Here is a 49,968-nt window from a genome sequence, read left to right as displayed (position 1 = left end):
GGTCGTCATCCCAGCGTTAGAGAGCCTTCCGCATATGCCGGCACGTTGGGCAAGGCTCATTGTCATGGCTCAAGAGATGTTGACCCAACAAGCCGCATCCTAAGGACGGATTCGGCGGAGCGTACCCTTGACCATCCGAACCTCGCCAAAGGTAAAATCAGGATAGGGCAAGGGCTGCTTTCCTATGCCCTTCTTTTCTGCCCTTGCCCTTACTGACCGTTTTTCTCCTTTGGCGAGTGTTGGTCAAGGGCGAATCCGATTCCACCATCCCCTTTATTTCCCTTCAAAAGGTAGCCCGTGATGACTTTTCATAGATTTTTTGACGCTACCCGTTGTCAATAATCGCTACTTTATTTCTTTACAAACAAAAAAAATCCTTCTTTGAATGAAAAGGTAGAAAAATTGGGAATAATACGAACGATATTTCACGCGAAAGGAGCTTAATGATGCGCCATAGTGAAAAAGGGGAGTTTATTCATTCGCAATCACCACTTATGCACGTCGATTTTCATGCATTTATTCAAAAAGAAAGCGAGCTCACATCATTTGAACTCGCTTCTGAATTTGGGCTTACTCTTCGTGATGTACAAAAGCTGAAAAAACATGTAGCACGAGGATAAAAAAACCGAGCTCGTCCACATGCGAGCGCGGTTTTTATTTGCTTTCGACGATTAATGTCACCGGTCCGACGTTTGTCAACTCTACATCCATCATTGCACCAAATACGCCTGTTTCTACGTGAATTCCTTTTTGACGTAAATGTTCATTAAACAGCTCATAAATATGTTTTGCGTGCTCCGGTTTTGCAGCATTCATAAAATTTGGCCTTCGTCCTTTGCGACAGTCTCCGTACAACGTAAATTGTGAAATTGATAAAATCGAGCCACCTACATCTAAAAGGGAACGGTTCATCTTTTCGTGTTCATCTTCAAATATGCGCAAATGAGCAATTTTGTCGGCAACAAATGCGGCATCCTCCTCCGTATCATCATGAGTAATGCCAACTAACAATACGAGCCCGAAATCAATTTCTCCGACCACTTCGCCAGCTACTGTTACTTTTCCATGTTTTGCTCGCTGAACGACAACTCTCATGGCCTCAACCCTCTCTAGTTCATAATCCGTCTAACTGAATAAATGTCTGGAATTTGTTTAATGCGTTCCACTACTTTTTGAAGATGGCTCACATTATGAATAAAAATCGTCATATGAATCGTCGCCATTTTGTTGCGATGATCTGTTCTTCCAGAAACAGCAGAAATGTTCGTTTTCGTCTCATTGACAGCTTGCAATACTTCATTAAGCAAGCCACGTCGATCATATCCAGTAATTTCAATATCGACTGTATATTCACGCTGGCAGTTTGCGCTGCTCTCCCATTGAACAGGAATGAGTCGCTCTTTTGCTTCTTCTGCGAGTACATTCGGGCAATCGGCACGATGAACCGAAACACCGCGTCCTTTTGTAATAAAACCGATAATTTCATCACCAGGCACCGGATTACAACAGCGCGACAAACGAATAAGTAAATTATCTACTCCTTCGACGCATACCCCAAAATCGCGCTTTTTCATTGGGGTAATTGTCTTTGCCTCTTGTAGCATGTCCGACAAACGTTTCGCTTGCTCTTCTAAATCGCGTTGTTTTCGCCACTTTTCTGTTAAACGATGCGCGACTTGGGCAGCTGTAATGCCGTTATATCCTACAGCCGCATACATATCTTCTTCATTAGCAAAGTTAAATTTTTCTGCCACCCGCTTCATATTTTCAACGGTGAGCACTTCTTTGACATCAAAACCCATGTTGCGAATTTCTTTTTCAACAAGTTCTTTCCCTTTTTCTACATTTTCTTCCCGGCGTTGCTTTTTGAAAAATTGGCGAATTTTATTTTTCGCATGCGATGTTTGTGCAACTTTTAACCAATCTTGACTCGGACCGTATGAATGATTGGACGTTAAAATTTCAACAATATCTCCAGTTTGTAGCGGGTGATCGAGCGGAACCATTTTTCCGTTTACTTTTGCCCCAATCGTTTTATTTCCGATTTCTGAGTGAATGCGATACGCAAAATCAATCGGCACTGAACCAGCTGGAAGCTCGATGACGTCACCTTTTGGTGTAAAAACAAACACCATGTCAGAAAATAAATCCATTTTTAACGTTTCGACAAACTCTTCTGCGTTGTTCGTTTCGTTTTGCCATTCTACAATTTCGCGAAACCATGATAGTTTTTCTTCAAATGTATTTGGGCGAATGGTCTTTCCTTCTTTATATGCCCAGTGGGCAGCAATTCCAAATTCCGCGATATGGTGCATGTCGAACGTCCGAATTTGCACTTCAAGTGGCTCGCCTTTTGGACCGACAACGGTCGTATGAAGCGACTGATACATATTCGGCTTCGGCATGGCAATATAATCCTTAAAACGCCCGGGCATCGGCTTCCAACATGTATGGATGATGCCAAGTACCGCATAACAGTCTTTAATGCTTTCAACGATAATACGTACAGCAAGCAAATCGTAAATTTCGTTAAATTGTTTATTTTGCAAAACCATTTTGCGATAAATGCTATAAATATGCTTCGGACGTCCAGAAATTTCAGCTTGAATACCGACTTCATGTAACCGTGCACGCATTTCTTGAATGACTTCTTCTAAATATTGTTCACGTTCCGCCCGCTTTTTTTTCATTAAATTGACGATGCGATAATATTGTTGCGGGTTCAAATAACGAAGGGCTGTATCTTCAAGCTCCCATTTGATTTTTGAAATTCCAAGTCGATGCGCGAGTGGAGCGAAAATTTCAAGCGTTTCATTCGCAATGCGGCGTTGCTTTTCAATCGGCAAATGTTTTAACGTGCGCATATTGTGCAAACGGTCCGCCAACTTAATTAAAATGACGCGTATATCTTGCGCCATTGCCAAAAACATTTTGCGATGATTTTCTGCTTGTTGTTCTTCATGTGATTTATATTTAATTTTTCCGAGCTTCGTTACACCATCAACGAGCATCGCTACTTCTTTTCCAAATTCTCTTTCTAAATCTTCTTTCGTCACATGCGTATCTTCGACGACATCATGCAAAAATCCAGCTGCAATTGTCGCAGGGTCCATTTCTAAGTCAACTAAAATACCTGCTACTTGAATCGGATGAATGATATACGGTTCTCCTGACTTCCGATATTGCTCACGATGTGCTTCTTTCGCAAACTTATATGCCCGTTCGATAAACTGTACGTCGTCTTCCGACAAATAACGGCTCGCCTTTTCAATCACTTGTTCTGCCGTTAATACTTGTTCATTTGCCATGCAATCACCTTTTATTTTAAACGTATTTACAATATTATCATGAAAATTTTTTCAAATGTAAAGAGCCACATGCGAAAAAGAGGAGCGTTGTGCCCCTCCTTCATTAAAATTGCATTAACGTTAAAATATCGTATCCTTTTAATTTTTCGCGACCTTCTAAATACGTTAATTCAATTAAAAATGCAATGCCTGCAACAACGCCACCGAGCTGTTCAACAAGCTTAATCGTCGCTTCGATCGTGCCACCGGTTGCTAATAAATCATCAGTAATAAGGACGCGTTGCCCTGGCTTAATCGCATCTTTATGCATCGTTAATACGTCCTTGCCGTATTCTAAACCGTATTCGACACGAATGACTTCGCGAGGCAGTTTTCCTTCTTTACGAACAGGGACAAATCCAACGCCAAGCGCATAGGCAACTGGACAACCGATAATAAAACCACGAGCTTCTGGTCCAACAACCACATCAATTTTCTTTTCACGCGCATAATTGACGATTTGATCTGTTGCGTATTTGTACACTTCGCCTTTGTCCATAATTGTTGTAATATCTTTAAATTGAATGCCTGGTTTTGGGAAATCAGGAACAATCGTGACGTATTGTTTTAAATCCATCGATATTTTCCTCCTCATACAATGAATCAAACCAACGTTTCAGTTGGGAATAAGATGAGTATAAAAACATATGCTCAAGTTCGGCCTGCGCTTGCTTTAATCGGTAAGAAGGGGATTCTGTTAAGTCCCGTTTCTGTACATGACGGGCTAAAGAAACGATCCCGTTTTCAACCGTAATAAACTCAAGCTCTCTAAACACTTGAATCATAAACAAAATCGTTTCTTTTGTCCACCCACGCGAGCGAGCCAAATCGTCAGCGTAACGCCGTACATCAAAAGGGCTACGCTTATGCAAAAAGGAATACAACCACTTAAAATGTTCACGCGTCGGCAACACACTAAAGAAGTGATTCTCCCTTTGATAGAATAACGCATAAATGCGTTCAGGTAAACTACAACTTAATAAAACTTTGACGATTTGCTGTGACGGAGGCAAATCAAGAAAAACGACATATTTTCCACTCACATCGATCGTCGCTTCTTGCTCGCTTAGTACATATACAATTTCGTCGGCATACGCCCCTAATTGCAGCACATCTACTGTATCGTGATGGAAAGCGATGAATAACCGTTTTTCTTTTGGAAGCGATGCCATGAACTTACTTGGATGACGAATATGGCGCATATCAAATAATTGCCACTCATCCACAGCTACATCTTGAATCATTAACTGTGGTTTGCGAAAGTTATTCCATTCGTTAATGGTCAGTTCTCCGACGATCGAGAGACGAGCGTTCGGCGCAATTTCATCTCCAATATGCCCGAAGCCAAATCCGATCGCTTCTAATGTTTTTCCGTTTTCTGTTAACAATAATTTTAAGTGATTTTGATCTGTTCCAATTTTTCGTAACGTATCTAGTTGCACATGTTGGAAAAGGACGCTCGGTTTCGGATTTCCCATTCCAAACGGTGCAAGCCGATTCATTTGTTCAATTAATTCCAATGAAACATCACTAATCGAACAACGCAAATCGACATGCGTAACAGGAATAAAATGTTCTGCTGTCAGTTGTTGCTTCGCCGCTTCGTTTAGGCGACGACGTAATTCATCTACATCATGAAAAGAGAGCGTCATACCCGCAGCCATCGGATGTCCACCGAAATGAGGTAAAATCTCGCGACAGTTTGACAAATTCGCAAATAAGTCAAAGCCTTCAATACTTCGCGCCGATCCCTTTGCGATCCCTTTTTCTTGATCAATGCTTAACACGATCGTTGGGCGATAAAACCTTTCGACTAAACGAGACGCCACAATGCCAATGACACCGACATTCCAGCCTTCTTTCGCTACAACTAACACGCGATCATCTCTATAATGCTGCTCGACAAGTTGAATCGCTTCTTCCGTTATCTCGTTGACGAGTTGCTGACGTTCGCGATTCATCGCATCAATTTGCTCAGCCAGCATGTCCGCTTCATTTACATCTGTCGTCAACAACAGCTGAACAGCTGGATCAGCGCAATCGAGACGTCCAGCGGCATTAATGCGCGGACCAATCATAAACGCAATCGTATCTTCCGTCACAGCTGTATAGGATACACCACATTGTTTACAAAGCGCTTGTAAACCGAGACGTTTCGTTTGGCGAAATTGTTCAATCCCTAATCGAGCAAGTAAATGATTTTCGTCTTGAAGCGGAACGAGATCAGCAATCGTTCCAATCGCGACAACGTCCAGCCATTCGTATGGCACGCGCCCGATGAGCGCATGAGCAAGCTTAAATGCTACTCCGACGCCCGCTAAATGTTTGAACGGATAGTTTGGACTAATTTTCGGATGAATCGTTGCATATGCTTCCGGTAATACCGGACCAGGCTCGTGATGGTCTGTAATAATTAAATCGATACCGAGCTGTTTGGCTACGTTGGCTTCATGTAAAGCAGAAATACCTGTATCAACTGTAATAATTAACGATACCCCTTGTTCCTTCGCAAATTTGAATGCTTGTTCATTTGGCCCGTACCCCTCGGAAAAGCGATTCGGAATGTAAAAGGACACATTCGCTCCTTTTTCTCGTAATGCGCCGACCATCACAACAGTACTGCTTACGCCATCAGCGTCATAATCACCGAAAACAAGAATACGTTCGCCATTTGTAATCGCTTTCTCTATTCGCTCGACCGCTTTTTCCATGTCGTTTAACAAAAATGGCGAGTGAAACGATTGCTTTCGCTCAAAAAAAGAACGAGCGGCTTCAACGGTATGATAGCCGCGGCCGACGAGCAATGAAGCAACGAGCGGAGCTATATGTAACGCTTGCGCAATCATTTGCACTTGTTGTTCGTTTACTTGTTTGATGTTCCAACGGGTTTTCGATGCTAACATATCATTCACCCCTCAACCTTTTTATTATACAAAACAATACGCTGAGGGGCAATTTATTGTTCATCATATGGATTCATATGCACCATCACATTATGCACTTGTGGAAGCGATAAAAGCTTTTCTTTTACCCTCTTCCCAATTTCATGTGCCTCTGAAACGGTTAAATGTGGTGCGACAGCAATTTTTAAATCAACAACGACGTAATGACCGTGTTGGCGTGCAAAAAGGGAATCGATACGTTTAACTTCTGGAAACGAAAGAACAGCTTCGCGCAAATGCACCGTTTCTTCTTCGTGCCACACATGATCAAGTGCATGATGAATCGACTCTGCTCCTAGTTTCCACGCCATTTTTAAAACGAGCAACGAAACGAATAGCCCTGCAACGGGATCAGCATAAACGAGCCATGGTGCTTGTAAGGTTTCACCTAACATCGCAGCAATAATGCCAATGCATGCTGCAATGGAAGAAAAAACATCCGAACGATGCTCATACGCATTCACAATAATGGCATCGCTTTTAATTTTCTTTCCTAAAGCATACTTGTAGCGAAACATAGCCTCTTTCACAACAATGGACAAAACGACAGCATAGACAGCGAGCATTTTCGGCGGTTCAATGGGTTGAAAAAAAGAAGAAAAAGAAGAAGTACCAATTTCTACCCCGACGAGAAAAAGTAAAACTGCCACAATAATCGCAGCGATCGATTCCGCCTTCCCATGTCCATAAGGGTGGTCATCGTCGGGTGGTTGTTTTGCGACACGCAACCCGATCCATACAGCAAGCGATCCTGCTACGTCAGAAGCAGAATGTACCGCATCAGCAATCAACGCCTTACTGTTTGCAATCATCCCAATCCATCCTTTGATTACTGCTAAAACAACGTTGCCGACAACACCAACCATTGCGGCAAATTGAGCTTGTCGAAAGCGCGCTTGTTCATTCACCCCATTCGCTTCCTTTCCCTTTTGTTTTTTTTTTAGTGTATCCTATTCACGCTATGAAAAAACGTCGCGGCATGCGCCACGACGTTTATACTTCCGGTTCAGCTTCTAATTGATCGCGTTTTTGTTTTCCTTTTTTCAATTGCTTTGCTTTCCAAATGAGCCATAATTGCGCGGCAATAAATAGTGAAGAATATGTGCCGGAAATTAAACCAGCAAGCAATGCAAATGAGAAATTACGAATGGCTTCACTGCCGAATAATAAAAGCGCAATGACTGTGAAGACGACCGTTAATACCGTATTGATCGAGCGACCGAACGTTTGTTGTAATGCTTTGTTGACGATGTCTTTTAAATCGTCGACCGTTTTTACTTTCCGCTTTTTCATTAAATAACGAATGCGATCAAACGTCACGATCGTATCGTTAATTGAATAACCAACGATCGTTAACACAGCCGCAATAAACGTTAAATCGACTTCTAAACGGGTTAAACTGAAGAAAGCGATGATGAAAAATGCATCATGCAATAGCGCAACAATAGCTGCAATTGCCATATACATTTCAAAGCGAACTGTTACATAAATGATGATGCCGATAGAAGCAATGAGTACGGAAATAAACGCATTACGCGCTAATTCTTTTCCGACTGTCGGCGATACGGTGCTTACGTTCGGCTCTATTCCATATTTTTCTTTAAAATGTGATTTTAATTGTGAAATTTCTTTTTGGTCAAGTACCCCAAGAAAACGTACAATGGCCATTTCATTGTTATTGCCAGACAAGACGACATCTTTCGGTTCAAGCTGTAATTGTTTTAACTCTTGCTTCACTTCTTCTGTTGTCAGTGGTTTTTCGCTCATTAAATCAACGCGCGTACCGCTAGAGAAATCAATCCCTAGATTTAATTTTGCAGTTAGCAATAATACAAGCCCGATGGCGAACATTGCTCCTGAAACGATAAAAAATAGCCTACTTCGTTTCACAAAATCGAGACGTGCAAACTTTGTCGGCACATCCGTATCATCTGTCACTTTCGCAATATCTAATACATCTTTTGGATTAACGCCAAAATAATGTGGTTTTTTATCAAACACGCGACTTTTCACAAGCAAACCGAGCAATACACGCGTTCCATATACTGCTGTAATAAAGCTCGCTAAAATACTAATAATGAGCATTGTCGCAAACCCTTTAACAGAGCTCGTCCCATACGCAAACAAAACCACACCAGCAATAATCGTTGTAATGTTTGCATCTAAAATGGTACCGAAAGAACCGCGATTTCCGATGCGATATGCTGACATGAGCGATTTGCCAAGCTTTAACTCATCTTTAATACGCTCGTATGTAATGATGTTAGCATCGACTGCCATGCCAACCCCGAGAATGAGTGCTGCAATTCCCGGTAGCGTCAATACGCCGTTCATCCAATCAAAGACAAGCAAGATGAGATAAATATATACGCTTAATGTAACGACAGCGACAATTCCCGGCAAACGATAAAAAATAAGCATAAACAAAAAGACGAGCGCAATGCCGATGACGCCAGCAAAAATCGTTTTTTGTAACGCTTGTTCACCAAACTGCGCACCGACCGATGTGGAATAAATTTCTTTTAACTCAACAGGGAGCGCGCCTGCGTTTAATAAATCAGCTAATTGTTTTGCTTCTTCAACAGTGAAATTTCCAACGATCGAAACATCTGTCTGATTGAACACTTCGTTGACTTGTGCTGCCGAAATAAACTTCGGATGCTCTTTTCCTACTTCTTTTGCGTACGAGTCAACACCTTCGTCGAAATCAAGCCAAATGACAAGCACGTTGTTTGGTGCCATACTTAGTACTTTTTGCGTGACTTCTTTAAACTTATTGGCATCTTTTAATTTAATTGCAACACTTGGTTTTCCTTTATCATCAAACGTTTGTTTCGCGCCTCCCTCGACAAGGTCGCTCCCATCCATTAATACGTTGTCATGTACGTCGCGAAACGTTAACTTCGCCTCTGTAGATAAAATTTCACGCGCTTTATTTTGATCCTTCACCCCCGCTAATTGAACGCGAATACGATCGTTCCCTTCTACATCAATGCGCGGTTCGCTCACCCCAAGCACGTTAATGCGTTTATTTAATGCGCTTACCGTGCTAAGCAACACATCTTTCGTAATTTTTTCTCCTTCTTTTGTCGGCTTCACTTCGTATAAAATTTCAAAGCCACCTTGCAAGTCTAAACCGAGTTTCATATTTTTTACGATTTTCTCTGCTGTTGTTCCCATCATGCCGCCTAGTAAAACGACAAGAAGGAAAAAAGCAATGATGCGACTACGTTTTACCATAAAAATCCTCCTCTATTCTGGCGTCTGCCAGAATTTTTACCAACAAAACAAATTATGAATGACAGTACACTTTCTGTCAATTTCCAAACGAGCGATTAAAACAATTGTTCTAATTCCGAAAGCCCTTCTTCCGTAAACCAACGATCGTGCTTTTGCTCCTTTTGGACAACATACGCCATATAATCGCTTGCCCGCAACGATAAAACATCATTTACAAGCTCAAACAACCGTTTTTCTTTTTTGTTTTTTTTCCATTTTTTCACCATTAAACAATTCCATACATCTTCAATTGTTGCTTGTTCATAACCGAGCAACTTTAACTCATCTACTTTACTTTGTAGCGCTGGCATTAATTGTTCACGGTCCATATTCATCTCTCCCATTTTGTCATGCTTGGCCAACATGTGCATATATTTCATTGTATAAAAGATGACCGCATTTGAGAAGGTAGGGAGGAACATGTCCAAATTTTTGAAAGGAACGATTATTTTAATTGTTGCGGGATTGTTGACACGCATACTCGGTTTTATTAATCGCATCGTCGTTGCTCGTCTCATTGGTGAAGAAGGCGTCGGTTTATATATGATGGCAGTTCCGACACTTGTATTAGCGATTACGATTACACAGTTCGGCCTCCCTGTCGCTATTTCAAAGCTTGTCGCTGAAGCGGAAGCAGTGGGCGACAGACGAAAAATAAAAAAAATATTAGTTGTATCCCTATCTATTACGATTGTTTTAAGTACGATCTTTTTTCCAGCCCTACTCGCCATCGCTCCCATTCTTTCTAACACATTGTTTACAGATGCGCGCGTTTATTACCCGCTCGTTGCCGTTGCACCGGTCGTCCCAATTGTCGCTGTGTCTTCCGTTTTGCGTGGATATTTTCAAGGAAGACAACAGATGAAACCATATGCGTATTCTCAATTACTTGAACAGGCAGTGCGCATCACGCTTATCGCTGCTTTTACAACCGCTTTTTTGCCATACGGGGTTGAATATGCAGCAGCAGGGGCGATGGTTTCTGCAGTCGTTGGGGAATTTGTATCACTCGGTTATTTATTCATTACGTTTAAACGAAAAAAACCGATTCGCATTCGTTATCGCTTTTTCGCTTACGTAAAAGAAGGAAAGGATACGTTCGTTTCACTCATGCGCATTGCTGTGCCCACGCTTGGAAGCCGAATGATTGGATCCATCGCCTGGTTTTTTGAACCGATTGTTGTTGCACAAAGTTTGGCTCTTGCCGGCATCACTGCCATCCATGCGACAAAACAATACGGCGAGCTTACTGGGTATGCGCTGCCCCTTTTGATGCTTCCATCATTTATTACATATGCGCTCGCCACTTCACTCGTTCCGGCTATTAGTGAAGCTGCTGCCCAAAAACAATATCGTCTAATCGAGTATCGCCTACATCAATCTGTACGGTTATCACTTTTAGCCGGGGGACTGTCTATTGTTGTGTTGTACGTATTGGCAGAAGAAATGATGCAACTCATGTATGGGGCAAATGAAGCGGCGATTTTTGTCAAAGTGATGGCCCCGTTTTTCATCTTTTATTACTTACAAGGTCCGTTGCAAGCTGTATTGCAAGCGCTCGATTTAGCAAAAGAAGCAATGACAAATAGCTTGATCGGTGCTATCGTCAAAACAGCGCTTATTTTTTGGCTCGCCTCCCAACCATCGCTTGGCATTATGGGGGCTGCGCTAGCTATCACGGTTGGTATCATGATTGTTACATTGTTACATGCAGCAACGATCATGAAAGCCATTTCTCCTTCTTTGCACGTAAAACTATACGTCGCACATTTCATCGTCATTATTTCTGTGGCGACGGTTGGGCATTGGATCGTTCCGTTTTTACCATTTTCATTGCTTGTCAAAACCATTGTCGCCATCACGATCATGACGTTCATATATCTCACTCTCGCTCAAGCGTTTCGCCTAATTGAAAAAGATGAGTTTCGCCAATTGTTCCGATAGTCACTCATCTTTTTCGTCAATATAAAACATTCCTTTTTCATATGTACAATACGAAATGTTATCAATCCGCTCATATCCGCGCTTTTTTAGTTGCTTCATTAACCATGCGCTCGTTCGATTGATGAGCGCTAAATGTTCTTCTTGAATGATACCGTCTTTAATAAGCGGCAACGCTAAAGACGGTGTTTTCTTTTTTCCTTTTTCTTTTTCAAATACGGACAGTTTGCCAGACGGCTCTAAAATGGCAAATTCGACATCCGCAATGTTTTTAATATTTTTTTCACGCAATTGAATAAGCAAATCATCAAAGTTGTATCGTTGTTTTCGCATCGCTTTTTCATCAATTTTTCCGTTGTTAATAATGACCGTCGGTGACCCATCAACGAGACGACGAAACATTTCGCTTTTTAAAGAAAAATATGCAAAAGCAATCTGGGCAATCGTTAATACAATCATCGGCACAATCGTGTGAAAAATCGGGTCTCTCGGCTGTTCAATCGCAATGACTGCCATTTCCCCAATCATGATAAAAACAACTAAATCTAAGATGCTCAACTCGCCAATTTCTCTCTTTCCCATGATACGAAAAATAAATAAAATAACGCCATACAACAATAACGTCCGTAAAATAATCGTTACGTACTCCACGACGATTCCCCCTTATTTGTTCTACGTTTTTATTCTAAACAAATGGACGACCGAATATGTTTGTACTAAATGCAGGAAGGAGGGGGACGAATGATTCGCGCTATTTTTCATGGGGTCATAACGATTTTTATAAGCTCTATCTTATGTAGCTTTATATTCGCTCTTTTGTTGAAGTTGACAAGTTATGATGAAACATCATTGCAATGGGTCATGCACGTTCTCGCATTTTTATCGTTATTTTTTGGTGGGTTTATTGCAGGTGGGAAAGGAAAAACGCGCGGTTGGATGCTTGGTGGAGCAACGGGCATCATCTTTACAACAATCATTTTTTTATTTCAATTTCTTGGCATGGACCGAACGTTTTCAATCGAACAGTGGGGATACCACGCAGGGTTTCTCGTCACAGCTATCATCGGCGGGATGATTGGTGTTAACGTAGCGACATCTCGTTCACGAAGCGCATAAAAATAAGACAGGCAACAAACCTGTCTTATTTTTCATTCACGACTTCACGAATGGCTGCGCGGTCGTATGTAAGACGTGAGCCGTCACCCGCGCGAATGACGACCGTATTTTCATCAAGTGAATCGATGATGCCGTGCAATCCGCCAATCGTAATGACTTTGTCTCCTTTTTGCAAGTTCGCCTGCATTTGTTGAACAGCCTTTTGGCGTTTTTGTTGCGGGCGGATTAGCAAAAAGTAAAAAATCGCAAAGAATAAAATAAGTGGTAGTAAGCTCGCTACAGTTTCCATATTTTCACCCCTTTCTAAAAGTTTTTCGCATTCGGCTTATTAAAACCGTATTGTTCAAAAAACTGTTCACGGAAATCGCCAAGGCGATCTTCCCGAATCGCTTGTCGCACTTGCTCCATTAATTTTATCAAAAAGTACACGTTATGGTAAGATGTAAGGCGGATACCAAATGTTTCATCGCATTTAATTAAATGGCGAATATATGCACGCGTATAATTACGGCACGTATAACAATCACAGTTCGGATCAAGCGGTGAAAAATCACGCGCATATTTGGCATTTTTAATGACGACCCGACCTTCACTTGTCATGACCGTTCCGTTGCGACCAATGCGCGTCGGTAACACACAGTCAAACATATCAATACCGCGAATCGCTCCGTCAATAAGTGAATCAGGAGAGCCTACCCCCATTAAATAACGTGGTTTATTTGCTGGCAGTAATGGCGTTGTAAATTCTAATACGCGATTCATCACTTCTTTCGGCTCACCAACGGACAAGCCGCCAACCGCATATCCTAGAAAATCAAGCGACACTAGGTCCTGAGCGCTTTGTTTGCGCAAATCTTCAAACTCTCCGCCTTGTACGATGCCGAATAGTCCTTGCTCATTCGGACGTTGATGTGCTTTTAAGCACCGCTCTGCCCAACGGCTCGTTCGCTCAACTGACCGCTTCATATATTCATGCGTTGCAGGATATGGTGGGCATTCGTCAAATGCCATCATAATATCAGACCCGAGCGCATTTTGAATTTCCATCGCTTTTTCTGGCGATAAAAATAATTTATCACCGTTTAAATGATTTCGGAAATATACGCCTTCTTCTTCAATGCGGCGAAATTCGCTTAAACTAAACACTTGAAACCCACCAGAGTCCGTTAAAATGCCACGATCCCAGTTCATAAATGAGTGGAGACCACCGGCTTCTTTGACGATGTCATGCCCTGGTCGAAGCCATAAATGATACGTATTGCTTAAAATGACGCCTGCTCCCATCTCCTTTAATTCTTCAGGTGAAAGCGTCTTTACGGTCGCAAGTGTACCGACAGGCATAAACATCGGTGTTTCAAACGAGCCGTGCGGTGTATGAAGAATGCCAAGACGCGCGCCCGTTTGTTTACATGTTTTAATGAGTTCGTAACGAATTGGTGTCACATATAGTCCCCTTTCTCAATCTATATAATGAGCATCGCATCACCAAAGCTAAAAAATCGGTAACGCTCTTTTACTGCTTCTTCGTAAGCGCGCAATACATGCTCTCGTCCAGCTAACGCACTAACAAGCATAATGAGCGTCGATTTTGGCAAATGGAAATTTGTAATCATTCCGTCAATGGCACGAAACGTATAGCCCGGATAAATAAAAATGTCCGTCCAGCCGCTTTCAGCAACAAACGTTCCATCGTGACGGGATGCGATCGTCTCCAATGTGCGTGTTGAAGTCGTCCCAACAGCGATAATGCGTCCGCCTTTTGCTTTTACATCGTTCAGCAATTGCGCAGTTCCTTCTGACATTTGATAAAACTCCGCATGCATATCATGTTCTTCAATGTTTTCTACGTTGACCGGACGAAACGTTCCTAATCCGACGTGCAACGTAATAAAAGCAAGATGCACCCCTTTTTTCCGTACATCTTCAAGAAGTTGTTCTGTAAAATGTAACCCTGCTGTCGGAGCCGCAGCTGAGCCTGCTTCACGTGCATAAACCGTTTGATATCTTTCGCGGTCATGAAGCTGTGCTTTAATATACGGAGGGAGCGGCATTTCGCCAAGCGACTCCAGTACTTCAAGAAAAATGCCATCATACGAAAATGAAAGAATGCGCCCACCGTGCTCAAGCTCAGCAACACACTCCGCGCGTAAACGACCGTCACCAAATGAAAGCGTCGTTCCGATTTTCACGCGCTTCGCCGGCTTGACAAGCGTCTCCCATTGATCGCCATCGAGCTGTTTTAATAAGAGCACTTCAATATGTGCCCCTGTTCCTTCTTTTTCTCCATACAGACGAGCTGGCAATACACGCGTATCGTTTAAAACAAGGCAATCGCCTTCTTTCAAATAAGATAAAATGGAACGAAATGTTGGCTCATGCGTTACTTTGCCTGTTCTTTTATCGAGCACCATGAGACGTGACGCTTCTCGATTTGGAAGCGGGGTTTGGGCAATGAGTTCTTCCGGCAAATAAAAATCAAATAAATCGACTTTCATATCCACGTTCCTTTCTTTATTCTATTAGCGAAAACGACCGATAATGTAAAAAATAAGCGATAAAACGACACTTAAAATGATTGATGTCATGATCGGGAAATAAAATGTTGCATTTTCTTTTTTAATGACGATGTCTCCTGGCAAACGCCCAAGTTTAATAAATTGCATCAAAAAACCGACAATGATAAGAACAACACCAATGAGCATAATTGTTTTTGGTAAGTTCGTCATTGCGGCACCTCCAAACCGAAATGGTTGTATGCAAGCGGTGTAACGATTCGTCCACGCGGTGTTCGTTGTAAAAAGCCGATTTGCAACAAATACGGTTCATATACATCTTCAATCGTTTGCGCTTCTTCCCCAATGGTTGCTGCAATCGTTTCTAATCCGACTGGGCCACCTCGGAATTTTTCCATCATGCTTTTTAGTAGTTTATGGTCAAGATGGTCTAATCCTAAACGGTCGACTTGTAATTGCTCGAGTGCTTCCTTTGCTAAGAGAAACGTAATCGTTCCATCACCGCGCACTTGAGCAAAATCACGTACACGTCGCAACAATCGGTTTGCGATACGCGGTGTACCTCGCGAGCGACGTGCAATTTCAAACGCCGCCTCTTCCTCGATTTCTACCGCAAAAATGTGCGCTGTTCGTTTTACAATATGGGCGAGCTCCTCGGAAGTGTAATATTCTAAACGACTTAACACACCAAAACGATCACGAAGCGGAGCAGAGAGTGCGCCAGATCTTGTTGTTGCCCCTACGAGCGTAAACGGTGGTAAATCGAGACGAACCGAACGAGCAGCCGGTCCTTTACCGATGACAATATCTAAACAAAAGTCCTCCATTGCTGGATACAATACTTCCTCCACTGCTCGCGGCAAACGATGTATTTCATCAATAAATAGTACATCACCAGGCTCAAGCGTTGTTAAAATGGCAGCTAGATCCCCAGGGCGCTCAATCGCTGGTCCGGCTGTTGTACGCAATTGTACACCCATTTCATTTGCAATAATAGCGGCAAGCGTCGTTTTTCCAAGCCCCGGCGGCCCATACAACAACACATGATCAAGCGTCTCTCCGCGCATTTTCGCTGCTTCAATAAATACGGTTAAGTTTTCTTTTACTTTTTGTTGTCCTATATATTCCCGTAACTGTTTTGGGCGAAGACTATATTCAAGCGATGCATCATCATAGTCAGCTGCGCTTGAAATGAGACGCTCTTCCATCATGCATCCCCCTTACTTCAGTAGTTTTTGTAAAGCGAGCTTAATATATCCTTCTGTCGATAACCGCTCTTGTTTTAAAATCGGCATGACTTTTTGAATTTCTTTGTCCGAATAACCGAGCGCCTTTAACGCTTCAAGCGCTTCAGAAAGCGAGTCTATCGCTTCAAACGGTTCTGTAAATAAATTTGGGAAAGCATCAGGTACAATGGCTTGCAGTTTTCCTTTTAAATCTAAAATCATTTGCCGTGCTGTTTTCTTCCCGACGCCTGGAAACTTACATAAAAACTTATCATCTTCTGCTTCAATCGCTTCAACCAATTGCTCAAGCTGGCCAGCCGCTAAAATGGCGAGCGCCCCTTTCGGTCCGATGCCTGATACTTGCAATAGTTTAGCAAATAACGTTCGCTCTTGGCGAGTGTGAAATCCGTAAAGCGCAAGCACATCTTCACGCACATAATGATATGTATATACGATGATCTGTTCCTGTTTGCTAATGTGAAATGAAAACGGATTTGGGGTAAAAATTTGATAGCCTATTCCATTATTTTCAACAACGATATATTCCGGACAAACGTAATCGACGTATCCACGAATAAATTCAATCAACGGCTCGTCCTCCTTTTCCCACGCCTTTCATTTTAACATAAGATGAGAAAAGCGGAAAGCGTACAGCAAGACACGATTAAACATATTAAGAAAGCCCGCTTGATGTGCGGGCTTATTTTCCAAACGGCTCATACGCTTCAATGACACGTTTGTAATTTCTTTTCGAACGAACAGAAATGCCTTTTTCTAATTTCTCCCGTTCATGACTTTCAAGTTTTTTTACATCAATTTGAAAAAACGACTGGATCACACGAGAGGATTCACCTGGCTTTCCTTCAAAAATAGAAAGTGTTCCATCTTTAGTAAGACCGAAATATCCTGCTTTCGTTAATGGTGACAAATCGTCAACATATCGTTGAAAAACAATTTGCTCGTCATCCATATTGACCAGATGCCAATCTTTATATTTGTTCCAAATGTCTTTCATCGATGTTACCGTTTCTTCCTTTATTTCCTCACTCACTTCCCCATCCATATATACGGTCTCTAAAATGATTGTCATGTGTACAGAGGATGCACTCTGTGCCAAAAATAAACTAAGCCATAGTGTCAGTACAATATTCATCGTTCTCACCTCATTCATATGTTGACCATTTTCTCCAAAATTAAACGGTCTTGCCATCGCAAGACCGTTTATTCTAACATCGATTCATCTAAGTTATGATAAATTTCTTGTACATCATCATCGTCTTCAAGCATATCAATCAGTTTTAACATTTTCGTTAAATCGTCACCTGTTAACGTCGTATACGTTTGCGGAATCATTGTTATTTCAGCTGTTGCAAATACAAATCCTTGCGCAGCTAACGTATTTTTTACTTGCTCGAACTGTTCTGGGGATGTATAAATTTCAAATGCGTCTTCCGTCGTCTCCATTTCATCTGCGCCAGCTTCAATCGCTTGTAACAACATCTCATCTTCATCTATATCTAAACCTTCACGTGCGATGACTATTAATCCCTTTCGATCAAATAAATACGAAACGCATCCCGTCTCCCCTAAGTTTCCACCATTTTTTGAAAATGCTACACGAACATTGGAAGCCGTCCGATTTTTATTGTCGGTTAAGCAAATCACCATGACCGCTACGCCGCCTGGTCCATACCCTTCATAACGAATTTCCTCATAATGTGTATGCTCTTGATTTCCCGTTGCTTTTTTAATGGCACGTTCAATATTTTCGTTCGGCATGTTAGCTGATTTTGCTTTTTCAATCGCAAGACGCAACGTAGCGTTTGTTGTTGGATCGCCACCGCCCATTTTTGCCGCCACGTAAATTTCCTTCGCCAATTTCATAAATAGTTTTCCACGTTTCGCATCTTGTGCATTTTTGCGACGTTGAATATTTTTCCACTTAGAATGTCCTGCCATTCGGATCCCCTCTCATATGTGAAAAATGTCCATAAAAACTATAACAAAAATGCATAAAAAAGAACAGGGGGAAGCCCCTGTTCTTTTATCCGCGATTCATGAATGGGCGTTCGATCATATCGCCCATATCGTTAAATATGTCGCGAATATCACGCTCTAGTTGATCCATTGGACCACCGTCGCGAATATCGTTGTCAAGCGTACGAATACGGTTGTACATACTTTCATTTGCAACTACGCGAACGGTTTTACCCGCTGTATATGGGGCGATCGCTTGACGAACGAGACGTTCAATACGCGTTGTATTCTTTTCTGTCGTTGATACTGCCACGACGACACGATCCCCTGAAACAACAGCACGTGCATCTTTGACGTTGGCGACGCTTGCGGCACGCTTCGCAATTTTTTCAGCTAACGCCCCGTTATAGTTACGGTAATACGATGGGCGCGTACGTTCATCCATCGTATTTAAATGCCCGTGATAGTTGCGATCAGCGCGACTAAAATTTCGATCCACTTGCGGTGTTCGTGTTGTTCGGTTCATGCCACGATCGAGCATTTCCGTAATCGGTCCATCATTGTCACGCACTTGACGAACGTTTCCGTTTAAACGCTCTGTACCGTAGCGACCATATTGAAACCCAGTCATATCGTTTTCGTTTGAGTAATATCCGATCGGACGTGTGCGATCAGTATAACGTGTATCAAGCGCTTGATTATTACAAGCAACTAACCCGCTAAGTGCGAGGACTGTACCGAGAGCGACGATTCGCTTCCGCAAAGGAAAAACCCCCTTTTCGCTTTTGTAGACAATGCGTCTACACCATTAGCTTGGCGCAAAAAAGGGGTTTTATCGCTGTTAAAATTTTGGTGGAGCAATGGCTAATTGTCTCTTATGATGTGAACGTTCATGAAGCCGTTCAATAATTTCGCGGTCGCGTTCTGGAATTGGCTCACCTTTTAAATATTTGTCAATCATGTCGTATGTTGTACCCATTTCGTTTTCGTCTGTCTGTCCTTCCCAAAGACCTGCGCTAGGCGCTTTCGTAATAATTTCTTCAGGTACACCGAGAATACGAGCCATTTCGCGCACTTCGCCTTTTGTAAAATGAACGAGCGGAACTAAATCAACGCCACCGTCACCGTATTTTGTAAAGTAGCCTGTATGCCACTCCGCTGCATTATCCGTCCCGACGACGAGGTAACCATAATTATTTGCGACCGCATACAACGTCGTCATACGCAGACGTGCACGTGTATTCGCATCACCAAGGCGTGCAGCTTGCTCGTTCCATTGCCCCTTTTCTTTTAGTTGTTTCTCAATTTCACCGAATAATACGCGATGTGTTTCTGTTAAGTCGATGACATGATAATCAATGCCACAACTTTCTACAACTTTTAATGCATCTTCTTGATCTTTTGGATTGCTTTTACATGGCATAATAAGCCCTAATGAGTGATTAGGGAACGCTCGCTTAATTAAATGGGCAACGACCGCAGAATCAATGCCGCCACTAATCCCGACAATCGCTCCATTCATCCCTGCTTCCTGTACGCGTTCACGAAGCCATGCAATTAACCTCTCAATTTTTTGTTCCATGTATGTACATCCCTTTCTTTTTACATCATCATGTTCATTTTATCACACAAAAAGCAAAAAGAAAAAGAGGCGACATTATTGCCCCTCTTCATCCTCACGATAAGGAACAGAAAAATATGGGTTTACTCCGTATGGCTGTACCGGCCACATTTGCTGCCATCCGTACGGACCATATGGCATAGCTGGCTGTGGCATATACATTTGCTGTGGCATCATCGGCACGTTTTCACCATACATTTGTTGTGGATATGATGCTTGTTGCGGTTGTTGTGAATACTCCCCTACACCTGTTGGCATCTGCGGCATCATCGGTTGCGACTGTTGAGAATATTCACCTGTTGGCATTTGTGGCAGATAAGGTGTCGGTTTCGGTTCACCGCATCCGCAATCATCGTTGTTTGCCATGTTTTGTGGATATGTCCACGGCATCATTGGATACATTGGCGGAAACCACGGATAAAAACCGTATCCTGGCATCACTGGCGAAATAGGAATGCACGGCATTGGCATCGGCAAAGGCATTGGAGCAGGCTGCGGCTGCATCGGTTGTTGTGGTTGCTCCTCCATCATTGGCGCTTGTGTTGGTGGAATCGGTGGAATATCTGGAAATGGTGGTATTTGCATATCTTCGTCATGTTCCATCATATTCGGCATAATATTTGGCGGCTTTGGCGGCAAAAGCGGCATCTCTTGTTTCGGTTCTTCTTTTTTCTCCGATGTCTTTGCAATTGGAATTTCTTTTGCTATCGGTTCAACGTTTTGCGGTTGTTGTAATGGTTGCTCTTTTTTGTTTACATGAATATCCACATCAACTGAAACTTTCGGTGTTTCCTTTTTGACTGGTTTCGCTGGTGCGGCTGGTGTTGGTACTTTAATTTTCATCCCCGGCATAATGGAATTTGGATCACTTAAATGAGCGTTCATTTTTTTTAGCTCTTCAAAATCAACTCCGTATTTCTCCGCAATTTTCCAAAGGGTATCTCCTTTTTGAACGATATGAATTTTCACGTGTTTCCCCCTCCTATGTTCAGACGTGACGTGTATGTCATGTTCAGCTTGTCGCTACTAGGCTTCAACATAACTTATGAACAGAAAGCTTTTTTTATGATAAAAATAAAAAAGACCGGCAAAAAAATGCCGATCTTATGCACGGGCTAACATGCGCTCAAGTGCTAACATCGCTCCTTCCGCTACATCTTTTGGCACGGTAATACGGTTTACAACTGTTCCTTCATGAAGCGATTCGAGCGCCCAAAGTAAGTGCGGTAAATCAATGCGATTCATCGTTAAACATGGACACATATACGGGTTTAACGACACGATTTCTTTATCTGGATGTTGCTGAATGATGCGATTTACTAAATTCATTTCTGTTCCGATCGCCCATTTGCTTCCTGCTGGTGCGTTGGCAATCGTTTCGATAATATATTTCGTCGATCCTGCATCATCTGCTTGTTGCACCACTTCCCAGCTACATTCTGGATGAACAATAATTTTCATATCTGGCTTCGTTTTTCGAATATGTTCAATATGTTTTACTGTAAAGTTTTCATGAACGGAACAATGCCCCTTCCATAAAATCACTTTAATTTGTTGGACATCTCCCTCATATTGCAATGTATTTGTTATCGGGTCCCATACAGCCATTTGCTCTAACGGAACACCGAGATCGTATGCTGTATTTCTTCCTAAATGTTGGTCAGGCAAAAAGAAAATACGCTCCTTTTGGGTAAACGCCCATGCGACCATTTTTTTCGCATTTGATGATGTTACTGTTGCACCGCCATGTAAACCGACAAACGCTTTAATTGCAGCTGTAGAGTTGACGTACGTTAACGGTAAAATCGTATCGCCAAACAGTTGTTGTAATATAGGCCATGCTCGTTCCACTTGTTCAATTTCTGCCATATCAGCCATCGAACAGCCTGCACGCATATCTGGCAAAATGACGATTTGTTCATCACTCGTTAAAATATCAGCAGTTTCCGCCATGAAATGGACGCCACAAAATACAATATATTCAGCTTCTTTATTTTTCGCTGCCACTTGCGCCAATTGTAATGAATCGCCTGTCGCATCTGCAAATTGAATGACTTCGTCCTTTTGATAATGGTGACCTGGGATAAATAAACGAGCGCCGAGCTTTTGTTTGACACGAGCCACTCGTTCTTCCATTTCTTCAACCGACAACTGTTTATACGTCTCTGGCATCGCATCTTGTTGTTGCATCAATTGTAATACGTTCATTCTTTATTCCTCCTACTGCACGTTTAAACTAATGTCTAGCGCTTTTGCTGAGTGCGTTAACATGCCTAATGAAATGTAGTCAACCCCTGTATCCCGGTATTGTGCAATATTTTCAAGCGTAATTCCGCCTGAAGCTTCTGTGATGATCGACGATGGAACGAGTTGGACAAATTCACGAATTTCTTCTGGTGTACGGTTATCAAACATAATGATATCCGCTCCTGCTTCAACCGCTTCGATGACTTGCTGTTTCGTTTCCGTTTCTACTTCAATTTTTACCATATGACCAAGTTGGGAACGAACACGTTCTACTGCTTTTTTAATCGACCCGCAAAACGCAATATGATTATCTTTAATCATCACTCCATCATATAAACCGAAACGATGATTATATCCACCACCGCATGTCACCGCATATTTTTCTAACATGCGAAGTCCTGGTGTTGTTTTTCGTGTATCACAAATGCGTGTATGATTGCTGTTAAGTGCTCGAACGGCTTGGTTTGTCAACGTGGCAATACCACTCATGCGCTGAAGTAAGTTTAAAATGACGCGCTCACCTGATAAAAGCGGAATCATTGGACCGGAAACAACGGCAATCGGTTCCCCTTTTTTCACACGTTCTCCATCTCGTTTATACAATTGACATGCGATCGACGAGTGTAATAACTTATACCCGATTTCAATAATCGATACGCCTGCGATCATCCCATCTTCTTTGGCAACAAATATCGCCCTTCCTTCATCCATCGGAGAAAAAATCGTTTCGCTCGTCACATCACGTTCTCCAATATCTTCTAAAAAAAACTGTTTGAGTAGTTCTTTTAACCTTAACTCATTCAACGGAACCCCTCCTTCGTGAAATGCTCTGCTTTCGTGCGTATGATACGTCGTTTTTCCCAATACATTTTTTCAAACGGTTCATCGCTTCGATAGTGAGCACCGCGACTTTCTTTTCTTTGCAAAGCGGAAGTTGTGATAAGCCATCCAACGATTAACATATATATGATCGTACGTTTCTCATCATCCTCCTCAGGTGCCACGGTGACGAGTTCATGAATGGAATATTGTTCAAACCATCGTTTTGCTTGAAACAATTTGTCATAATCGCGAACAATGCCAACATATTGCGTCATTACATGCTGAATTTCGTCTCTTGTTGGTAACACGATACATAAGTGATTTTCTTTTCTTTCACTTTTCTTTAACTTCCGATGTTGCTCTGCTTTTTGCAATAAGTGAAAAGCCAATCTTCTACTAAAGACAAACGCTTCAAGCAACGAATTGCTCGCTAAACGGTTTGCACCATGTACACCTGTACATGCTGCCTCTCCAACCGCATACAATCCCGGTAGCGTCGTTTCCCCATCCATATTTACAACGATCCCTCCCATTAAAAAATGGGCTCCCGGAACAACAGGGATGAGTCCGCTACGCCAATCGACGTGATAGCGCTCACAAAGGGATGTGATCGTCGGAAAACGGGATGGGAAGTGTGGGATCATAGAAATATTTAAAAATACGCGATGACCGTTTTTGATTTCATGGTCAATCGCTCGGGATACGACGTCACGTGGAGCTAAATCTTTTTGTGGATGCACCCCATCCATCACTTGACGACCGTCATCGGTCACTAAAATGGCTCCTTCACCACGCACCGCTTCGGAAATGAGACCGACCGCCTTTCCATTCACATAGAGCATTGTCGGATGAAACTGTACAAACTCCATATCCGTAACAGCTGCACCTGCGCGATACGCCATTGCAATTCCATCACCTGTTGCCGTTTCAGCGTTCGATGTAAACGTGTACAACTGTCCAATTCCACCTGTTGCAATAACCGTTGCATTGGCGGTATACGTTCTATGTTTCGTCTGTACGCCCACACAATGCCCATCAGAAACAAGTAAATCAATGACAGGATCGTTTTCAATAAACGTCACGCGTCCGGAAAGCTTCTCAAATAAGAAGGACACCATATTTTTTCCAGTCGCATCTCCTCCAGCATGTAAAATACGCTTCATGCGATGCGCACCTTCCTGTCCAAAAAGGAGCTGGCCACGTTCGTCCACATCAAATAAAAAACCGATGTTCATAAAATGTTGAATTGCCTCACGTCCTTCTTGAACTAAAATACGTACCGCCTCATCATTATTGTGTTCACATCCTGCGATGATCGTATCTTCATAGTGAGATAGCCAATGATCATTCGGATGAATGGCAGCTGCCACTCCTCCTTGAGCAAGCCAAGAATTACTTGTTTCTTTATTTGACTTCGTGAAAATAATCACATTTTTATACTCACATAAATGGTAGGCAACCATTAACGCTGCAAGGCCGCTACCAACAATAATCACATCCGCTTCACGCATGGATGTTCCTCCATTTCATACTGTCTTGACACCTATATTGACATATATTTAAACTGATGACAAGACTTTTGTTTTGGAAGTTGGTGAACGTGATGATTTATTTAGATTATGCTGCAACGACGCCAATGAGTGAAGAAGCATTAGCCGTCTATGTAGAAAGTGCAAAAAAATATTTCGGAAACGCAAGCAGTCTTCATGACATCGGAACAGCGGCAAATGAGCTGCTTACCGTTTGCCGAAAACAAATCGCTCAACTCGTTGGTGGTGAAGAAAAAGGAGTATATTTCACAAGTGGAGGAACAGAAGCAAACGTTCTCGCCATTCGTTCGCTTGCTTATGCCCATCGTCATAAAGGAAAGCATATTATTACATCAAGCGTCGAACACGCTTCCGTTCATGCTGTATGCGCTCAGCTTGAACAAGAAGGATTTACCGTTACGTACGTGCCCGTTGATCGTTTCGGGCAAGTAAATATTGAAGCGCTTGAACGGGCATTGACAGAGGAAACGATTCTTGTGTCTATTCAACATGCGAATTCCGAAATCGGTACGATTCAGCCGTTAAAACGAGTTGGGGAGTTATTAAAGAAAAAACAAATTGTCTTTCATAGCGATTGTGTACAAACTTTTGGTAAAATACCGATAGATGTGAAACAGTTCCACCTTGATAGCATATCTATCTCTAGCCATAAAATTTATGGTCCAAAAGGGGTGGGTGCTGTTTACATGAACCCACGCGTGCGTTGGCACATGTGGCTACCAAACACAACACATGAAGGCGGATTTCGACCGGGAACTGTCAACGTGCCGGGCATCGCTTCATTTACAACCGCTGCGCATGAAGCCGAAAATAAGCGAAAAACAGTTCAACAACACATGAGTGAATTGCGTCGGTACTTTGTTGAACAAATCGCCCAAAAACAACTGCCGATAACAGTTTTTGAGCATCCAACTGACCAATTGCCACAAATCGTTGGCTGTCTCGTCCACGGCTTTGAAGGGCAATATGTCATGTTGCACTGCAATCGTCATGGGATTGCGATTTCTACTGGCAGCGCATGTCAAGTCGGAAAGCAAGCACCTTCAAAAACGATGATCGCCATCGGCAAGGAGGAAGATGAAGCGAAGCAGTTCATTCGTCTATCGTTTGGTGTACGTACAACAAAAAATGATGTAGAAACGGTTGTTTCTGTACTTGAACAGCTTCAAAAAGAAAGGATGTCAACATGAGAAAAGAAAAAAAATTACTAGGGGAAGAACGACGGGCACTCATTTTGCAATGGCTGAAGGAGAATCATCGCCCGATGACAGGCACAGAATTGGCGAATAAAACAAACGTAAGTCGTCAAGTCATTGTTCAAGATATTTCCTTATTAAAAGCAAGAAACGAACCGATTATTGCAACAAGTCAAGGGTACTTATATTTATCATCTTCTTCTACTCATATGCACACGCGCGTGATCGCTTGTTGTCACACACCCGAACAGACGAAAGAAGAACTGTATATGATTGTCGACCATGGCGTCACTGTTAAGGACGTCAAAATTGAACATCCGGTATATGGTGACTTGACAGCATCCATTATGGTCAGCAATCGGTTAGAAGTGGATGAGTTTATTCGAAAAATTAACGAGACGAAATCCGCCTATTTATCTCAACTGACGGACGGCGTGCATTTGCACACACTTGAAGCCGATTGCGTAGAAAAGTTAGATGAAGCATGCGCTGCTTTAAAACAAGCAGGATTTTTGATCGAATAAAAAACATCCCTTTACACGAGGGATGTTTTTTTCACCGTATAATACGGATAACTACCTAATAGTTGCACCGTACAGCCAAGTGCTTCTAGTTCTGCAATCGCTCCAGGGATTAAAACGTCATCCATTTTTTGATCGATATCAATGATAAAAAAGTAATTTCCAAGTCCTGTTTTTGCTGGTCGTGATTCAATTTTTGTTAAGTTGAGCTTTCGCCACGCAAACGCCGATAACACTTGATGAAGCGCTCCTGCTTGATCTTTCGGCAACATAACCATCAACGTTGTCTTAAAACCGTCTTCTTGATCTTTTACAGGCAATAAACAACGTTCACGATGCAAAACAATAAAACGCGTATGGTTGTAGTCATAATCATGAATGTTTTCTTTCGCAATCGCTAAACCGTATTGTTTTGCAGCAAGACGATTGCCAATCGCTGCGATTTTTTCGTTGGGATGTTCGCTCACATATTTAGCTGCTGCACTTGTTGAAGTGACGTATTCATACGTTGCCTCTTTTAAATGACGATGTAAAAACTTATGGCATTGAGCAATCGCATGTGAATGTGAATAAATACGTTCAACATGCATCCAATGCTCCGATCGAGATGGATGAACAAGCAAATGTTGCTCAATTGGTGCGATAATTTCCCCCACAATTGGCAAATTGCATTCATGAATTAAATAATCAATCGTCAAGTTGACAGAACCTTCAAGCGCATTTTCTAACGGAACGACGGCCAGCTCTACTTCGCCGTCACGCACAGCGTCCATGCATTGCGGAATCGTATGATATGGAACGTTCAGAATATGAGGGAAAACAGCTTCAACAGCCGCATGCGTGAACGTCCCTTTTGGTCCTAAATATCCGATTTTCACCTTTCTTCTCCTCTCTACGCCCCTGACCCAAGAATCTCTACTTTTTCAACAAAAGGCAGCTGTTTTAGTTGCGAAATTAGCTCATCAATCGTCATCGTCATCTCGCTTGTACTCATCGATAGCGTGACGTTTGCACGCCCTTGAAGCGGAATCGTTTGATGAATCGTAAGCACGTTACAGTTGGCCGCTGCAACAACGCTTAATAGCTTTGAAAGGGTGCCTGAACGGTCTTCTAAATGGAAAAAAAGCGTAATAATTTGTTCACGAACCATCGTATGAAATGGAAAAACGGCGTCGCGGTATTTATAAAAAACGCTTCGGCTCACATCAACAAGTTGCACAGCGTCAGCGACGGAATCGACTTTTTTTCGCTCAATTAATTCTTTTGCAGCCAATACTTTTTTCATCGCCTCAGGCAATACATCTTCACGCACTAGGTAAAACTTTTTATCCACCGCACAAGCGCCCCCTTTCGCATTAATCAACAAATTCAAATTCGTAATTCAATAGTTTCACAATATCCCCATCTTTTGCTCCGCGAGCGCGCAGCGCATCATCCACCCCAAGTGAGCGCAACTGACGCGCAAAACGACGCACGGACTCTTCTCGTGAAAAATCGGTCATTTTGAACAGCTTTTCAATCTTTTCCCCTGATAAAATAAACGTTCCATCATCATCGCGCGTAATATGAAACGGGGCTTCTTCTTTTTCGAGCTTGTAAACAACGCGATGAATTGCTTCTTCCTCTTGTGGATAAAGAGGAAATTCTGGCGTCGTCTCAAGCAAATCAGCAATGGCAAATAACAGTTCACGAATCCCTTGACGAGTGACTGCTGAAATTGGGAAAATCGGCACATCTTCGTTTAATTTTTGTTTAAATTGTTGCAAATGTTCCTCCGCATGTGGCATATCCATTTTATTCGCCACAATAATTTGTGGTCGCTCTGTTAGGCGTAAATTATATTGTTTTAATTCTTCGTTAATCACTACATAATCTTCGTACGGATCTCGTCCTTCAATGGCAGCCATATCAATGACATGCACAATGACACGTGTTCGCTCAATATGACGTAAAAATTGATGTCCGAGTCCAACTCCTTGATGAGCACCTTCAATAAGACCTGGTAAATCAGCCATAACGAAACTACGGCCATCTTCTGTTTCAACGACACCTAAATTTGGAACGATCGTCGTAAAATGATAGTCTGCAATTTTCGGTTTCGCTGCTGAAACGACGGACAATAGCGTCGATTTACCGACGCTTGGGAAACCGACAAGTCCAACATCAGCAAGCAGTTTTAATTCTAACGTCACGTATCGTTCTTGTCCCGGCTCCCCGTTTTCAGCAATTTCTGGCGCCGGATTCGATGCGGTCGCAAATCGAGTATTTCCTCGTCCTCCGCGACCACCTTTTGCTACGACAAATCGTTGTCCATGTTCTGTTAAATCAGCAATCACTTCTTTCATCTCATCGTCAATAACAACCGTTCCTGGTGGCACTTTGACAATTAAATCTTCGGCGTTTTTTCCATGTTGATTTTTCGACATGCCATGTTCACCACGTGGCGCCTTAAAATGGCGTTGATAGCGAAAATCCATTAACGTTCGCAATCCTTCATCAACAACAAATACGACGTCGCCACCTTTTCCACCGTCTCCCCCCGCTGGACCGCCTTTTGGAACGTATTTTTCGCGCCGAAACGCGACCATTCCGTTTCCACCGTCGCCACCTTTCACGTATATTTTCACTTGATCAACAAACATCGTTTTCCTCCTCCGATCTTTTCACCTTTTATTTAAAAAGATGAAATAGTTACACATATCATTAATTCATGTTGTTGAATGACGCAATCACAAAGTGTAAGTGCATCATATTGCTTATGGTCTTGAATCCATGTTTTTACCGTCTCTAGTTTTTGAAGCATGCCACGATAATCAACAAATAATCGTACATTTTTCTCTGTTAAATCGATCGTAATCGTTACATAGTTTTCAACATGTGGAGAAGAACATTCCTCAAGCATATGTAAAAATGTTTGACACCATGTAACGAGCATATGATCATATGCATGTAATGAACGTGGCTCTCCTAACACGTCATACTCGAGTTGAATATGACGTGCTTGCCAATGGTACGTCATAAGCAATTCAGCGAACTGCTCTATTTGTAAATTCGTTAGCTTCGCTTCATTTTCTGCCTCAATGATAATTTGTTGAATGATCTCATTCACCCGATCAATCCGTTGCAAAGATAAATTTCCTTTAATTAACTGAATTTTATTGAGCCAATCGTGCCTGGAATGACGCAATGCCTCCACAATCGTCCACCGCTTCTCCATCATTCATTCTCCCATAAACATTTTGACTATAATTATAACATACGCTAACAAAAAGAAAACCCTAACCAAGCCGGTTAGAGTTTTCCACTTCTTTATGCTTCTTTTACAACAGGATAAACGCTCACTTTTTTACGATCGCGACCCATGCGCTCAAAACGAACGATGCCGTCAACTTTCGCGTAAAGTGTGTCGTCACCACCGCGTCCTACGTTTAATCCTGGGTAAATTTTTGTTCCACGTTGACGGTAAAGAATAGAACCGCCTGTGACGAATTGACCGTCTGCACGCTTCGCGCCAAGACGTTTTGCGATCGAATCACGACCGTTCTTTGTTGAACCTACCCCTTTTTTCGATGCGAAAAACTGAAGATCTAAACGCAACATGTCGTGTCACCTCCTACAACGTTTTCGTCGTTATGTTGACGTATTCACCGTAATCACGCTCAATCGTTTGGAGCGACACGATCATTCCTTCAAGAAGAAGTTGCACATCGGCTAGCACTTTCGCATCTTCAATTGTCGGAAGTTCGCAATGAAGATAGCCATCTTTTCCTTGTTGAATGATCGGTTTCACATTCGTCAAGGCGACGATTGCATTGACCGCACCAAACGAAACAGCTGATACACCTGCACATACAATATCTTGTCCACGCTTCGCAAACTGGGCGTGTCCGCTAATGGTAAAGGAACGAATCGTCCCTTCTGACGTTCGATCAATTGTTATACGAATCATCGCTTACGCCTTATGCGTTAATTTTTTCGATGACAACTTTTGTGTATGGTTGGCGATGACCTTGCTTACGACGATAGTTTTTCTTTGGCTTATATTTGAAAACGATGATCTTCTTTTGACGACCATGTTTTTCAACTTTCGCCGTTACTGTTGCGCCAGCGACTGTAGGATTACCAACTTTTACGTTTCCGCCACCTACAAATAACACTTTGTCAAATGTTACTGTTTCGCCTTCCGCTGCATCAATTTTCTCGATGTAAATTGCTTGGCCTTCTTGTACTTTAATTTGTTTTCCACCAGTTTCAATAATCGCGTACATATTTGCACCTCCTAAATTAGACTCAGACTCGCCAGCTGCGAGGCGGTTCAAGCGAACGCTTAAATAGCCTTAGCTGAGCGGTTGTAGCACGGGTGCTACACAACATAGAAGATGATAGCATAAAAAGAAAACAATTGTCAATACGTAAAAATTAAATGGCCGATCGGTTCATTCGTTCGTTTCTCATGAAAATAAGCATACAACAATTCATTTTCATCAAGTTCCATTTCTATTTGATTTTTTTTGACGAGGATCGCATGTTTTTTTCCGCGATGAAACAAAAGAAGAACGCGAAATAACGGATCATTTGCATCGACGACAAGACGCTTCAATGCCCGATATTCGATTCGTTTTCCGTAGTAACGTTCAAGTAAAAAACGGATCCATACGTACGTTCGTTGCTTCCATTCAACCCAAATGGCATGTGCTAAAAAAAGACCGATGATCCATAAATTGATTTGCATTGGCGCAAAAATAAGTAAAGTAATAAAACATGCGATTAAAAACAAAGATGACGCATAAAGCGTTTGTTCGTGCGCACGTCGAAACGATGTACGCATTGTGCGGTAAAGGAACAATAACTTTCCTCCATCGAGCGGCCAAATCGGTAATAAGTTAATGAGTAAAATGGATAAATTGTACTCAAGCAGTTGCTTATACCACTCATCCGATAGCATGTTGGCGCTGTGTGCTATATATACAATAAAAAAAATAACAATATGCTGGAATGGACCTGCCAGTATCACGATTAATTCTTCATGGAACGGACGATTCCCATGTTCATCCATCTCAGCTACCCCACCAAACGGCAAAAGTAAGATGCGTTTCACACGCCATGAAAACAAATGTGCCGCTATAACGTGTCCAAGTTCGTGCAAAAGAACAATCCAAAACAACAAAAGAAGCGTCTGAAATTGAGCAGTCATAATCGCCATAAGTGCAATAAACCAAAAAAGCGGATGGATATGAATGTTCATGAAAATAGATAGCCACTTATTCAAAGGAAATCACCTGAATTGGATCAATAAAATGATCCCCTTGTTTAACAGCAAAATAAAATATACGTTTTTGATTATTCTCCTCCGCTTTTCCTACTTCTTTTCCCGCCTCAATAAAATCATATAGCTTTACAGAAATAGCCGATAATTTTCCATACCACGTTTCACTTCCGTCTGCATGTTGAATAATGACTGTTTTTCCATGCGGTTCTTTCACTCCTGCAAATACGACAATCCCTTCTTCGACTGCTTTAATCGATTCATCAGTTTCAATGACAACGCCTTGTCCATTATGTTCGAACGTTTCTACAACGCGCGCTGAAGCAGGGAAAGCATATGCTGCTGTTGTTTCTTGTTGCTTTTTTACTGGAAAAAATGCAAGCGGCTTGCCAAATGTTTTTTCATACCATTGAGCAACGGTCGCAAACTGAAAATCTTTTTCCATCACGTGTTTGACAAACGTACGAGCTCCTTCCATTTTCGGAGAATCATATTGAAACAAAATGGCCACACTAAAAAATAATAGTGCTGCGAGGAAGCTTTTAAATAAAAATATATCTTTGCGAAACAGCGACGATTCACGCTCCCCTTCGTACGTCACAACCGTTGGGTTTCCGTATTTTTCATCTTCGCCCCAATTCGTCAACATCGTTTGAACGTAACGTTCACGCTCCTTTTTCCGCTTGGCGATTCGTTTTCGAATATGTTCAATTCGATCGCTCACACTCCCACCCCTCTCGTCCTATTTGTATTATATGTATGGGGAAATCGGGAAGATATGAATGAAAAAAGCACCTCCAATCGGAAGTGCTAGCGAGCGCTAAACAATTTTCTAATTTTCGAGAAAAAGCCTTTTTGTTCTTCATCATCGAGCGACATGAGCGGCACTGATTCGCCGAGAAGGCGCCGAGCAATGTTGCGATATGCTATTGAGGCTTTGCTATTCGGATCGAGAACAATCGGCTCACCATTGTTTGACGCTTTAATAACGTGTTCGTCATCAACAATAATACCAAGTAAGTCGATAGATAAGTGCATGACAATTTCATCAATGTCTAACATATCATGATTTTTTAACATATGGCTGCGAATGCGATTAATAATTAAACGCGGGCGTCTCATATGCTCCTCTTTTTCAAGCAGACCGATAATTCGATCCGCATCGCGAACAGCGGAAATGTCTGGTGTCGTCACAACAATCGCTTCATCCGCTCCTGCAACAGCATTTTTATATCCTTGTTCAATACCCGCAGGACAATCAATTAAAATATAATCGTAATCTTGTCTTAAATCGTCAATGAGTTGTTTCATTTGTTCCGGCGTAACCGCAGACTTGTCGCTCGTTTGGGCAGCTGGTAATAAATACAGACGATCTTCAAACCGCTTATCCTTCACGAGCGCTTTTTGAACCGTGCAACGTCCTTCGATAACGTCGACAAGATCATAAATGATGCGATTTTCTAACCCCATAATGACGTCAAGATTGCGCAAACCGATATCGGTGTCAACAAGACAGACACGCTTTCCTAATAGTGCTAGCGCTGTTCCGAGATTTGCCGTCGTTGTTGTTTTGCCAACGCCACCTTTGCCAGAAGTAATAACAATCGCTTCTCCCACTGTCAAAAACTCCCTTCTAACCGAGTTAAATGCGGACGTAAATGCATTAATAGTTGGAGTCGATCGACAACAATTTGATCATGTTCGTCAATATAAGCGCACTCCATTTCATTTCCTTCGTCAGTACGATAGTCTGGTGCTCGATTCATCACATCGCTAATGCGCAACTGTGTTGGCTTCATGACTGAAGCAGCAATGATCGCTTGGCGATTTCCATCATACCCTGCATGAGCAATGCCGCGTAACGCCCCCAACACAAAAATATTTCCTGTCGCAATGACGGTTCCGCCAGGATTCACATCACCGATTAAAAGCAAGTCCCCATCGATATGTAGCACTTGTCCAGAACGAACGATTTTCGCAACGGACACAATTTCATTTTTCTTTTTCCACTCCAACGCCTCTTGTTTCGTCATCACATTGCTTACAATCGAGTGCACAATTAAATTTTTTTTCATTCGGATGACATCGCGCAATCTTTCTTCTTGTTCACGCGTCAAATATCGGTTGCCAACATGCACGTGCACCGCAACAAGCGGACCTTCCTCATCTCGAGTTGTCGTCATCAACAATTCGTCCACTTGTTTTAATAGCTCGTCATAGGCGCACGTATCATCAAGATGCAACGTCAACCCTTCTTTCGTCCCTTTCATCGACACATATGCTCTTTTCTCCTTGCCAGCCACGACTTTCACCTCAATACATATTTCTCCGCATTTTTTTGTATTCCTTCACACTGGCGACGATTCATCCCGCTTCTCATGCCACTTTAACAACGTTTGCTTTAGCGGATAGGCGATGATCAAAATGACAATTGTATGAATAAACAACGTTGGTAAAAAGCGTGCCTGAAAAAACGTTTGAACAGACATAGTCGTTCCACCAATAACGAGTTGAATGGCGTATGCGTACCACTCCACACATGCAATCGCCACAATGGCAAAAAAAGAAGCCGTCCATGCGTTTTTATGCAAAACGTTCATCGCTTTTGCAATTAAATAAGCAATGAGCGAAAAGGCAAAGGCATAAGCACCTAATAGTTCCGTATATGCTACATCGTATAATAGACCGAAGATGAATCCGTACGTCATTCCTTCTGTTTGCCCAATAAAAATCGTAATAAACACGATTAAAACGAGCAACATACGCGGCACGAGCAAATAAACATCAAATAATGGCTGTGAAAACAATTGAACAATAATGCTTTCTAATAAAAACATAACGGTCACAAGGGAAGGAAGAAACAAGCGGCTCATTGTTCTTCCTCCTCTTGCGACATTTCGATTTTTCGTTTCACAATGATCACATCATCAATGTCATAAAAATTCGCTGCTGGCTTGATATAGGCAATTTGTGTAAGCCCGTATTCATCCGCAACGACTTCTTCAACTTCTCCGATAAACAATCCTTTTGGAAAAATCCCACCAAGTCCTGATGTAAATACGCGCTGCCCTTTTTCTATTTTTGCATCATATGGAATGCGCTTTAACAGCAACGCTTCTCTCTCTTCATCGTATCCTTCTATTAAGCCGAATACGTTTTCATCTCCTTGAATAAATGCGGAAATGCGGTTTTGTCGATCTTTTGCGCTCAGCAATTGCACCGTTGCGCTAAATGGAGAGACGCTACGCACTTTGCCGATTAACCCTTGAGGTGTAATAACAGCCATATCTTTTTTCACACCGTGCTGCGACCCTTTATTGACAATTAACGTCTCTTCCCAGCGATCTGGATTGCGCCCAATGACTGTCGCTTGAATAGCAACAAAGTCACGTAAACTTTCTTTTTTATTCAAAAGTTCACGCAAACGTTCGTTTTCTTTCTTTAACGACTCCACTTCTGATTGCAAAAGAACGTATTGCTCTAAATGTTCTTTTAAACGCTTGTTCTCTTCATATGTATGGCGCAAATCATTCACATTTTCAAAGAAGCCCGCAACAAACTGTGCGGGCTTATGCACGATCGATTGCATAAAAACAACGGTGTCTTTCACGAATTTTTCCATCCAACTTAGTTCGTTTCGCTCTTTTAATGAAAAGCCGATCAAGGCAACGAGAACCATGATGCTGACAAGTAATATAATGAGCCGTTTATTTAAGAAAAACTTCGGCATGAGAACACCTTCTTACACATTAGCGATGGTCTCGCGCTTTATTTTTAAATAAATGGATATGATCAAGCGCTTTTCCTGTACCGATTGCGACGCAATCAAGCGGATTTTCAGCAATAATGACTGGCATGTTCGTTTCTTGGCTAATGACTTTATCTAAATTCCGTAACAACGCTCCCCCACCTGTTAAAACGATTCCGCGATCCATAATGTCGGCAGCAAGCTCTGGAGGCGTTTTTTCTAGCGTATTTTTCACAGAATCAACAATCGCATATACGGTATCACGCAACGCTTCAGCAATTTCCTCCGCATGAATTTCAATCGTTTTTGGCAAGCCTGTTAACAAGTCGCGACCGCGAATTTCCATGCTTCCGATTCCTTCTGGATTTCCTGCTGAACCAATTTCAACTTTAATCGCTTCCGCTGTACGCTCCCCGATCATTAAATTGTACGTTTTGCGGATATATTGGATAATTGCTTCATCCATTTCGTCACCCGCAACGCGAATCGATTGGCTCGTCACAATGCCACCTAAAGAAATGACAGCAACTTCCGTTGTGCCGCCCCCGATGTCGACAACCATGCTTCCTGTTGGCTCCCATACTGGTAAGTTTGCCCCGATTGCCGCTGCAAACGGTTCTTCGATCGTATAAGCATCGCGAGCACCTGCTTGTCTAGTCGCATCGATGACTGCACGCTCTTCTACTGCCGTAATCCCTGACGGTACGCACACCATGACGTATGGTTTTCCAGCAAACAATCCGCTATTTTTCGTTGCTTGTTTAATGTAGTATTTCATCATAATCGCTGTCGTTTCGTAATCTGCAATGACCCCGTCTTTCATCGGACGAAGCGCAACAACATTTCCTGGCGTACGTCCGATCATTTGTTTTGCTTCATTTCCAACCGCCACAATTTGTTTCGTATCTTTTTGAAGCGCGACAACAGAAGGCTCGCGCAAAACAATTCCTTTTCCTTTGACGTATACGAGCGTATTTGCAGTGCCTAAATCTATTCCGAGATCTCTTGATCCAATGCCAAACATATTCGTATCTTCCTTTCTGAAACAAAATGCTTTCAAAAACTCATGACATTTATTATAACGCAATTGCAATGAAAAGAGAATGATTTACACATATCCTTTTTCTTTTAAACTTACATATGTTTTGTCGCCAATAATTAAATGGTCAAGCAACTCAATGCCAACGAGACGACCGCATTCTGCGAGCCTGCGCGTCACTTCAATATCTTCGCGGCTCGGTGTTGGATCCCCTGACGGATGATTATGGATACAAATAATGGATGCTGCTGAACGTTTAATTGCCTCTTTATACACTTCGCGCGGGTGGACAATCGATGCATTTAAACTACCAATAAATACAGTCTTTTTATGCATCACTTGGTTTTTCGTATTTAAATATAACACAACGAAATGTTCTTGGCTCAAAAAACGCATATCTTCCATGACGTATCGTGCACCATCTTCTGGAGAACGAATGACGTAACGGTCGTCATATTGAAGTTGATGCACACGCCGACCGAGTTCAAGCGCTGCAATAATTTGAATCGCTTTTGTTTTTCCGATTCCTTTAATACTTGTCATTTCTTCAATTGTCGCATCTTTTAGCTGTCGAAGTCCTTCAAAATGGGTGAGTAAATGTTGTGCGAGCGTGAGAACGGAATATTGTTTTGTCCCCGTGCGAAGCAAAATAGCTAACAATTCTTGATTTGATAGGCTTTGCGGTCCTTCGGAAAGCAAGCGTTCACGCGGGCGTTCATCGGGCGGAACATGGCGAATAAGCATACGTTCCCCCCTCTATTTTAACCCTTTTTTTAGCGAAATGGATAAAATCCGAATTTTTTTAATTCACGAGCGAGCCTTGCGATCGGCAAACCAACAACGGAAAAATAGTCACCCTCAATTTTTTGGACAAAAAGTGCTCCGCGCTGTTGAATGCCATATGCTCCCGCTTTATCAAGTGGCTCTTTTGTCGCAATATAAGCCCGAATGTCTTCATCTGAAAGTGGCCAAAATGTAACGTTCGTTTTTTCAGCAAACGTCACGCACTCGTTTGCTGTACAAATCGCTACCCCTGTCCATACTTCATGTGTTGTTCCAGATAGACGTTTCAACATCCGAAAGGCGTCTTGTTCACTTGTTGGCTTTCCAAGCACTTCTCCTTCACATACGACAATCGTATCAGCACCGATGACGCACGCATCACTTGCTTGTTGCCATACCGCATTTGCTTTTTTATACGCGAGCTGTTGTACAATTTCATCTGGGGATAACTTAGCATCAAATGATTCATCGACATCGCTGACGAGGATGTCAAACGGAAGTCCAAGCATACGAAGAAGTTGTTTGCGACGAGGAGAACTAGAAGCTAATACAAGTTGCATCGTCATCACCTTTCTGTCATGAGCGTTTGTTTCAAGGAAGATACACTTGTATCGTACCAAATTTATACACAATATACAACGGTTCGACAAAAAAAGAAGCTGTTCGCTTCTTAATGTAAAACGTGTAATATATGTTGCTGTGCTTCCCATAATTGCTTTTGGTCATTTGATTGACGAAAAGTAAAAAGCGCTTCATATGCTTTTTTCACTTGCTCATTGTGAGGCGAATACGATTGTAGCTGTTTCCATTGTTCATTTTGAAGTTGCTGTCCATTCAACAATCGACTAATAACGGACACGATCATCACAAAAGGTTCACTTTCTTTTTCATCGATGGGTACATTCCACGGTTTTACGTATGTGTCAATTCCGAGCGATTCATATAAACTTGCGATCTGCTTTGCCTCCTCTTTTGTCAATGCCATGCCTAAAAATACATAAACAGGTTGTTTTCCAATTATTACACTCGGACGTTGTTGTGCCTTTATTTTTTGTACATATACATTTGCTGCTTTTTCATCTTGAAACACCCCACCTTGAACGACGAAAATCGTCTCTGTTCGTTGTGAGGTTGGCACTTCTTCATTTTGTTCTTGTTGTAACGTCGTTGTTGAAGTCGGTTTGCTCTCTGTTGTCGGGATGATTGTTAATACAAGTAAGCCGAAGCTTGTCCCAAGAACAACCGCTAAAGCGATCGCTAATACAAAGGAGCGCCAAGGTGATCTTGTATATCGTTTACTCATTTCAAATGGTATGAGCTCATCTTGTTTTTCACTTTGTTCATTGCTTTCCTCGTTCGACCATTGGGGCAATGTATTTGTCACTGACGTGTACGGTTGCTCTTTTCCGTTCACTTTAATAACGATCGCTTTTTTCGCTGGCTTGTCCATTTTTTTCCCTCCCGCTGTCATTCTTCGCCCATCGTAACATAAAAAAAGAAAAAAAAAACGAGACATTTGTCGTCTCGTTGCGGAAGGTTTTCGTCAAATTTCGCACTATCGCTCTTGAATGTCGTTGACCGACAATTGGTCAACTGGCACACCGTTTTCTTTACAAATTTGCTTCATTTCCCCTCTTAAACAAACAGCGTAGCGAATGTGACCATCGCTTTGTTTTGTTACGATGACGTACGAATCATCGCTCGGCGGCAAACGCTTTGACGTATACGGATCAATGATCACTTCGATGACACCGTCATTCGCTAATTGTTTGTACGTCAATATCTCACTTTGATTTGGCGTTAAAAACTCTACTTTTTGCGCACCAACGTGAAGCCGTGCTGCTTCATACAGCGTATACGCTGTCGCAACAAACGCCCGATCACGTGACTTTTTAATGACCTCAACGACAGACACAGTCGCAATCATGACTAAAATACTTAAAATGACAATGACAGCTAACAGTTCGATTAGCGTCATTCCTCGTTCATCTTGCATCCAACCGACCCCTTTATTGTTCCGTTAATGAAGGAAACGGATTTCGCTTTTCGCTCGGTTGCGGTAAATCAAGCGGTGGCAATTGCTCAATCCATTGGCGCAATTCTGGTGCGTAAAACGTTGACACAGTTAAGGAATAAGACAGTTGTGGCACTTCATCCATGACCGTCGTCCATTCTTCATATCCTGTGAACGATAATGAATCAACGGAAACGATGCGCTTTGATCGTTCTAACACATCAATAAATTGTTCGAGTGCAAAATAGGAAGGAGAACGAACAGATAGATTGACTGTCAATTTTTGAATCGGCGTTGGAGGTCCTTCAACGTTTTCTCCTTCTTGAAAAGTAAGCGACAATACTTCACTATTTGATACGACCTCTGCTTTTTCAATGTCTAATAAAAATTGCTCAACAAACGGTTGAACAGGAACACGTTTTTGTAGTTCAACGATGCTCGTGCGCAATTCGTCCGATGTTTGTTTACTTTGTAGCGTTTGTAACAACTTTTTTTCCGTTTGTAATTCTGTTTGTAATTGCTCACGTCGATCATCGAGCGGTTTATATACATACATATAAAGCGCAAATGATAGTAACACAAACAACAAGAGAGAGAGGCTGATCATTAAAGTTTTTCTCATGTTCCCCCTCCTTGTTGCTGTTTTTTCCATTCTTCCATATTTAATTGAATAGAAAATTGTCCGATATATCGTGGCATTGTTCCTTCTTCTTCAGCCTTTTCTTCTACTGCGGTTAAACTCGTCAGTTTTACATCAGTGATAAACGATGCATCTTTTAGAGCTTGTAAATAGGCGGCGCTTTCACGTGTTGTATCAAATTGAGCCGTCAATTGAATGGCACCGTCACGGGCATACGAAACGTTCATTAAAAAGCCGCGTTCAGGCAACCGTTCAATCAGTTCGTGCAATAGCGCGATCGTATGAATCGGATATTGTTCCGCCCATTGAATCGCTTCTTGTAACTGGACTCCGACGGATGCGTTCGTTGCTGTTTTTTGTTTTTCTTCTTCAGCGATGCGCAACGCTTTCGTTTGATCGAGCTCCGTTTTTAATTGCGCAATTTGTTGTTCCATACGCTGCACAATGAAATAAAATGTTGTTGCACCAACAATGAACAAGACCGCTATCACAATCGATAAAAGCGGCATGAAACGGGATTTCCGTTCTCGTTTTGGGAGTAAGTTAATTTCTACTAACATGTGCATTACCCTCTTTTAATCCGAGTCCAATTGGTAGGTAGTAAGTAGGGTCGATCGAAAGTGGCAACGTTAACGTTTCCACTGCCACATCAAGACGCTCTTGTAACAAGTGGGAAAACGTATGAATGAGCGGATGATCGCCAGTCATGACGATGCGCGTAATTTGCGCCTCACCTTTTTGCAGTGAAAAACGATAAAAGTTCATGACACGCTCTAGCTCTTTGTATACATCTTCCAGTTGACGTTCAGGTTGTCCTTCCTTTAACCATTTCCATCCTTCATTCGTTTTTTCCCAACATGTCCATTGTGAATCAAACGCTAACTGACGAGTAAATATCGGACGATGCTGATGAAAGACACTGACGTTTAACGATGATAAATCAAATTGAACAAATAAAAAGTGATCGATGTCGTTCGCTAAATCAAACGTGTAAAATAAGCGATATAAACTAAGCGGAGAAATATCGGCCACAATCGGTTTTAATTTAACTGCTTCAAACAGTTCTGCATATTGCATCACGTTTGCTTCTGGAGCTGCAAATAATAAAACGTGGAGCGCTTCTTTCGTTTTCTCAAGCACCGCATAATCAAATACCGCATCTTCAAACGGAAGTGGAATGGTCGCACCAATTTCCATAAATAAATAACTGCGTATGTCCTCATGCTCCATTTCTTTCGGTAACGGAATTTTACGAATGACGATAAGCGGATCAGGCACGAGAAAACGGACGCGACGACGTTTTATGTTCCACATATCGACGCATTGCTCCATAATGTGAGCAAGTTGCTCTTCATCAGCAATTTTCCCGTCGCGCACAATCCCTTCTGGAAGCGGCCATTCCTCGCATGTATGCCATATGAGCGGTTTTTGTTGTTTTAGCTCTACATAGCGAATGACGTGGTCTTTTATGACAATGTTGCCCACTTTATTTTTCATCGAAAAAAGCCGCATAGTTTGTTCTCCTTACATCATAACCTTTACATACATATCAATCATCGCTTCACCAAAAAAATAGGCGATTAGCGTACCAACAACAATGGCTGGTCCAAATGGCATCGGTTCGCCACGCTTCACACGCCCTATTGCCATGCCAATCAGACCAAACATCGTTCCAACGAACGTCGATAAAAAGAATGCTAAAACCGTTAATTTTACCCCAAGCGCCAAACCGATCACTGCAAATAGTTTAATATCTCCACCGCCCATTCCACCTTTACTCACAAGGGCAATAAGAAACAACATCATAAATCCAACAAAACTACCGAGCAGACTATCCCACCAAGGAGTAAGCGGCACGAGCCATATGCGCTCAATGAAAAGAAGTGGCGCAAAAAATAATAAAACACGGTCTGGAATAATCATATAATGCACATCAGAAACGAAAATAATAACGAATAAAGAAATGAGCGTCCAACTAACGGCTACTTCCGCTGACCAACCGACAAGAAATGGAGCGAGCGTAAACAATATAGCCGTGGACAGCTCAACGAACGGATAAACAAAGGAAATGCGCGCACAACACGCGCGACATTTCCCTTTTTGCAACATATACGAAACGACCGGAATTAACTCTAACGCTGTCAACGTTCGCTTACAAGATGGACAATGCGAACGCGGCGCAACAATCGACTCCCCTTTCGGCACCCTTAACCCAACAACGTTATAAAAAGAGCCGAGAAGAAGACCGAGGACAAATGTAAAGATTATAATGTTACATCATCCCTTTTAACTTTACCTGGATCTTCATTATCAATGTGTTTTGTGTTATCTGATACTAGCGTCACTTTCCATACACCGTTATCTAAAACCACTTTTGATTCTTCTTTATCATATTCTCCGCCACCAGGCTTTTTGACAGGTTCTAAGTACTTCTTTTCTTCTAAATATTGCAAAGTATACTCTGTTACTGTGCTATCTGCTGTATACGCTAGTCTTGCTGCATTGACCATTTGTTGAGCATTTGCGATATGTGCGTCTTTGCGAGAATTTTCAATTAATCCCCCAATACTCGGAATCGCAATGGCAGCAATAATTCCTAAAATAACGATCACTGCCAACAACTCGATTAGCGTTAAACCTTTCTCATTGCGAATCAATTTCTTTAACATAATTCCTCTCCTTTGCAATTTTTTGTTTTCTCTCATCATTTTACACGATAACCAATCTAGTTGAAAAGTACTAGTTTTATTGTTGAATATGATTAAATATATCAAACATCGGGACTAAAATGGATGTGACGATTGTCCCAACGACGCTAGCGAGCAACACGATCATGAGCGGTTCAATTAATGATTTTAATCGATCGGTCGCTGCTTCGACTTCCGCTTCGTAAAAGTCAGCTACTTTCGCAAGCATCGCATCTAATGAACCCGTTTGTTCTCCAATCGCAATCATTTGCGTCACGAGCGGAGGAAATGCCCAATGTCGCTTCATAGGTTCCGTTAACGATTCTCCGCGCTCAAGCGCATCACGCGATGTGCGAATGACGCGAGCAACGACTTCATTTTCAACGACCGCTTCAACGATCGCAAGCGCTTGTAAAATAGGGACAGCGCTTGAAAAAAGGGAACTTAATGTGCGTGTCATGCGAGCAAGTACCGCCTTTTGCATCATGCTGCCGAAAATCGGCATGCGTAATACGATCACATCTAAATAATATTTCGTCTTTTTTTGCTTCTTTAACAACAGAAGTAAGCCGTACATCATAAACATAAGTAAAATAACGCCCCACCAGTACGTTTGCATCACTTCACTTGCACGTAGCACAAACTTCGTAATCGCTGGCAACTCCGCCCCGAAATCCGCAAACATCGAAACAAACGTCGGTACGACACTAACGAGCAAAAAGATGACAACGATGACAGCAATGATTCCAACAACAACAGGATATGCCAAAGCGGAAACAATTTTTTGGCGTGTCCGATGCACTTTTTCAAAATGATCCGCAAGCCTCTCAAGCGTTTCTTCCATACTTCCGCTCGCTTCTCCAGCCCGAATCATATTGATGACAAGCGGAGGAAAAATGTTTGGGTGATTAGTCATCGCTGTAGATAACAGTTGACCGCTTCTTAATTGTTCTTCAATATGCGTCAGTGCTTTTTTTAACGCTTTGCTTTCTGTTTGTTCGGCTAAAATACGAGTGGCGTCAACAATCGTTACTCCTGCCTTTAAAAGCGTTGCAAATTGACGCAAATAAATGACGAAATGTTGTAGTTTGACGGGATTACCAAACGTAATTTCTTTTGTTAATAACGTCTGGGGGATTTCACGCACATCAATGACTTTTAATCGTTGTTCGCGCAGTTTCATCATGACATCTCGTCGCGACGAAGCAACGATCGTTCCTTTTTTTACCCGCCCGCGCACGTCGCGTGCTTCATAGCGAAATTGCGCCATTTATCATCATCCTTCCTGCAAGTACGGCTCGACCGATTCTTTTGCGATCAATCCTTGCTGCACAAGCTCTTTAATGCTCGCCTCAAGCGTATGCATGCCAAGTGCGCGGTTTGTTTGCATGACGCTTGGAATTTGATGAATTTTCCCATTGCGAATTAAATTCGCAACAGCTGCATTGTTGATTAAAATTTCTGTCGCTGCAATTCTTCCATTTTTTTGTGCGCGCGGAAATAATCGTTGCGAAATAATCGCAACTAAAACGGTCGCCAACTGAATGCGAATTTGTGCCTGCTGTTCTGGTTGAAACACGTCAATGATTCGATCAATCGTCGCAGGCGCACTTGACGTATGGAGCGTACCGAATACGAGATGTCCTGTTTCTGCGGCGGTAATTGCTGTTTGAATCGTTTCTAAATCGCGCATTTCACCGACTAAAATGACGTCCGGATCTTGCCGAAGTGCTGCCCGCAAACCGTTTGCAAAATTGTTCGTATCGGTCCCAACTTCGCGCTGATCGATGACACATCCCCCATGTTTATGCACATATTCAATAGGATCTTCAAGCGTAATAATATGTTTGCGCATCGTTTTATTCATATAGTCAATCATCGCGGCTAACGTCGTCGATTTTCCGCTTCCCGTTGGTCCTGTGACGAGAATCAGCCCTTGGGGTTTTGTTACCATCTTTTTCAATACATCTGGTAGTTGCAATTCGTCAAGCGTCGGAATTTTTGTCGGCACAATACGGATCGCAAGCGATATGCAGCCTCGTTGTTTAAATACGTTAACACGAAAACGCGAAACGCCTGCGAGGCTATATGACAAATCCAGCTCCCCGTGCTCTTCAAAATGAGACCACATCTTTTCAGGAACGATCGCTTTAGCCATTTGTTCCGTATCGGTTGGTGACAATACGTCTTGTCCATATCGCTTCAAATCCCCATTAATGCGAAAAATAGGGGGAATACCAACCGTCACATGAATATCAGATGCTTTTAACTCAAATGCGGCACGCAACATCGCATCTACTTTTTGTTTCATCTTCATCACCCTAGACAATACTTACACGCAACACTTCTTCTGTTGTCGTCAGTCCTTGCTTTACTTTTAGTAGACCATCATCAATTAAAAAAATCATTTTATTTTTTATTGCTAATTCACGTAATTTCGAAAGCGGTTCCCCATTTAAGATAACTTTTCTCATGTCATCAGACATGACCATTAACTCATGTAGCGCAATACGTCCTTTATACCCGGTCATATTACACGTCGGACAGCCTCGACCGCGCATCACTTTTTCAATTTTCAAACCACGCCGGGCAAAAATATCTATTTCTCGCTTCGTCGGCTCGTGTTCTGCTTGGCAATCGCGGCAAACACGGCGCACGAGACGTTGTGAAACAACTCCTGAAAGTGATGTCGCAACTAAAAACGGTTCAACGCCCATATCAATTAAACGAGCGACCGTGCTTAATGCATCGTTTGTGTGCAACGTACTTAACACAAGATGTCCCGTTAAAGACGCACGAATTGCTACCTCCGCTGTTTCGCGATCACGAATTTCCCCGACCATAATAATGTTCGGGTCTTGCCGTAAAACCGAGCGCAACCCTTCTGCAAACGTCATCCCGACATTTGGATTCACTTGAATTTGGTTAACCCCCTCAAGCTGATATTCGACAGGGTCTTCAATTGTAATAATGTTCACATGTTCACCGTTTAATCGGTTTAACGCCGCATAAAGTGTCGATGATTTTCCTGAACCCGTCGGTCCCGTAATTAATACGATCCCCGTCGGCTGCTCAATAAGTTGAATAAACCGTTGCAAGTTTACTTTATTAAATCCGAGTTTATTTAAATCATTTAATGCCGCGCCTAAATCAAGCACGCGCATAACAATTTTTTCACCGTAAATCGTCGGCAACGTCGATACACGCAAATCAATCGGATGAAAATCAATATTCATTTTAATGCGCCCATCTTGTGGCACGCGATGTTCTGTAATATCCATATTTGCTAAAATTTTAATGCGTGCCGTTAACATCCCTTGCATATGTTTCGGCAACGCTCGTTCTGTACGTAAAATCCCGTCAATTCGATAACGAATGACGACTTTTGTCTCATGGGGGTCGATATGAATATCGCTTGCTCGCTGTTCTACAGCCATTTGTAAAATTTGATTAACGAGCCGCACAATCGGCGAATCGTCTTCAACAAGTTTCTCTTGTTCGCGGGACTCTTGTACCGATGCAATGTTTAAAAATTCTTCAACCGAATCATCAATATCGTAATATTTATTAATTGCCCGTAAAATATCATCTTTTGATGCGATCGCCACTTCAATATGAAAGCCGGTCGATAGACGCAAATCATCAATCGCAAAAAAGTCCATCGGGTCTGCCATGGCGACAAATAGCCGATCCCCTTCTTGCTTTAAAGGAATGAGCATATTGCGTTTCGCAAATTCTTTTGGTACAAGGTTCGTTAATTTTGGATCAATCGGATACCGATATAAGCTAACGTGTGGGATGCCGAGCTGAAACTCTAATACTTCAATTAATTGTTGTTCGGTAATATAGCCGCGTTGCAATAACGCATCGCCTAATTTTTGCCCAGGAGCCTTTTCTTTTAACGTTTCTTCAAGCTGTTCTTTCGTAATGAGCCCTGCTTCAATTAACAAATCACCTAATCGTTTTCGCTCTTGTTTTTTCATGAGGTCTCATCCTCATTTCCTTTGATTTGCTCGTTTTCATTTCCCCATATATCTTCTTGTTGTGATGGTTGTGCTGAAGGTGTCTCACTTGGGGTTGGACTCGCTTCGTTATTTGCTCCCGCTCGTAATCCACGCACTTCGACGCGATGAATCGGCGGGTAAAAATCTTCTGAAACGAGAACCGTTTCAACTAACGTGCGGTTTCGATCGTACACTTCTTTATATAAGCGAATAAGCATTCCTTTTTTTCCTTCTTCTTTTATTCGCTTTTCGTTCGGCTTCAGCAATGCGCTATATTGTACAATTGTTTTCGGATCATAGTACTCAATAGGATCTGTTTTTAATACGTATTGATATATAAATGGTGCACCGATCAAAGACGCTCGCATGTCATTTCCTTCGATCACCCATTCAAAAGTGTATGCCCGATCGTTTGGATTAAAGAAAATAAAATCTTTTTTGTCTTGTTCAACAGCTGCTTCAAATCCTGCTTTGACTCCGTTTGGCAATACGGCGCTCGTATGTCGTTCAACAATTTCAAAGTTCGTTGGTACAATCGCTTCATATAAAACTGACGCAAATAACGTCATTGCTTCTTTTGATAAACTTATTCCTTGTTTTTTGAAAAAGTCCAAAACAGAAAATACTTGCTTTGGCTCAATAACAATTGTTGTTGTCGGAATTATACGAAGCTCTTCATGTAAAGGAATAACAGCTTGCGACAATATTGTTTGTTGTTGCATGTCTTCCCGCACGTATTGAACAAGCGATAGTTGAGTAGATGTGAGTGAGGCAGCTGCTTGTTCCAAATGAGTTTTCACCTTTTCCACATCAATCAAGTCGTTTGATGCACCGATAGAAGAAATGGCATCTTGCAATGCTTTGGCATCAACAGAAACGAGGAGAGGGGCGTGCTTCCCGCTCACCGCTTGTTTCATGCTCTCCTCAATATGAAACGTAAAATGATTCGTTTGTACCGTTACCTCTTTTCCTTCCAGTACAAGCGCCATCTTTGCTGATTGCTTCCATTCGTTCACTTTTTGACTCATTTGTTCATGCGCTTCTTCATATGAACGATTGGATACGTCAATCGGTCCGATCATCGTTCCTTCGGCAAATTTGTCTCCGCTAGCAAACGACTCGTACGCCCACGTTGCCAATTTTGTACTAGCAAGTAAATATGAAACGGTAATGAGTAACGTAAAAAATAGCTTGAATGAAACGATTCGGCGCACGGCATACGCCTCCTTATTCGACGTTCATAGACAATTCAATAACAACATCAGGTCCTTCTTCTTGCGCGCGCATGACGTCTTCTTTCGTTAAAATTGTATCTTTTGAAATGAGCACTTGACCATTTGCGTCAAAAATATCTTTTAATACTCGTTTTCCTGTTAACATGTCGATCTGTTTTTTGCGCAGTTCATCAATCTCATTTTCAAATGACTTTGGAACAATTTGTTCAATGAGCGGTTCTACTTGTGTTCCCTTTAGTGACAACAACGCATCAACATTGGAAACAAGCGTTTGTTGCGCATCTTCATGAACAATTAATAAATCTTTTCCGTATGTAATGACATGATCGGCACGAATGATGCGAGAGTCGTTTCCGATTTGTACTTCAATACCTGTAATTTGTCCCGTCTCTTCGTCAATATAAAATTCTGTTGCTTCTCCAAGCAATTGACCTTTTCTCGTCATCACTTTCGCTTGTTTAATCGCAATTTTTTTATTGACAAGCTCATTCGCAATAGGAATGACGTTTAAATCGAGAACAGCTCTTTCTTCTTCAACCGTTACCGCAAATTCGCCAATTCCGATCACATTTCGAAACGGAATCGCTTTCATACTAATTTCCCAATTTTCTTGATCAACAATTAAAAAGTCGACTGTTCCTTTTTCTGGGTTTATGACAAGTGACTTCACTTGTCCAAGTTGAACTCCGTTTTGAATGCTAATGACTGGAAGACCAATAACTTGTGCACTACTTTTCATTTTTTCCACCCCATTTTTTGTTCAGCGTAATGAATCATGTGTGCTAATTGTTGTTGAATAATTGGATAAGGCTCATATTGCCCGTACAATTGTTTCGCCACATCATATAACTTGTCATATTGTTTCGAAGCAACGTAATGCTCCATTAATACATTCGCAAATGTATAATAATCTTGCTCATGTAAACGAGGATGTAAATGTTTATAAATTAGCTGTTCATATTCCTCGTCCGATAACAACGGACGCATGGTGTATAAAGAAGCGAGTAAATTTTTCATGAACGGTTTTGGAAGCATACGTATCGCTTCATCACCTTTTTCTATCGCTATTGTTTCACTATATGCAGACGGTTCTTCGTCCACATACACGATGGCTTCTTCGACAATCGGTATGCTTTCTGCTTCATCTTGCTGTTTTTCACCAATGGCATCTCCTTCGATGACTGGAATCATTTCCATCTCATTTTTCTTTTCATCTACTATGCCATCATCTTCTATAACTGTCTCGATTTCATTTTTTTCATCGACAAAATACTCAGTCATCCCGTCAACAACAAGCTCGTCCATGTTAAGCAACTCATTTTCTTCTGTTTCAAACAAAGGTTGATTATATGTTAGCTCATCGTTTTCTTCGTCTGACAAATCAACCCATTGTTCATCGTCCAGCTCATGATGTTCGTTATTTACATCTGTACTGTCATTGTACACTATATGTAGCGTTTCAATCACATCGTCCATTTCGGTTAATGGTTCAATGATATGATCGTATTCATTATTGCGAAGAGGCTCAACGGAACCATGTTGTTCAACTTCTTCTAGCCCGTTACTTTCAAGCCACTCGAATTCCATTTCTTCCGTTTGTTTTTGTTGGAGGTCACGTTCTTCTTCCTGCTTTTCTTCTACCACTTCTTTGATCATAAATATCGGTTCTTCGTTTTGCTCACCTTCTACATCGTTCACTACAATTGAATCGTGCTCATGAATACGTGCATAAAATAAATGACCGAGCTTTTGTTCAAGTAAATATGTGCTAGCAATCACTAAAAGTAAAAGAAATAATACCGCTTGCCAAAGTGGAAATTGTTTTACAGCAATCATGCCAAAGACGCTTAATAAACAAGCGACCGTTAATAAAACCACGATTCCTTTTTTTGTCCACCCAAAAGGCAACCGAATATAGATGGGGATTAAGATGAGAAAGAAGATAGTGAAAAATTGTATTTGATAATTTAAAATTGAGCCACTTTTGAAGGGTTCGATCACATAAAAAATGAGCCACCTGATTTCCAATTTTCATTACCTCCCTTATGATTGAAAGTGCCTAAACTTTTCATCAGAGGGAGAGAAAAAGGATGATCAAGATGGCTCAATTTCATCATATCAAATTCTTGCATGAGGTAGAAGGGCTATCCCAACGACAAATTGCTCAAAAATTAGGGATTTCAAGAAATACCGTAAGCAAATATCTAAAACAGAATGAGGCTCCAACCGCCATTCATCGGCAGAAAAACTATCA

Annotated in this window: 57 protein-coding genes and 1 other annotated feature; of the genes, 6 read left to right on the top strand and 51 right to left on the bottom strand. The window is 42.0% G+C overall.

Annotated features, from left to right (window positions below; genetic code table 11):
- Positions 1-446: 446 nt before the first annotated feature.
- Positions 447-620: a hypothetical protein gene (locus tag ASC42_RS14090; RefSeq protein WP_055441849.1), complete on the top strand. Its 174-nt coding sequence runs from the start codon at positions 447-449 to the stop codon at positions 618-620.
- 34 nt (positions 621-654) lie between these two features.
- Here ASC42_RS14090 and dtd read toward each other — a convergent pair whose 3' ends face one another.
- The 7 genes from dtd to ASC42_RS11315 form a co-directional block, all read right to left on the bottom strand.
- Positions 655-1,095 carry a D-aminoacyl-tRNA deacylase gene (gene dtd, locus ASC42_RS11345; protein WP_032100180.1) on the bottom strand — a complete coding sequence of 147 codons (441 nt, stop codon included), beginning with the start codon at positions 1,093-1,095 and terminating at the stop codon, positions 655-657.
- A 14-nt stretch (positions 1,096-1,109) separates the two neighbouring features.
- The gene (locus ASC42_RS11340; RefSeq protein ID WP_055441848.1) at positions 1,110-3,308 is read right to left on the bottom strand and encodes a RelA/SpoT family protein; all 2,199 of its coding nucleotides are present in this window, start codon (positions 3,306-3,308) and stop codon (positions 1,110-1,112) included.
- A gap of 103 nt (positions 3,309-3,411) precedes the next feature.
- Positions 3,412-3,924: an adenine phosphoribosyltransferase gene (locus tag ASC42_RS11335; protein ID WP_003396235.1), complete on the bottom strand. Its 513-nt coding sequence runs from the start codon at positions 3,922-3,924 to the stop codon at positions 3,412-3,414.
- On the bottom strand, positions 3,890-6,250 hold the full coding sequence (gene recJ, locus ASC42_RS11330) for a single-stranded-DNA-specific exonuclease RecJ (RefSeq protein ID WP_055441847.1): 2,361 nt from the start codon (positions 6,248-6,250) through the stop codon (positions 3,890-3,892). The genes ASC42_RS11335 and recJ overlap by 35 nt, the downstream gene beginning before the upstream one ends.
- 53 nt (positions 6,251-6,303) lie before the next feature.
- A complete protein-coding gene (locus tag ASC42_RS11325; protein ID WP_055441846.1) occupies positions 6,304-7,197 on the bottom strand; it encodes a cation diffusion facilitator family transporter in 894 nt (297 codons plus the stop codon).
- A gap of 85 nt (positions 7,198-7,282) precedes the next feature.
- The gene (gene secDF / locus ASC42_RS11320; protein ID WP_055441845.1) at positions 7,283-9,529 is read right to left on the bottom strand and encodes a protein translocase subunit SecDF; all 2,247 of its coding nucleotides are present in this window, start codon (positions 9,527-9,529) and stop codon (positions 7,283-7,285) included.
- A gap of 95 nt (positions 9,530-9,624) precedes the next feature.
- Positions 9,625-9,897, bottom strand: a complete 273-nt coding sequence (locus tag ASC42_RS11315) for a post-transcriptional regulator (RefSeq protein ID WP_055441844.1) — start codon at positions 9,895-9,897, stop codon at positions 9,625-9,627.
- 91 nt (positions 9,898-9,988) lie between these two features.
- Between ASC42_RS11315 and spoVB the strand changes: the two genes are divergently transcribed.
- Positions 9,989-11,512 carry a stage V sporulation protein B gene (spoVB, locus tag ASC42_RS11310; protein WP_055441843.1) on the top strand — a complete coding sequence of 508 codons (1,524 nt, stop codon included), beginning with the start codon at positions 9,989-9,991 and terminating at the stop codon, positions 11,510-11,512.
- Here spoVB and ASC42_RS11305 read toward each other — a convergent pair whose 3' ends face one another.
- The gene (locus ASC42_RS11305; RefSeq protein WP_425339079.1) at positions 11,513-12,166 is read right to left on the bottom strand and encodes a DUF421 domain-containing protein; all 654 of its coding nucleotides are present in this window, start codon (positions 12,164-12,166) and stop codon (positions 11,513-11,515) included.
- Between the two features lie 84 nt (positions 12,167-12,250).
- Here ASC42_RS11305 and ASC42_RS11300 point away from each other — a divergent pair, with 84 nt between their 5' ends.
- Positions 12,251-12,625 carry a TIGR04086 family membrane protein gene (locus tag ASC42_RS11300; RefSeq protein WP_055441841.1) on the top strand — a complete coding sequence of 125 codons (375 nt, stop codon included), beginning with the start codon at positions 12,251-12,253 and terminating at the stop codon, positions 12,623-12,625.
- 25 nt (positions 12,626-12,650) lie between these two features.
- On the opposite strand, the gene yajC is transcribed toward ASC42_RS11300, so the two are convergent.
- The 14 genes from yajC to nadB all read right to left on the bottom strand — a co-directional run bounded on the left by yajC (position 12,651) and on the right by nadB (position 24,542).
- The gene (yajC, locus tag ASC42_RS11295) at positions 12,651-12,914 is read right to left on the bottom strand and encodes a preprotein translocase subunit YajC (RefSeq protein WP_006320470.1); all 264 of its coding nucleotides are present in this window, start codon (positions 12,912-12,914) and stop codon (positions 12,651-12,653) included.
- Positions 12,915-12,928: 14 nt separating this feature from the next.
- Positions 12,929-14,068 carry a tRNA guanosine(34) transglycosylase Tgt gene (gene tgt / locus ASC42_RS11290; protein WP_055441840.1) on the bottom strand — a complete coding sequence of 380 codons (1,140 nt, stop codon included), beginning with the start codon at positions 14,066-14,068 and terminating at the stop codon, positions 12,929-12,931.
- 20 nt (positions 14,069-14,088) lie between these two features.
- Positions 14,089-15,120, bottom strand: a complete 1,032-nt coding sequence (gene queA / locus ASC42_RS11285; RefSeq protein ID WP_055441839.1) for a tRNA preQ1(34) S-adenosylmethionine ribosyltransferase-isomerase QueA — start codon at positions 15,118-15,120, stop codon at positions 14,089-14,091.
- Positions 15,121-15,144: 24 nt separating this feature from the next.
- Positions 15,145-15,351 carry a DUF2905 domain-containing protein gene (locus ASC42_RS11280; RefSeq protein WP_032100191.1) on the bottom strand — a complete coding sequence of 69 codons (207 nt, stop codon included), beginning with the start codon at positions 15,349-15,351 and terminating at the stop codon, positions 15,145-15,147.
- On the bottom strand, positions 15,348-16,346 hold the full coding sequence (gene ruvB, locus ASC42_RS11275) for a Holliday junction branch migration DNA helicase RuvB (RefSeq protein WP_055441838.1): 999 nt from the start codon (positions 16,344-16,346) through the stop codon (positions 15,348-15,350). Before ruvB ends, ASC42_RS11280 begins: the two co-directional genes overlap by 4 nt.
- A 12-nt stretch (positions 16,347-16,358) precedes the next feature.
- A complete protein-coding gene (gene ruvA, locus ASC42_RS11270) occupies positions 16,359-16,952 on the bottom strand; it encodes a Holliday junction branch migration protein RuvA (RefSeq protein WP_055441837.1) in 594 nt (197 codons plus the stop codon).
- 112 nt (positions 16,953-17,064) lie between these two features.
- The gene (locus tag ASC42_RS11265) at positions 17,065-17,535 is read right to left on the bottom strand and encodes a BofC C-terminal domain-containing protein (RefSeq protein WP_080730272.1); all 471 of its coding nucleotides are present in this window, start codon (positions 17,533-17,535) and stop codon (positions 17,065-17,067) included.
- A gap of 50 nt (positions 17,536-17,585) precedes the next feature.
- Positions 17,586-18,323: a YebC/PmpR family DNA-binding transcriptional regulator gene (locus ASC42_RS11260; RefSeq protein ID WP_055441836.1), complete on the bottom strand. Its 738-nt coding sequence runs from the start codon at positions 18,321-18,323 to the stop codon at positions 17,586-17,588.
- Between the two features lie 85 nt (positions 18,324-18,408).
- Positions 18,409-19,104 carry a YhcN/YlaJ family sporulation lipoprotein gene (locus tag ASC42_RS11255; RefSeq protein ID WP_055441835.1) on the bottom strand — a complete coding sequence of 232 codons (696 nt, stop codon included), beginning with the start codon at positions 19,102-19,104 and terminating at the stop codon, positions 18,409-18,411.
- A gap of 78 nt (positions 19,105-19,182) precedes the next feature.
- Positions 19,183-19,923, bottom strand: a complete 741-nt coding sequence (nadE, locus tag ASC42_RS11250) for an NAD(+) synthase (RefSeq protein ID WP_055441834.1) — start codon at positions 19,921-19,923, stop codon at positions 19,183-19,185.
- A gap of 75 nt (positions 19,924-19,998) precedes the next feature.
- The gene (locus ASC42_RS11245; RefSeq protein WP_055441833.1) at positions 19,999-20,931 is read right to left on the bottom strand and encodes a LysM peptidoglycan-binding domain-containing protein; all 933 of its coding nucleotides are present in this window, start codon (positions 20,929-20,931) and stop codon (positions 19,999-20,001) included.
- 135 nt (positions 20,932-21,066) lie between these two features.
- Positions 21,067-22,170, bottom strand: coding sequence for a quinolinate synthase NadA (gene nadA, locus ASC42_RS11240; RefSeq protein WP_055441832.1), 1,104 nt, complete (start codon positions 22,168-22,170; stop codon positions 21,067-21,069).
- A gap of 12 nt (positions 22,171-22,182) precedes the next feature.
- Entirely contained in the window at positions 22,183-23,013 is an 831-nt protein-coding gene (gene nadC, locus ASC42_RS11235) for a carboxylating nicotinate-nucleotide diphosphorylase (protein WP_055441831.1), read from the bottom strand.
- Positions 23,010-24,542 (bottom strand): L-aspartate oxidase, encoded by a 1,533-nt coding sequence (nadB, locus tag ASC42_RS11230; protein ID WP_055441830.1) that lies wholly within the window; start codon positions 24,540-24,542, stop codon positions 23,010-23,012. The genes nadC and nadB overlap by 4 nt, the downstream gene beginning before the upstream one ends.
- A 92-nt stretch (positions 24,543-24,634) precedes the next feature.
- Here nadB and ASC42_RS11225 point away from each other — a divergent pair, with 92 nt between their 5' ends.
- Together ASC42_RS11225 and ASC42_RS11220 are read left to right on the top strand one after the other, a co-directional pair.
- A complete protein-coding gene (locus ASC42_RS11225) occupies positions 24,635-25,771 on the top strand; it encodes an IscS subfamily cysteine desulfurase (protein WP_055441851.1) in 1,137 nt (378 codons plus the stop codon).
- Positions 25,768-26,301, top strand: coding sequence for a transcription repressor NadR (locus ASC42_RS11220; RefSeq protein ID WP_055441829.1), 534 nt, complete (start codon positions 25,768-25,770; stop codon positions 26,299-26,301). The genes ASC42_RS11225 and ASC42_RS11220 overlap by 4 nt, the downstream gene beginning before the upstream one ends.
- An 11-nt stretch (positions 26,302-26,312) precedes the next feature.
- On the opposite strand, the gene pheA is transcribed toward ASC42_RS11220, so the two are convergent.
- The 29 genes from pheA to ASC42_RS11075 all read right to left on the bottom strand — a co-directional run bounded on the left by pheA (position 26,313) and on the right by ASC42_RS11075 (position 49,592).
- On the bottom strand, positions 26,313-27,176 hold the full coding sequence (gene pheA, locus ASC42_RS11215) for a prephenate dehydratase (protein WP_055441828.1): 864 nt from the start codon (positions 27,174-27,176) through the stop codon (positions 26,313-26,315).
- Positions 27,177-27,190: 14 nt separating this feature from the next.
- On the bottom strand, positions 27,191-27,631 hold the full coding sequence (locus tag ASC42_RS11210; protein WP_055441827.1) for an ACT domain-containing protein: 441 nt from the start codon (positions 27,629-27,631) through the stop codon (positions 27,191-27,193).
- 22 nt (positions 27,632-27,653) lie between these two features.
- A complete protein-coding gene (gene obgE / locus ASC42_RS11205) occupies positions 27,654-28,940 on the bottom strand; it encodes a GTPase ObgE (protein WP_055441826.1) in 1,287 nt (428 codons plus the stop codon).
- 32 nt (positions 28,941-28,972) lie between these two features.
- Positions 28,973-29,515 (bottom strand): Spo0B C-terminal domain-containing protein, encoded by a 543-nt coding sequence (locus tag ASC42_RS11200; protein WP_425339078.1) that lies wholly within the window; start codon positions 29,513-29,515, stop codon positions 28,973-28,975.
- Between the two features lie 92 nt (positions 29,516-29,607).
- Positions 29,608-29,898 (bottom strand): 50S ribosomal protein L27, encoded by a 291-nt coding sequence (rpmA, locus tag ASC42_RS11195; RefSeq protein WP_003396301.1) that lies wholly within the window; start codon positions 29,896-29,898, stop codon positions 29,608-29,610.
- A gap of 13 nt (positions 29,899-29,911) precedes the next feature.
- Complete coding sequence (locus ASC42_RS11190; protein WP_055441824.1) at positions 29,912-30,247, bottom strand: ribosomal-processing cysteine protease Prp; 336 nt, start codon at positions 30,245-30,247, stop codon at positions 29,912-29,914.
- A gap of 10 nt (positions 30,248-30,257) precedes the next feature.
- A complete protein-coding gene (gene rplU / locus ASC42_RS11185) occupies positions 30,258-30,566 on the bottom strand; it encodes a 50S ribosomal protein L21 (protein WP_055441823.1) in 309 nt (102 codons plus the stop codon).
- Positions 30,567-30,580: 14 nt separating this feature from the next.
- Positions 30,581-30,659 (bottom strand) — a sequence feature (ribosomal protein L21 leader region).
- Between the two features lie 44 nt (positions 30,660-30,703).
- Positions 30,704-31,567, bottom strand: a complete 864-nt coding sequence (locus ASC42_RS11180; RefSeq protein ID WP_055441822.1) for a site-2 protease family protein — start codon at positions 31,565-31,567, stop codon at positions 30,704-30,706.
- Positions 31,560-32,288 (bottom strand): M23 family metallopeptidase, encoded by a 729-nt coding sequence (locus tag ASC42_RS11175; RefSeq protein WP_055441821.1) that lies wholly within the window; start codon positions 32,286-32,288, stop codon positions 31,560-31,562. Before ASC42_RS11175 ends, ASC42_RS11180 begins: the two co-directional genes overlap by 8 nt.
- A gap of 86 nt (positions 32,289-32,374) precedes the next feature.
- Complete coding sequence (gene minD / locus ASC42_RS11170) at positions 32,375-33,181, bottom strand: septum site-determining protein MinD (RefSeq protein WP_032100211.1); 807 nt, start codon at positions 33,179-33,181, stop codon at positions 32,375-32,377.
- A gap of 2 nt (positions 33,182-33,183) precedes the next feature.
- Positions 33,184-33,834, bottom strand: a complete 651-nt coding sequence (gene minC, locus ASC42_RS11165) for a septum site-determining protein MinC (protein WP_221261142.1) — start codon at positions 33,832-33,834, stop codon at positions 33,184-33,186.
- Positions 33,835-33,912: 78 nt separating this feature from the next.
- Complete coding sequence (mreD, locus tag ASC42_RS11160) at positions 33,913-34,437, bottom strand: rod shape-determining protein MreD (RefSeq protein ID WP_032100212.1); 525 nt, start codon at positions 34,435-34,437, stop codon at positions 33,913-33,915.
- Positions 34,434-35,294, bottom strand: a complete 861-nt coding sequence (gene mreC / locus ASC42_RS11155; protein ID WP_055441820.1) for a rod shape-determining protein MreC — start codon at positions 35,292-35,294, stop codon at positions 34,434-34,436. Before mreC ends, mreD begins: the two co-directional genes overlap by 4 nt.
- Positions 35,295-35,313: 19 nt before the next feature.
- The gene (locus ASC42_RS11150) at positions 35,314-36,336 is read right to left on the bottom strand and encodes a rod shape-determining protein (protein ID WP_006320433.1); all 1,023 of its coding nucleotides are present in this window, start codon (positions 36,334-36,336) and stop codon (positions 35,314-35,316) included.
- A gap of 84 nt (positions 36,337-36,420) precedes the next feature.
- Positions 36,421-37,095 (bottom strand): RadC family protein, encoded by a 675-nt coding sequence (gene radC, locus ASC42_RS11145; protein WP_009361735.1) that lies wholly within the window; start codon positions 37,093-37,095, stop codon positions 36,421-36,423.
- Positions 37,096-37,124: 29 nt separating this feature from the next.
- On the bottom strand, positions 37,125-37,694 hold the full coding sequence (locus ASC42_RS11140; RefSeq protein WP_082435727.1) for a Maf family protein: 570 nt from the start codon (positions 37,692-37,694) through the stop codon (positions 37,125-37,127).
- Between the two features lie 110 nt (positions 37,695-37,804).
- Positions 37,805-38,584: an SPOR domain-containing protein gene (locus tag ASC42_RS11135; protein ID WP_055441818.1), complete on the bottom strand. Its 780-nt coding sequence runs from the start codon at positions 38,582-38,584 to the stop codon at positions 37,805-37,807.
- A 105-nt stretch (positions 38,585-38,689) separates the two neighbouring features.
- Positions 38,690-39,130, bottom strand: a complete 441-nt coding sequence (locus ASC42_RS11130) for a type II secretion system protein (RefSeq protein ID WP_055441817.1) — start codon at positions 39,128-39,130, stop codon at positions 38,690-38,692.
- 13 nt (positions 39,131-39,143) lie between these two features.
- Entirely contained in the window at positions 39,144-39,770 is a 627-nt protein-coding gene (pilO, locus tag ASC42_RS11125; RefSeq protein ID WP_055441816.1) for a type 4a pilus biogenesis protein PilO, read from the bottom strand.
- Complete coding sequence (locus tag ASC42_RS11120; RefSeq protein WP_055441815.1) at positions 39,767-40,348, bottom strand: PilN domain-containing protein; 582 nt, start codon at positions 40,346-40,348, stop codon at positions 39,767-39,769. The genes pilO and ASC42_RS11120 overlap by 4 nt, the downstream gene beginning before the upstream one ends.
- Complete coding sequence (gene pilM / locus ASC42_RS11115) at positions 40,332-41,300, bottom strand: type IV pilus biogenesis protein PilM (RefSeq protein ID WP_055441814.1); 969 nt, start codon at positions 41,298-41,300, stop codon at positions 40,332-40,334. The genes ASC42_RS11120 and pilM overlap by 17 nt, the downstream gene beginning before the upstream one ends.
- A gap of 12 nt (positions 41,301-41,312) precedes the next feature.
- Entirely contained in the window at positions 41,313-42,059 is a 747-nt protein-coding gene (locus tag ASC42_RS11110; RefSeq protein ID WP_055441813.1) for a prepilin peptidase, read from the bottom strand.
- Positions 42,053-42,457 carry a prepilin-type N-terminal cleavage/methylation domain-containing protein gene (locus ASC42_RS11105; RefSeq protein WP_055441812.1) on the bottom strand — a complete coding sequence of 135 codons (405 nt, stop codon included), beginning with the start codon at positions 42,455-42,457 and terminating at the stop codon, positions 42,053-42,055. Before ASC42_RS11105 ends, ASC42_RS11110 begins: the two co-directional genes overlap by 7 nt.
- Before the next feature lie 76 nt (positions 42,458-42,533).
- The gene (locus ASC42_RS11100; protein ID WP_055441811.1) at positions 42,534-43,745 is read right to left on the bottom strand and encodes a type II secretion system F family protein; all 1,212 of its coding nucleotides are present in this window, start codon (positions 43,743-43,745) and stop codon (positions 42,534-42,536) included.
- 6 nt (positions 43,746-43,751) lie between these two features.
- Positions 43,752-44,786, bottom strand: a complete 1,035-nt coding sequence (locus tag ASC42_RS11095; RefSeq protein ID WP_055441810.1) for a type IV pilus twitching motility protein PilT — start codon at positions 44,784-44,786, stop codon at positions 43,752-43,754.
- Positions 44,787-44,796: 10 nt separating this feature from the next.
- Positions 44,797-46,458: a GspE/PulE family protein gene (locus ASC42_RS11090; protein ID WP_055441809.1), complete on the bottom strand. Its 1,662-nt coding sequence runs from the start codon at positions 46,456-46,458 to the stop codon at positions 44,797-44,799.
- Positions 46,455-47,693, bottom strand: a complete 1,239-nt coding sequence (locus ASC42_RS11085) for a VanW family protein (RefSeq protein WP_055441808.1) — start codon at positions 47,691-47,693, stop codon at positions 46,455-46,457. The genes ASC42_RS11090 and ASC42_RS11085 overlap by 4 nt, the downstream gene beginning before the upstream one ends.
- 13 nt (positions 47,694-47,706) lie before the next feature.
- Complete coding sequence (locus tag ASC42_RS11080) at positions 47,707-48,453, bottom strand: PRC-barrel domain-containing protein (protein ID WP_055441807.1); 747 nt, start codon at positions 48,451-48,453, stop codon at positions 47,707-47,709.
- Positions 48,450-49,592: a hypothetical protein gene (locus tag ASC42_RS11075; RefSeq protein ID WP_245191200.1), complete on the bottom strand. Its 1,143-nt coding sequence runs from the start codon at positions 49,590-49,592 to the stop codon at positions 48,450-48,452. The genes ASC42_RS11080 and ASC42_RS11075 overlap by 4 nt, the downstream gene beginning before the upstream one ends.
- 212 nt (positions 49,593-49,804) lie before the next feature.
- Between ASC42_RS11075 and ASC42_RS13785 the strand changes: the two genes are divergently transcribed.
- Positions 49,805-49,968 (top strand): sigma factor-like helix-turn-helix DNA-binding protein (locus tag ASC42_RS13785; protein ID WP_141653528.1); only part of this gene is annotated, 164 nt, incomplete at its 3' end.

Source organism: Anoxybacillus suryakundensis, from assembly GCF_001418025.1.
Lineage (GTDB): Bacteria > Bacillota > Bacilli > Bacillales > Anoxybacillaceae > Anoxybacillus > Anoxybacillus tengchongensis.
This window is presented reverse-complemented; position numbering and strand designations above follow the sequence as displayed.

Bases quoted from the DNA above. Each gene is read 5' to 3' on its own strand.
- ASC42_RS11120 (WP_055441815.1), bottom strand. From the start codon at position 40,348: ATGTTAGTAGAAATTAACTTACTCCCAAAACGAGAACGGAAATCCCGT.
- rpmA (WP_003396301.1), bottom strand. From the start codon at position 29,898: ATGTTGCGTTTAGATCTTCAGTTTTTCGCATCGAAAAAAGGGGTAGGT.
- mreD (WP_032100212.1), bottom strand. From the start codon at position 34,437: ATGAGCCGCTTGTTTCTTCCTTCCCTTGTGACCGTTATGTTTTTATTA.
- ASC42_RS11340 (WP_055441848.1), bottom strand. From the start codon at position 3,308: ATGGCAAATGAACAAGTATTAACGGCAGAACAAGTGATTGAAAAGGCG.
- ASC42_RS11080 (WP_055441807.1), bottom strand. From the start codon at position 48,453: ATGAAAAGTAGTGCACAAGTTATTGGTCTTCCAGTCATTAGCATTCAA.
- ASC42_RS11105 (WP_055441812.1), bottom strand. From the start codon at position 42,457: ATGTTAAAGAAATTGATTCGCAATGAGAAAGGTTTAACGCTAATCGAG.
- minC (WP_221261142.1), bottom strand. From the start codon at position 33,834: ATGAAAGGGACGAAAGAAGGGTTGACGTTGCATCTTGATGATACGTGC.
- yajC (WP_006320470.1), bottom strand. From the start codon at position 12,914: ATGGAAACTGTAGCGAGCTTACTACCACTTATTTTATTCTTTGCGATT.
- spoVB (WP_055441843.1), top strand. From the start codon at position 9,989: ATGTCCAAATTTTTGAAAGGAACGATTATTTTAATTGTTGCGGGATTG.
- nadE (WP_055441834.1), bottom strand. From the start codon at position 19,923: ATGGAACAAAAAATTGAGAGGTTAATTGCATGGCTTCGTGAACGCGTA.
- nadB (WP_055441830.1), bottom strand. From the start codon at position 24,542: ATGCGTGAAGCGGATGTGATTATTGTTGGTAGCGGCCTTGCAGCGTTA.
- ASC42_RS11090 (WP_055441809.1), bottom strand. From the start codon at position 46,458: ATGAAAAAACAAGAGCGAAAACGATTAGGTGATTTGTTAATTGAAGCA.
- ASC42_RS11200 (WP_425339078.1), bottom strand. From the start codon at position 29,515: ATGGAGAAGCGGTGGACGATTGTGGAGGCATTGCGTCATTCCAGGCAC.
- ASC42_RS11335 (WP_003396235.1), bottom strand. From the start codon at position 3,924: ATGGATTTAAAACAATACGTCACGATTGTTCCTGATTTCCCAAAACCA.
- pilM (WP_055441814.1), bottom strand. From the start codon at position 41,300: ATGCGGCTTTTTTCGATGAAAAATAAAGTGGGCAACATTGTCATAAAA.
- nadA (WP_055441832.1), bottom strand. From the start codon at position 22,170: ATGAACGTATTACAATTGATGCAACAACAAGATGCGATGCCAGAGACG.
- radC (WP_009361735.1), bottom strand. From the start codon at position 37,095: ATGCTTATTCGCCATGTTCCGCCCGATGAACGCCCGCGTGAACGCTTG.
- ASC42_RS11300 (WP_055441841.1), top strand. From the start codon at position 12,251: ATGATTCGCGCTATTTTTCATGGGGTCATAACGATTTTTATAAGCTCT.
- secDF (WP_055441845.1), bottom strand. From the start codon at position 9,529: ATGGTAAAACGTAGTCGCATCATTGCTTTTTTCCTTCTTGTCGTTTTA.
- ASC42_RS11260 (WP_055441836.1), bottom strand. From the start codon at position 18,323: ATGGCAGGACATTCTAAGTGGAAAAATATTCAACGTCGCAAAAATGCA.
- ASC42_RS11130 (WP_055441817.1), bottom strand. From the start codon at position 39,130: ATGCAAGATGAACGAGGAATGACGCTAATCGAACTGTTAGCTGTCATT.
- ASC42_RS11190 (WP_055441824.1), bottom strand. From the start codon at position 30,247: ATGATTCGTATAACAATTGATCGAACGTCAGAAGGGACGATTCGTTCC.
- ASC42_RS14090 (WP_055441849.1), top strand. From the start codon at position 447: ATGCGCCATAGTGAAAAAGGGGAGTTTATTCATTCGCAATCACCACTT.
- pilO (WP_055441816.1), bottom strand. From the start codon at position 39,770: ATGAGAAAAACTTTAATGATCAGCCTCTCTCTCTTGTTGTTTGTGTTA.
- ASC42_RS11225 (WP_055441851.1), top strand. From the start codon at position 24,635: ATGATTTATTTAGATTATGCTGCAACGACGCCAATGAGTGAAGAAGCA.
- rplU (WP_055441823.1), bottom strand. From the start codon at position 30,566: ATGTACGCGATTATTGAAACTGGTGGAAAACAAATTAAAGTACAAGAA.
- ASC42_RS11315 (WP_055441844.1), bottom strand. From the start codon at position 9,897: ATGGACCGTGAACAATTAATGCCAGCGCTACAAAGTAAAGTAGATGAG.
- ASC42_RS11280 (WP_032100191.1), bottom strand. From the start codon at position 15,351: ATGACGAACTTACCAAAAACAATTATGCTCATTGGTGTTGTTCTTATC.
- ASC42_RS11150 (WP_006320433.1), bottom strand. From the start codon at position 36,336: ATGTTTGGCATTGGATCAAGAGATCTCGGAATAGATTTAGGCACTGCA.
- ASC42_RS11135 (WP_055441818.1), bottom strand. From the start codon at position 38,584: ATGGACAAGCCAGCGAAAAAAGCGATCGTTATTAAAGTGAACGGAAAA.
- ASC42_RS11140 (WP_082435727.1), bottom strand. From the start codon at position 37,694: ATGCAACTTGTATTAGCTTCTAGTTCTCCTCGTCGCAAACAACTTCTT.
- ASC42_RS11095 (WP_055441810.1), bottom strand. From the start codon at position 44,786: ATGAAACAAAAAGTAGATGCGATGTTGCGTGCCGCATTTGAGTTAAAA.
- ASC42_RS11265 (WP_080730272.1), bottom strand. From the start codon at position 17,535: ATGAATGAGGTGAGAACGATGAATATTGTACTGACACTATGGCTTAGT.
- ASC42_RS11100 (WP_055441811.1), bottom strand. From the start codon at position 43,745: ATGGCGCAATTTCGCTATGAAGCACGCGACGTGCGCGGGCGGGTAAAA.
- ASC42_RS11220 (WP_055441829.1), top strand. From the start codon at position 25,768: ATGAGAAAAGAAAAAAAATTACTAGGGGAAGAACGACGGGCACTCATT.
- queA (WP_055441839.1), bottom strand. From the start codon at position 15,120: ATGAAAGTCGATTTATTTGATTTTTATTTGCCGGAAGAACTCATTGCC.
- recJ (WP_055441847.1), bottom strand. From the start codon at position 6,250: ATGTTAGCATCGAAAACCCGTTGGAACATCAAACAAGTAAACGAACAA.
- obgE (WP_055441826.1), bottom strand. From the start codon at position 28,940: ATGTTTGTTGATCAAGTGAAAATATACGTGAAAGGTGGCGACGGTGGA.
- dtd (WP_032100180.1), bottom strand. From the start codon at position 1,095: ATGAGAGTTGTCGTTCAGCGAGCAAAACATGGAAAAGTAACAGTAGCT.
- mreC (WP_055441820.1), bottom strand. From the start codon at position 35,294: ATGCCGAAGTTTTTCTTAAATAAACGGCTCATTATATTACTTGTCAGC.
- ruvB (WP_055441838.1), bottom strand. From the start codon at position 16,346: ATGGAAGAGCGTCTCATTTCAAGCGCAGCTGACTATGATGATGCATCG.